Here is a 57,671-nt window from a genome sequence, read left to right as displayed (position 1 = left end):
AACAGCGAATGTTACTGTACGGATATGGTCAGCAATTACTTTGAATGCCATATCTTTTTCTAAATCGCCATTACGATATTTTTCACCAGAAATTGTTTCTGTTGCACCAATCATCGGCATGAATAGGTCTGTATCAAAGTTCGTAGGTACATCTTGAACGATAGATGTCATACGCTCTAGACCCATCCCTGTATCAATGTTTTTCTTAGGAAGTGGTGTATATGAACCGTCTGGATTATGGTTAAATTGAGAGAATACAAGGTTCCATACTTCTAAGTAACGCTCGTTTTCTCCGCCTGGATATAATTCTGGGTCACTAAAGTCATTACCGTAAGCTTCTCCGCGGTCATAGAAAATCTCTGTATTCGGTCCACTTGGCCCTTCACCGATATCCCAGAAGTTTTCTTCTAAGCGGATAATACGCTCTTTTGGAACGCCCATTTTCTCATTCCAAATTGTGAATGCTTCTTCATCTTCTGGATGGATTGTAACTGATAGTAATTCTTTATCGAATCCGATCCATTTGTCGCTCGTTAAGAATTCCCAAGCCCATGTAATTGCTTCTTCTTTGAAGTAATCACCAATTGAGAAGTTTCCTAACATTTCAAAGAATGTATGGTGACGAGCTGTTTTCCCTACGTTTTCAATATCGTTTGTACGAATTGATTTTTGAGCATTTGTAATACGTGGATTTTGTGGGATTACACGTCCATCAAAATATTTTTTTAATGTAGCTACACCACTATTAATCCATAGAAGAGATGGATCTTCATGTGGAACTAGTGATGCACTAGGTTCTACTGCATGTCCTTTTTCTTGGAAAAAGTCTAAAAACATTTGACGAATTTGTGCGCCTGTTAGTTGTTTCATTGTATTTTCCTCCTTAAATATAAAAAACTCCCGTCCCTATAAAAGGGACGAGAGTTAACTCGCGATACCACCCTAATTATGAATTGATTACAATAACAATCAATTCATCACCTCATGGTGCCGTAACGTGGCAAGACGGCAGTGATTAGCTGCTCTCAGGATTAGCTTTCTGTTACCCTTCATTTAAAGCTTCTTTCAGCCATATGGAAGCTTCTCTCTATAAATGGACTGTAACGTACTTGTTCCGTCATTGATTTAATGTATTATATGACTAAATATAATAGAATTCTCTTAAGTTTGTCAATGTAGATAATCATTTATATTGTATTAATTGCTTATTAATCATAGGTATTCTACTATTCATTCTTAACAGCCTTTTCATATATTATGCGTTTATTAACAAATCGGAATCTCCTTATAAGAATGATTTATAAAAATTTCTAAATATTACTTTTTTTGCTATAATTAAATTATTGTTAATAAAATAAAGGAGCGATCACAATGACAACCTTACTTAGCAAAGCTAAAAACATATTAGCGACTGACGAAACGATATTATTTTACGCAGCATGTTCATTAGACATATTTATTTATCGTTCCGTCGCAAGGCCAGGATTGCTAATTTTAACGAACAAAAGACTATTCTTTTATGGGCCAGATGTAAGTAAGAATCCAATATTTGAAGAGTACTCTTTCGCAAAAATTTCTAATCTAAAAGAACAAAAGCGTCTTTTCAACAATCAAATTATATTTATGTATGATAACGAATGGAAAAAAATAAAACATATTCAAACAAATGATGTGAGCTCCCTCATTCAAAAAATACACGAGCAACTTTCTAAATAAATATATGATTAGCCCTCTATTTCTTACATAGAGGGCTTCTATACTTACACATCTTCTTTTTTCAAGAGCGGTCTCACATGAACAATGACAGTGCGAATAACTGCTAAAATCGGAACCGATATTAGCAATCCTACAATCCCAGCTACCTCTCCCCCAACTAGTAAGGCAAGCATAATAATAACGGGATGCATACGAAGTGACTTACCAACGATGTAAGGCGATAAAATGTTACTCTCCACAAATTGCAAAATCGCAATCGTGATCCCCGCCTTAATAAGTAAACTCGTTGATACTGTTGCTGCAATCATTAACGTCGGGATCGCTCCTAAAATAGGACCGAAGTATGGGATTATATCCGTTACCCCAATAATAATGCCAAGCAATAATGGATATTTCATACCGATAAACCAAAAAGAAAGAGCTGATACTCCCCCTAATACTAAACAAACAAATAACTGTCCTCGAATATAGCTTCCAAGTGACTTATCAATTTCTTTCGCAAGCATTTGCCCCGTACCTCGCCATTTACTTGGGACTAGTTTCCAAAAGATATGATAAAACTCACCATAATCTTTTAATATGTAAAATACAATGAACGGTATTAAGAAAATAATGAGCAATGAATCGAGTACACCACGAGCTGTACTCATCACTTTATTTAAAAGCGCTTGAATCTTCGTTTCCACACCCACAAAAAGTTGTTTCACCTTTTCATGAATGAACGAAGGGAAATTCGCTGTTTGTTCTGTAACGCCATCCATCCACGAATCGTACATCTTTGTAAACTGGGGAAATTGTTCATTAATCTCTTGTAACTGTTTAATAACGACTGGTGTTCCTTTATAAATCCCATAACCAATTCCACCAAAGAAAAGGATATAAATGAGCAAAATGGCAAGTGTACGGGGCATCCCTTCCTTATGAATTTTTTCAATTAAAGGGTGCAATAAATACGCAATAAAACACGCGATAAGAAACGGCGTGATTGCTACTTTAAATACAAAAATAATCGGTGCCCATAGCGGCTTAATTTTTAAAAAGACGAGCAGACAAAGAAAAACAAGTAACAATAATCCTAAACGATATATCCAAATGATTTTAAGATTCTTCACATGAAAAACCTCCTCCACCTTTATTTTGAAAATAAATGGGGTAGGTTATGTGCGAAACTTTTAAAATCTTTTCATACGGACCATACTGTTTTTTAAAGACGTACATATAAATAACATAACAAGGACAACCACCCCTGAGAATACAGCATGAATTAATATAATCAGGAGGGCTAATTATGGTTTTGTTTATGCTTGGATTATCAGCACTTTTTATGATTCTTGAATGGATTTGTATCGGGTTCGGTATTTGGAAGGGGTTCTTTATTCATTCCTCACGTAAAGAAAAAGCGAAGCAATTATGGCAGTATGGAATACTTGGCGTTGGCTGCTACGGTCTATCTTATCTTTTCTCAGAGATCGGACTTTTTTATTTGCATATGGGTGCATAAAAAAACTCCCTTGTCTACAAGGGAGTTTTTCAATTTATCGAAATGATTATAAGTAAGACTTAATCATCTTACGTGCTTTTTTCATATTGCGTTTTGAAAATACATCTTGTTTACGAGCATATTGATATGCTGCAGCTCCAACACCTAATGCGATTAATGAATTGCGTAGATTCAAAGTAAATCCCCCTTTTCGTTATCCGATCGTTCTTTCATTCTCATCAAATAAATCATCAAGAGAGCTTAATGAACCGTCTTCCTCAACTTGATGTGTATGGATTTTCCCCTTTGAAACCGATAATTCGATATAACAATTCCAGCAATAAAATTGGTTGACACCTATTTTTCCAATGTCTTTCCCTTTGCAATTTGGACAAATGAACATATGGCTTTCATCTCCTTACAGTCTCCCAGATTCTATTCGCCATTATGTCCAAACTGCATTCATTTATACATTACTGGAGCCTTTCAACGCTATGCGTTTGAAAGTTTCACTATATAATTTCACCTTGTTACATGAAATCATACGGTGAAATGTTTTCCACGTCCATTTCCTCGCCATTAACTGTGACCATCTGTACTTCTCCTTGTGACTCTTGCAAGCGACTAGCTAAAGTTGTTTGACGCATTGCATCATCAAGGCGATTTACACCAGATTGGAAAGCTGCTTCCTCCCCGCAAATAATAAGGAACTTCTTACTTCTTGTAATACCCGTGTAAATTAAATTACGACGTAACATACGGTTGTAACTTTTCACGATTGGCATAATAACAATCGGAAATTCACTACCTTGTGATTTATGAATAGAACAACAATATGCATGCGTAATTTGATTTAAATCGGGCTTCGTATACGTTACCTCAATTCCATCAAATGAAACGATAATCATATCTTGTTGCTCAACGTTTTCTTTTGCATAAAACACCGAAACAATTTCCCCAATATCACCATTAAACACTTGGCTCTCCGGCTGATTCACGAGTTGCAGTACTTTATCACCTCTTCGGTACACAACATCACCGTAAGCAATTTCTTTACTCTTTTCCCTCTTCGGATTAAATACTTGTTGCAGCGCTTCGTTTAATACATTAATACCAGCAGGCCCGCGGTACATCGGTGCTAATACTTGAACATCCCTTGCACTAAAGCCTTTTGTTTTAGCATTTTCGCAAACTTTTTTCACAACCTCAACAATTTGAGCCCCTGTACAGCTGATAAACGAACGATCTTTTTTGTTTTGCGCTAAATCTGGTGGTAGAGTTCCATTTTTTATCGCATGGGCAAGTTGAATCACTGATGAGCCTTCCGCTTGACGATAAATTTCAGTAAGCTTCACTGTCGGAACTGCGCCTGCATTTAATAAATCTTTTAATACTTGTCCAGGTCCTACAGATGGCAACTGATCTTCATCACCTACAACGATAACTTGAATATTCGTCGGCAACGACTTAAATAGCTGATTTGCAAGCCAAATATCAACCATTGAAAATTCATCGATAATAAGGAGCTTACCTTGGACAGGATCCGTTTCATTACGCTGGAAAGATCCTTCTGGCGTCCAACCAAGTAAACGGTGAATTGTGCAAGCTGGAAGTCCTGTCGATTCACTCATCCGCTTCGCTGCTCTTCCTGTTGGAGCTGTTAATAGTATTGGAAATGGATTATCATCACTGTATTCATTCGGATTTAACGATAATCCGTGAAGTGACGCATACATTTCAACAATCCCTTTAATAACTGTTGTTTTCCCGGTTCCTGGTCCACCTGTCAATAACATCATCGGTTTATGAAGTGCCGTTTGAATTGCTTCTTGCTGAAACGGTGCATATTGTACGTTCAGTTGTTCTTCAATTTCACCTAACGTTTTTAACACTTCCGCTTCTGGAAATGAAGGTGTTTCTTCTTGATTCATAAGCCTGCGAATAGACTTTACAACACCTTTTTCAGAGTAGAATAACGTCGCTAAATACACTCGTTCTTCTTCTATGATGACTTTCCCTTCACTTTGCATCGTTTCAATACAACCTATAATATCTTCCTCAGTCACTCTTCCTTCTTGATTGTTTAAAAGTGACATCGTTTCTCTTACAAGTTGATCTTTCCTCATATAAACATGACCAAGTTGTAATGAGACATTCTCTAATGTGTAAAAACATCCCGCTCGTACACGGTCGTCATGATTACCCGATATCCCTAACGCACGCCCTATATCATCCGCTCTTCCAAAACCAATCCCGTCCACTTCTTCAATAAGTTGATACGGATTATTACGAATCACTTCTAATGTCATCTCTTTATATTGCTGGTAAATCTTAATAGAAAGTTTCGTTCCAAAACCGTAGCCATTTAAAAAGCTCATTACTTTCTCTAATCCTTGATGTTCAACAATTGTCTCATATATTTCCTGAGCCTTTTGTTTATTAACAACACCATTTAACGCCTCAGGGTCATCCATAATTTTAGAAATAGCATGTTCTCCGAGATGGTCCACAATTTTTTCAGCTGTACGTTTTCCTATCCCTTTAAATAAATCACTCGCTAAATATTGCACCATACCTGCTTTTGTTTGCGGCAATTCTTTTTTAAATGTTTCAACCATATATTGTTTTCCATACTTTGGATGGTCCTTAAAATGACCTGTCAATGTAAACACTTCATCTTCATGCATGCGGGGAAAATGACCGTTTATCATTACTTTCTTTTCGTCATACGTTTCATTCGTTTCAATGACTTTCATACTGACAACGGAATAGAGGTTTTCTTCGTTGTGGAAAATGGTATGAAGAACTTGCGCTTTTATAAACTTTTTCTCTTCCTCAAACAAATCCATTGCATGTTGATTTCCCATCTTTCCTCTCCTTTCCGATATTTTCACTTTAATGAGCAGTACATCCCCCACCTTTTTAGATGAGGGATAACTACCCATTAAACTATATTTTTATCTTATTCAGCTTCTTGCTCTAATAAACGAACGCCATTACCCGCTAAAAAGTGATCTGGCTGAATTTCAGTTGCTTTCTTAAATAAAGCGAGAGCCTTCTCATTATTTTCCTCAAATACGTACGCAACACCTAAATTGTAATACGCATCTGCATGCTCTTCATCCATTTCTAATACCTTTTCAAAATAAGGTTTCGCCTCTTGAACATGTTCTAATCGCGCGAAGCAAAGTCCGCACTGGAATACAGCTTCTACATCGTTTTCATCTAATTCTGTTGCTCTTTGTAAGAATGGTAGTGCAAGACGATCATTTCCAAGCTGTACATGTGTGATACCTAACATAAATGTTACATCAGCTGATTGTAATCCAGCTTGCATTGCTTGTTCAAATACAGCTTTCGCCTCAGTAAATTGCTCTTGGCCATAATATACATTTCCTAAACCATAATAGGCAGCTGCAGATTTATCATCTAACTCTAGTGCGCGTTTATAAAATAAAATCGCTCGCTCGCTATCACCTAATACGTCTAATAAATTTGCAAAATTAATGTATCCAAGCGCATCTTTCGGATTTTCTTCGATTGCTTCTGTAAAATTTTTAGCTGCTTCTTCCCAGTTTCCTTCTTGCATATATTGAATACCTGTTTCAAGTTTGTTTGACATGTCCTTCACCTCTACAACAAATTATAACAAAGAATGTATTTTCCAAGCGAACGAAAATTCGCTTTATGTAAAAGAAACCTCTAACCGCTAATCGGCAGAGGCTTCTCGTTTATCCTAAATAATCCAATTTCTTACCACTACGGTATACTTCATCAATTGTAGCACCGCCTAAGCACTCATCTCCATCATAGAAAACGACTGCTTGTCCTGGTGTAATTGCACGAATTGGCTCATCACAAAGAATACGAACTGTATTTTCATCAACGATTTGAACCGTTACTTTATTGTCTTCTTGACGATAACGGAATTTCGCCGTGCACTTAAATTCTGTTTCTTTTTCTTTGTTACTTACCCATCCTACATTCGTAGCAATAACTTCATCACCATATAGAAGTTCGTTATGGAATCCTTGATCAACATATAAAATGTTTTCTTTTAGATTTTTCCCAACAGCAAACCATGGATCACCATTACCACCAATTCCAAGGCCATGACGTTGTCCAATTGTATAATACATTAAACCGTCATGCTTCCCTTTCACTTCACCAGATAATGTTTGCATTACACCTGGTTGTGCCGGTAAGTAGTTACTTAAGAAATCTTTAAAGTTACGCTCACCAATGAAGCAAATACCTGTACTATCTTTTTTCGCCGCTGTCGCTAAGCCAGCTTCTTTCGCCATTTCACGAATTTGCGGTTTCTTTAATTCACCTAACGGGAACATTGTTTTTGATAATTGCTCTTGGCTTAATTGATTTAAGAAATATGTTTGATCTTTATTGTCATCAACGCCGCGAAGCATTTTATATTCGCCGTCCATATAAGCAACGCGTGCATAATGGCCTGTTGCCACATAATCTGCACCAAGCGCAATTGCATGCTCTAAAAATGCTTTAAATTTAATCTCTTTATTACACATTACATCTGGGTTTGGTGTACGACCAGCTCGATACTCATCTAAGAAGTACGTAAATACTTTATCCCAGTATTGTTTTTCAAAGTTTACTGCATAATACGGAATACCAATTTGGTTACACACTTCAATTACATCATTGTAATCTTCTGTTGCTGTGCAGACACCATTCTCATCTGTATCATCCCAGTTTTTCATAAAAATTCCGATTACATCATAACCTTGCTCTTTTAATAAAAGTGCTGCTACAGATGAATCGACGCCACCGGACATTCCGATGACAACGCGTGTTTCGTGAGGTAGTTTGTTCATCATGTCACCTCCCATGCTAATTTTGTGTTAATCGCTTCACGATTTTCACTGTTTCGTACGCCGCTTTTTCAATTTGCTCTTTCGTATTTCCAAGTCCAAAACTAAAGCGTACGGATGAACGTATTTGATCGGAGTCTTTTCCAAACATCGCTACTAATACATGTGATGGATCAATCGAACCAGCTGTACAAGCAGAACCACTTGATACTGCAATGCCAGCAAGGTCTAAGTTCACAAGAAATGGTTCAATGTTCATTCCTGTAAAACTTACATTAAGTACATGCGGTAAGCGATGTTCTAAGTTTCCGTTTACCTCGAAAGTAATGCCTTCATTTTTGAAGACAGATACCATTATATCTTTAAACTCTTCATATTGGGCATTTTTTTGCTCACGAGTTTTTTCAGCTATAAGAATTGCATGCTGAAGCCCAGCAATACTAGGCACATTTTCCGTACCAGCACGGCGTTTTCTTTCTTGCTCTCCGCCTATTAATAACGGTTCAAATTTCACATTTGCACCAGCGTATAAGAACCCTACACCTTTTGGCCCATTAATTTTATGAGCTGAAATTGATAATAAATCAATTCCAAACTCTTTCACATTAATTTCTACTAAACCGTAAGCTTGTACCGCATCTGTATGGAAATAAGCTTGATGATCTTTTAGCAACTTTCCTATTTCCACAATTGGTTGCATTGTCCCTACTTCATTATTCCCAAACATAACAGATACAAGAATCGTCTCTTCTGTTAATGCCTTTTGTATGTCAGAAACTTGAATAAGCCCTGTTTCATCGACAGGTAAATATGTCACTTCAAACCCTTCACGCTCTAACAATTCGCACGTATGCAAAATCGCATGATGTTCAATTTGCGTCGTTATTATGTGGTTACCTTTATGACGGTTCGCACGTGCTACACCGATAAGCGCTAAATTATCAGCTTCTGTACCACCGCTCGTAAATATAATTTCATTCGGATTCGCATGAATGCTGCGTGCACACACTCGTCTCGCCTCATCTACTGCATGGCGAGTTTGACGTCCATAAAAGTGAATACTAGACGGGTTCCCGAATATTTCTGTCATATATGGAATCATCTTTTCGACCACTTCTGGGTGAGTCGGAGATGTCGCAGCATGATCTAAGTAAATGCGTTCCATTAAATCTCCTTCTTTCCAAATCGTTTCACAAGGAATTAAATGTAAAACATATAGCCCCCGTGATTTTCTTCCTCATAACGTACTAAATCTTCTAACGTTGTACTATCTAACACTTCTTGCACCGCATCACGAACACGCATCCATAACTGGCGCTGTGCTGGCTCTTCTTCTTCTATCATTTCTACAACACTAATCGGTCCCTCTAATACACGGATTACATCCCCAGCTGTAATGTTAGCCGGTTGATCAGATAATACATATCCGCCGTATGCCCCGCGCGTACTTTTTACAAGACGAGCGTTACGAAGTGGTGAAATTAATTGCTCTAAGTAATGCTCGGATAAGTCATGCGCCTGCGCAATTGATTTTAATGAAATCGGACCTTCACCAAACTTTTTTGCAAGATCAATCATAATTGTTAAGCCATAGCGGCCTTTTGTTGAAATCTTCATCTATTTTGCACCTCTTTTCAAATTTTCACTTCTATTGGTTATATCTTATTTATAAAAAGAACACAATTTAAAATCCTATGAAATTATAGCATAATATAGTATTATAAGAAATTTCAACTTGTGTATCAAAATGATAACATAAAATCACATTGAAAAACTCGGAAATTATTACAATTGAAAGAAAAATGAAAATATTAACCTTCATTTTTCCCATAAAACAGCATCCTATTTCAAATTCCGTAGAAAAAAATGATACGATAGAACGAGATTATATATTAAGGGAGACGGTCCAAATGAAACAACCACTCGCACATCGAATGCGCCCTACAAATATTCAAGAAATTATTGGGCAACAACATTTAGTTGGTGAAGGAAAGATTTTATGGCGAATGGTCCAAGCCAATCATTTTCAATCTATGATTTTATACGGTCCTCCAGGTACAGGAAAAACATCCATTGCCAGTGCAATTGCAGGAAGTACCGGTACCCCGTTTCGTCTATTGAACGCTGTTACTCACAATAAAAAAGATATGGAAGTTGTCGTACAAGAAGCGAAGATGCATCGACACCTCGTTTTAATTTTAGATGAAGTTCACCGTCTAGATAAAGCAAAGCAAGACTTTCTATTACCTCACTTAGAAAGCGGACTTCTTACTTTAATTGGTGCTACGACAAGTAATCCATTCCATGCAATAAACTCCGCTATTCGAAGCAGGTGTCAAATTTTCGAATTACACGCACTAACAGAAGAAGATATTTTAATTGGGTTAAAAAGAGCTTTAGAAGATAAAGAAAAAGGGCTTGGAGAATATGCAGTAACGGTAACAGATGAAGCACTACATCACTTTGCAAACGCCTCTGGTGGTGATATGCGTTCCGCTTATAACGCACTTGAGCTTGCTGTATTATCTAGCTTTACTACAGACGATCAAGCGGCTGAAATCACACTCGAGATTGCAGAAGAATGCTTACAAAAGAAGAGCTTCGTCCACGACAAAGGCGGCGATGCTCATTATGATGTATTATCAGCATTTCAAAAATCAGTGCGCGGAAGTGATGTAAATGCAGCACTCCATTATTTAGCACGCCTTATTGAAGCAGGTGATTTACAAAGCATTGGCAGACGCCTTCTTATTATGGCTTATGAAGATATTGGACTTGCTAGCCCACAAGCTGGACCACGTACACTAGCTGCAATTGAATCAGCTGAACGAGTTGGATTCCCAGAAGCACGCATCCCACTTGCAAATGCCGTTATCGAGCTATGCTTATCACCAAAATCAAATTCAGCTTATAAAGCACTTGATGCTGCATTACACGATTTACGCAACGGTCAAACAGGTGACATTCCAAGCCATTTAAAAGATAGTCATTACAAAGGCGCAGAATCACTTGGAAGAGGCATTGGATATTTATATCCGCACGACCATCCAAACGGCTGGGTAAGGCAACAATACTTACCTGATAAAATAAAAAGCAAGCAATATTATAAACCGAAAACGACAGGAAAATTTGAGCAAGCACTTTCTACTGTTTATGAAAGATTACAAACTTCGAATAAAACGAAAAATAAAGGGTAACATAAACGAAAACGTCACCATTATGGAGGCTTCGCTTATGAAAACACGTCAAGATGCATGGACAAAAGAAGATGATCTCCTTTTAGCAGAAACTGTTTTACGACATATTCGCAGCGGAAGTACACAAATAAAAGCATTTGATGAAGTTGGCGATGCGTTGAACCGGACTTCAGCAGCTTGCGGCTTTAGATGGAATGCTGAAGTAAGACCGAATTACGAAGATGCGGTGCAGCTTGCAAAAAAACAACGTAAAGAATTAAAACGTTCTGAAGCTAATATAGAAAAAAATCGGTTCACGAAAACGAAACAACTCGTAATTGACGCCGATTTTTCAGAAGATATTACGCCAAGTAAACAAGATCTTACAATGCAAAATGTCATTTCATTTTTACAAAATTTAGAACATAACAATCCTTCACTTGCAAAGTTGCAAACTGAAAATGATGTATTACAAGCTCAACTCACCTCTCTGCAAAAAACGAATCATGAACTTGAAACGAAATTAGCGGTACTCACAAAAAAACAACAAGCAATCGAAGAAGATTACGCGATGCTTGTTCGAATTATGGATCGTGCTCGAAAACTTGTTTCAGTCGAAGAGCAAGAAGAGCAAATTGCCCCGATTTTCAAAACCGATCAAAATGGGAATTTAGATATTATTTATTCTGCAGAGAATTAAAAACAGGGATGTCACTTTTTTAACTGAGTGACATCCCTGTTTGTTTTCGGTGAACCATATATAGATATCGGTAAATGAAATTATATTAACGGTTTTTCGAATATATCTATCACAACTTGCAATATATCAACGATTTTTCAAATATATCTATCACAACTTGCAATATATCAACGATTTTTCAAATATATCTATCACAACTTACAATATATCAACGATTCAATAAAGGATATCGATTTAACGACAAAGATTGACAATAACATTCCTCCTTGTCATACAAGGAAACTCCTAAAACAGATTGGATATTTTTCACTAAAATGTTATTATAAACATATACCTTTAAAGGGAAATGGTTGCTATTTCATTAATAATCTTCAAAATAACTCTTGGCCTTCTCGTCCTAACTTTAGCTCTTTTCACCATTAACAGTCTAAAAAAGACATCCGCCTATAAATCAGATAAATATGATTATTGCTTACTAACCTTACTTACATTTGAACTAGTAGTGATGCAAATATTCATATTTCTTTAATACATATAAAAAAGCATATATCCAAAATGGATATATGCTTTTCTTTTATTCTTGCCCTACACGTTTCACTTCTACGTTTTTAATGCGTTCACGTACAACGTGACTTGCCATAATTAAGCCTGCCACAGATGGTACGAATGCATTTGATGAAGGCGGTAATTTCGCCTTACGAATTTTTGCATTCTCGTCTGGTACAATTTCTTTACGTACTTCTTCACGAATTACGATTGGGTTTTCGTCAGAGAAGACAACTTTTACACCTTTTTTAATACCCTCTTTACGAAGCTTCGTACGAATGACTTTCGCAATTGGATCTGTATGTGTTTTAGAGATGTCCGCAATACGGAAACGAGTTGGGTCCATTTTATTCGCTGCACCCATACTTGAGATAATTTTAATTTTACGACGTAAACATTGTTTAATTAAATGAATTTTGAACGTAATCGTATCAGATGCATCCACTACAAAGTCTAAACCGTACTTAAAGAACTCTTCATATGTTTCATCTGTATAAAACATTTCTAGTCCAATTACTTCACACTCTGGGTTAATGTCCGCGATACGTTCTTTCATTAATTCTACTTTTGAACGTCCTACAGTAGATACTAAAGCGTGAATTTGACGGTTTACGTTTGTAATATCTACAACGTCTTTATCAACTAATACGAGACGTCCTACGCCAGAACGTGCTAACGCTTCAGCTGCAAAAGAACCTACACCGCCAATTCCTAAAATACCGACTGTACTATTTTTTAATATTTCAAGTCCTTCTTTACCGAAGGCTAATTCATTACGTGAAAATTGATGTAACATTCAGCTCTACACTCCTATTACAAAAATGGTCTACCATGTATTCTAGCGTTTTTCCGACTATTTGTATAGAAAAAGTTATAGAATTCCTAAAAATACATATTTCGAGAATGAAAACATAGACCAGAATTTTATTTCTTCCTAAATACACGTTTAAAAAAGAGGATTTAGAGAACCGAGCAGATCGAGGCGCTGAAGCCAGGAGGAGCGCAGTGTAGAAACACTACTCGAGCACCGGACTGGCGAAGCAACGATGAGATGCGACAGTTATCTAAACCGGACTTTTTAAACAACCTCTCAAAAAAAGTCTAGACGGTTATAGTATAACCATCTAGACCCTATTCTTACTTCTCTTCTTTCAAGCTTAATTTTAAGTTCAGTTCTTCAAGCTGCGCTTCTGCAACTGGGCTTGGAGCTTCTGTTAATAAGCAGCTTGCGCTTGCTGTTTTCGGGAATGCAATTGTATCACGAAGGTTCGTACGGCCTGCAAGTAACATAACAAGACGATCTAAACCTAATGCGATTCCGCCGTGTGGTGGTGTACCGTATTCGAATGCTTCTAATAAGAATCCGAATTGCTCTTGCGCTTCTTCTTGTGAGAATCCAAGTGCTTTGAACATTTTTTCTTGTACGTCACGCTCGTAAATACGAAGTGATCCACCACCAAGCTCATAACCGTTTAATACAAGGTCATATGCTTGTGCACGTGCTTTTTCTGGTGCTGTTTCTAGTAACTCAACGTCTTCACGGAATGGCATTGTGAATGGGTGGTGAGCTGCGAAGTAACGATCTGCATCTTCATCGTACTCAAGTAGTGGCCAATCAGTTACCCATAAGAAGTTAAATTTACTTTCATCAATTAACTCAAGCTCTTTACCTAGACGTAAACGAAGTGCGCCTAAGCTATCTGCAACAACGCTCTTCTTATCTGCTACGAATAGTAATAAGTCGCCAGCAGTAGCTTCTAATGTGCTCATTAACACATTTGCATCTTCTTCACCGAAGAATTTCGCAATCGGTCCTTTTAGGCCGTCTTCTTCAACTTTAAGCCAAGCTAGACCTTTTGCACCGTATACTTTCACGAATTCAGTTAATGCATCGATGTCTTTACGAGAATATTTACTTGCAGCACCTTTTGCATTAATTGCTTTTACTTGTCCGCCGCTTTCTACAGCACTTGTAAACACTTTAAAGCCACAATCTGCTGCAAACTCAGATAAGTCTGTTAGTTCCATTTCAAAGCGTGTATCTGGCTTATCAGAACCGTAGCGAGCCATTGCATCAGCATATTTCATACGAGGGAATGGTGCACTCACTTCTACACCTTTTGCATCCTTCATAACTTTCGTCATCATACGCTCCATCATATCTAAAATTTCATCTTGTGTTAAGAATGAAGCTTCGATATCGATTTGCGTGAATTCTGGTTGACGATCCGCACGTAAATCTTCATCACGGAAACAACGTGCTACTTGATAGTAACGCTCAAATCCGCCGACCATAAGAAGCTGTTTAAATAACTGTGGTGACTGTGGTAATGCATAGAATTCACCATCATGTACACGACTTGGCACTAAATAGTCACGAGCTCCTTCTGGCGTGCTTTTCGTTAAAATTGGTGTTTCTACTTCTAAGAACTCTTCTGTATCTAAGAAGTTACGAATTGTTTTTGTTACATCGTGACGCATTTTGAATGTGTTGAACATTACAGGACGACGTAAGTCTAAATAACGATATTTTAAACGCACATCTTCTGATGCATCTGTATCATCAGCAATGATAATTGGCGTTGTTTTCGCTGCATTTAGTACATTTACTTTTGTTGCTTGTACTTCAATACGACCAGTTGCCATATTGTCATTAATTGCGCCTTCACCACGTTCAACAACTGTACCTTCTACGTGTAATACGTATTCGCTACGAATTGTTTCTGCTACTTCTAACGCTTCTTTTGATGTTTCTGGGTTAAATACAACTTGTACGATACCTGTACGGTCACGTAAATCGATAAAGATTAATCCACCTAAGTCACGGCGTTTTTGTACCCAACCTTTTAATTGAACTGTTTGTCCAACAGCTTCTACTGTTACTTTTCCACATGCATGTGTTCTTTCAGCCACTGTAAGTTCCCCCTATATTAATTTCTCTGCTACGTATGAAGCAAATACATCTAACGCTACTTCTTCTTGTTCACCTGTTGCCATATCTTTTAAGTTAATGATGCCTTTATCTAGCTCATCTTCTCCTAATACAGCTACAAATTTCGCCTTTAGACGATCTGCTGATTTAAATTGTGCTTTCATTTTGCGATCTAAATAATCTTTTTCAACTGACAATCCAGCTTTACGAAGATCGAACGCAACTTTTGCAGCATGGTCTTTCGCTTTTTCGCCAAGCGCTACAACGTAACAATCAATGCTATGTTCAAGTGGTAATTCAATGTTTTCAGCTTTTAGCGCCATAATTAAACGTTCAATACTCATTGCAAAACCGATACCTGGCATTTCTGGTCCACCGATTTCTTGTACAAGTCCGTTATAACGGCCACCACCGCTTAATGTAGTGATCGCACCGAAACCTTCTGCCTCACTCATAATTTCAAAAACAGTGTGTTGATAGTAGTCTAAACCACGCACTAAGTTCGGATCTTTTTCAAATGGAACATCCATCATCGTTAATAGTTCTTGAACTTTGTCATAGTATACTGCTGAATCTTCGTTTAAGTATTCTGTAATAGATGGTGCTGTTCCCATTAATTCATGGTTACGGTCTTTCTTACAGTCTAAAATTCGAAGTGGATTCTTTTCTAAGCGAGATTGACAGTCAGAACAGAATTCGCCGATACGTGGCTCAAAGTGTGCGATTAATGCATCACGGTGTGCTTGACGGCTCGCTGCGTCACCTAAACTGTTTAATACAACTTTAATATTTTTTAAGCCCATGCCGCGGTAAAATTCAACAGCAAGTGCAATTACTTCTGCATCAATTGCAGGGTCATTACTGCCGATTGCTTCGATACCGAATTGTACGAATTGACGATAGCGACCTGCTTGTGGTCTTTCATAACGGAACATTTGACCGATATAGTATAATTTCGTTGGTTGTGTCGCATCACCAAACATTTTATTTTCAACGTAAGAACGTACAACAGGTGCAGTACCTTCTGGACGTAATGTTAAGCTACGCTCTCCACGATCTTGGAATGAGTACATTTCTTTTTGTACGATATCTGTCGTATCACCAACACCGCGTAAAAATAGCTCAGTGTGTTCAAAAATTGGTGTACGAATTTCTTTATAATTGTAACGACGGCAAATTTCGCGTGCTTGCCCTTCGATATACTGCCATAACTCAACAGTGCCTGGAAGAATATCTTGCGTTCCGCGTGGGATTTGAATAGACATATTCAGTTCCTCCTCAAATTGTTTTAATCTTAATAAAAATAAAAAAACTCCCGCCTCTACTGTTTAAACAGTAGGGACGAGAGTATTATACCCGTGGTGCCACCCTAATTGAAGCACGTATGCTTCCACTTTTTTAATAACGCTTAAATATGCGTTCATCCCTACTAAGCATATATGCCGTTCAAGTTGAAACCTCTAGAGTGTCATTCAATCAGTCATCATGCAGAAATGTTTTCAGCCTAAGACATTCCTTCTCTTTCCATGTGTGTCTCATTTACTCTTCTCTATCAACGGTTATATTCATATGTAAATATAAAATTACTATACGTTTGTTAAGTAGGATTGTCAAGTGCTCTAAGAACGTTCAATCTGCTTCTTTAAACGCTTTACATCTTGAAGAGAAATCCCAAACTCCGAAGCAAGCTCCATTGAAGTATTGTTTTGCTCTTTTGAAATAAAATCATGAAAATTCACGTTAAACAGTTGATTTGCACCATTTGTAACAGAATGCCCTTTTTCATTCATACGCATACGTATATCCCTCACATTCAATATGGATGTTTTACTTTTTATTGTTCCATATTGATGAGAGAGTTATACATAACCGAAACTGCTATTGATTCCAAATAAATGAACAAAACATACAACAATGTATAAAAAAGAGAGGATTATATAACCCTCTCTTTTTTATGAACACTATTTACTTTCTACAATTAAGGTCACCGGACCATCATTGATTAAAGAAACGTCCATCATTGCTCCAAACTTCCCTGTTTCCACATGTAATCCTTGTTTACGAACTTCTTCATTAAAGAAATCGTATAAACGCTCTGCATAATCAGGTTTCGCAGCATCCATAAAGTTTGGACGTCTGCCCTTGCGGCAATCTCCGTATAATGTGAATTGCGAAATAGATAGAACTTGTCCTTCTACATCAAGTACAGAATGATTCATCTTTCCGCTCTCATCTTCAAAAATACGTAAGTTTGCAATTTTTTCCGCAATGTAAGTTGCATCTTTTTCTGTATCTTCGTGCGTAATGCCAACTAGTAATGTTAAACCGAACGGAATTTGTCCTACGATCTCACCGTCTACTGTGACAGACGCTTTCTTTGATCGTTGTAAAACAACTCTCATCTTTCTACACTCCCTATTAATGCATCATGCGTCGTACTGCATAAATTTCTGGAACGCGTTTAATGCGTTCTACTACTTTTTTCAAGTGTTGTAAGTTACGAATCGAGATTGACATATTAATTGTTGCCATCTTATTACGGTCACTTCTACCAGAAACAGCTGAAATGTATGTTTTCGTCTCTGTAACAGCTTGCAGTACTTCATTTAATAAACCGCGGCGATCGTAACCTGAAATTTCAATATCAACGTTATACTCAATTTCTTTTTCAGGGCTACCTTCCCACTCTACCTCTAATAATCGTTCTACAGCTTCTTCTGTATGAACATTTACACAATCACGGCGGTGAATTGATACACCTCGGCCTTTCGTAATATACCCAACGATATCATCGCCCGGAACTGGGTTACAGCATTTCGATAAACGGATTAATAAATTATCAGCACCGCTTACCTTTACACCAGAATCCCATTTTCGAATTTTCATCGGTTTACGGACTTCTTTAACTTCAACAATTTCTTCTTCTTCGCGTTGTTTGCGGAACTTGTCCGTTAGTCGCGTAACAATTTGCGAAGCTGTAATTCCGCTATATCCAACTGCTGCAAACATATCTTCTTCATTTGCAAAGTTAAATTTCTCAGCGACGCGTTTTAAGTTATCCGGCGCCAATACTTCTTTCATCTCATACTCTAGACCACGTACTTCCTTTTCAACAAGTTCACGGCCTTTTTCAATATTTTCGTCTCTACGTTGTTTCTTAAAGAATTGACGAATTTTATTTTTCGCATGAGATGTTTGAGCAAGTTTTACCCAATCCTGGCTTGGGCCATATGAATGTTTCGACGTTAAAATTTCAATGATGTCGCCTGTTTTTAATTTATAATCCAGCGTCACCATTTTCCCGTTTACTTTTGCACCAATTGTTTTATTCCCAATTTCCGAATGGACACGATACGCGAAATCAATTGGAACAGATCCAAGTGGTAATTCCATTACATCGCCTTTCGGTGTAAAGACGAATACCATGTCAGAGAATAAATCAATTTTTAATGACTCCATAAATTCTTCTGCATTAGAAGCTTCATTTTGCCATTCTAATATTTGACGGAACCATGTGAGTTTCTTCTCTAATGTACCTGTTGTTTCTGCTGTTTTTCCTTCTTTGTATGCCCAGTGTGCCGCGATCCCAAATTCTGCAATTTCGTGCATTTCTTTCGTACGAATTTGCACTTCAAGTGGATCACCTTTCGGTCCAATTACAGTCGTATGAAGAGATTGATATAGATTTGCTTTTGGCATTGCAATATAATCTTTAAAACGACCTGGCATCGGCTTCCAGCACGTATGAATAATTCCAAGCACCGCATAACAATCTTTAATACTATTTACAACGACACGTACAGCTAATAAATCGTAAATTTCATTGAACTGCTTATTTTGCAGTGCCATTTTACGATAAATACTGTAAATATGTTTCGGTCTTCCAGAAATCTCAGGTTGAATTGCAACTTCTTTTAATTTCTCACGAATACCAGTCATTACTTCGTCTAAATATTCTTCACGTTCTGCACGTTTACGCTTCATTAAATTTACAATACGATAATATTGTTGTGGATTTAAATAGCGAAGTGACGTATCCTCTAGCTCCCATTTAATAGTACTAATTCCGAGTCTATGTGCCAAAGGTGCAAAGATTTCTAACGTTTCATTCGCTATGCGACGCTGCTTCTCTTGAGGCAAATGTTTCAATGTACGCATGTTATGAAGACGATCAGCTAGTTTAATTAAAATAACTCGAATATCTTGAGCCATTGCAATAAACATTTTGCGATGGTTTTCTGCTTGTTGTTGTTCGTGAGATTTATATTTGATCTTCCCAAGCTTTGTAACGCCATCAACAAGCATAGCAATTTCTTTGTTAAATTCCCGTTCAATATCTTCTAATGTAATCTCTGTATCTTCCACTACATCATGTAAGAAACCTGCTGATACCGTAGCTGGATCCATGTGTAAATCAACTAAAATACCTGCAACTTGAATCGGATGAATAATATACGGTTCACCCGATTTTCTATATTGTTCGCTATGCGCATCACGTGCATATTCATAGGCACGTGCCACTAGCTCAATATCTTCATCCGCTAAATATTGACTTGCTTTCTCGAGTACCTGTTCAGCTGTTAGTACCTGCTCATTTGCCATCGAATCACCTTTTATTGAAAATTGACTTTATCTTTATTTAATAGAATAAATTATATTCTATCATTATAACCCAATGATTGTGAATTGTGAAAAGGAAAAGATTTTACTGACATTTCACCATAATTTTTTGTTCAATTATACAAAAGTACCCGCTCCTCTCCAAGAGATTCACGGGTACTTTTTATCACCGTAGTTTTACCTATATAGTGATTAGTATTTTTCTAATACTAATACATCGTAACCATCTAACATTTTACGACCATCTAAGTAAGTAAGTTCTACTAAGAATGCAATTCCTGCTACAACTCCGCCTAGCTCTTCAACTAACTTAATTGTCGCTTCGATTGTTCCACCTGTAGCTAATAGATCATCTGTAATTAATACGCGTTGACCTGGCTTAATTGCATCTTTATGGATTGTTAAAACGTCTTTACCATATTCTTTACCGTAGTCAACTGTAATTACTTCACGTGGTAATTTTCCTAATTTACGAACTGGCGCAAATCCTACTTCTAACGCATAAGAAACTGGGCAACCGATAATGAAACCACGAGCTTCTGGTCCTACTACAACATCGATATCTCTTTCTTTTGCGTACTCAACGATTGCGTCTGTTGCTGCTTTGTATGCTTTACCGTCATTCATTAAAGGTGTAATGTCTTTAAACACAATACCTTTTTTCGGATAATCCGGTACAATTGCGATATGTTGCTTGAAATCCATATTTCTGAATCCTCCTCAGATCTAAAAGGTTTGTAAATACAAATCCTTTACCCTAACTGTTCTACTTCTTTATGATTACGAATCGTTTCAAACCATGTATATAGTTGCTGATATGTGCTATAAACCAATTCTTTTTCTAATTGTAAGTGGTTCATTTTCTCACGATATGTGTTCGATTCAATTAAATCACGCTTTTGTTTTTTGTCTGCCATAAAAATGACGCCATCTTTTATTGTAACAAATTCTAACTCAAAAAACACCTGTGTCATGAAATTTACTGTATCTTTTGACCAACCTTTATGACGACATAGTTGTTCTCCATATTGTCTTAAAGAAAATGGTGTTTTTTGGCTTAAGAAAGAATAGTACCATTTAAAGTGTTCTCTCGTCGGAACTGTACTAAATAAGTGGTTATTCTCTTGATAAAATAGCGTATAAATTCGCGCTGGGAATCCTACCTTAAATAGCTCACGTAATTCATCTGTTCCTTTTGGTAAATCAAGTAACACGATATATTGATCATCTAAATGCGTTACTTCTGAAGCATGCATGAGCTTTTCTTTATAGCTCTCTAAAGAAAATTTATTCAATACCTCTTCAGAAAAATACACCATTGTTATTTTTTCTTTCGGAAGTTCTGCTAAATTTGCTTCTGCATTACGCATACTACGCCAATCAAATAATTGCCACGCCTCTACAGCAATATCTTGTACCATTAGTTGTGGCTTCTTAAAGTTATTCCATTCATTAATAGACGCTTCTCCTATTACAGATACTTTTGCAACTGGAGAGATTTCTTTCGCATATGCACCAAAGCCAAATCCAATTGTATCCAGTGTTGCTTGTCCATCACGAAGAGCCATTTTTAAATGAGAGCCATCTGATCCGATTGCGCGAATGCTTTCTAACTCTGCATCTTTTACTGCAATACGTGGTTTCGGATTTCCAACACCAAACGGGGCTAGTTTTTGCATATCTTCAATTGCCGCTAGCGTTACATCCTCTACTTTACAAAAAACATCAACTGCTGTAATTGGAATAAAATCTTCTTCTGTTAAAATTGCATCTGCTTGTTCATTTAAGCGGCGACGTAATTCATCTACATCATTCATATGTAGCGTCATTCCCGCTGCCATCGGATGCCCTCCGAAGTGTGGTAATAACTCTCTACAATCTGATAAATTTGCAAACAAATCAAATCCTGCAATACTACGTGCTGAGCCTTTTGCTGTTTCTTTTATAGGATCAATGCTTAATACAATCGTCGGACGATAAAAACGTTCAACTAATTTCGAAGCAACAATTCCAATTACCCCTGGGTTCCAGCCTTCTTTCGCAAGTACTAATACTTTATTTTCTTCTGGTGGGAAGTTATTTTCCACTTCAGCGATAGCCTCTTCTGTAATTTGCTTTACAATATCTTTTCGCAGTTTGTTCAGCTCATCAATTTCTTCAGCTAGCTCTTTCGCTTCCTCTGGATCATCTGATAATAAAAGGTGTACAGCCGGCGCAGCATCTTCTAAACGCCCAACCGCATTAATACGAGGTGCAATTGAGAAACCAATACTCTCTTCGGTAATTTCACTTTGCGAAACGTTAGCAACTTTAAACAATGCCTTCAAACCAATATTTCTCGTCATACGCATATGTTTTAAACCGCGTTTCACTAGCAACCTATTTTCACCATGAAGTGATACTAAATCGGCTACTGTACCAATTACTGCGATCTCTAATAAATGTTCTGGTACACGGCCTAATAGTGCATGCGCAACTTTAAACGCAACACCTACACCAGCTAAATAGTGAAACGGATATACACCGCCATCTAATTTCGGATGTATAATCGCAAGTGCTTCCGGCAATTCTGGCGGTGGCTCATGGTGATCTGTAATAATTAGATCTATTCCAAGCTCTTTCGCTACATTCGCTTCATGTACCGCTGCAATACCAGTATCGACAGTAATAATTAGCGAGAACCCTGCGCTATGCGCCCAACGAAATGCTTCTTCGTTCGGTCCATACCCTTCTGTAAAACGATTTGGAATGTAAAATTCTACTTCTGCACCTAATTCTTGAAGAGCAAGATATAAAACTGTCGTACTACTTACTCCGTCCGCATCGTAATCACCAAATATTAATATTTGCTCTCCATTTTGAATCGCCTTATTTACACGTTCTACCGTTCTATCCATTCCTTCTAATAAAAATGGATCATGAAATTCTTGATTTTCTGTATTTAAAAAATCTAAAATCTTATCTTCTGTATCGAGTCCTCTACCGAGGAATAACGAAACGACAAGTGGCGATAACTGTAATTTACTTGCTAATTCACTCACTCGCTCGTCATTATATTCTTTTTCTTTCCAACGCGTCTTCGGTTGTAACACGAAATCACCCCTTAACCTGTTCATTATACAAGACAGATTAAGGGGTGACAATATAATGCAAACTACGATGCAATATCTATATACTAAAATGTTAATGATGTTTAATTTGGAGAATACGGATTTATATGTACGAATACATTTTGTACATTATCTTGTTTCATAAGTATTTCTTTCACATGTTTTCCAATACGGTGTCCTTCTTCTACAGTAATGTATGGATCTACGGACACTTTAATATCGACAATAACATAATGACCATGCTCCCGTGCATATAAAGAACCAATTTTTTTCACACCATCTACTTGAAGAACTGCTTCTCTAAGCGGAATAACATCCTCCTCATGAAGAACATGGTCAAGCGTTGCATGAATTGCTTCCGCTCCAATGCTCCATGCCATTTTTACAACAAGAAGTGAAACAACTAATCCCGCAATTGGATCAGCGTATACAAGCCAGTCTATACCAAGCTTACCACCTATTATAGCTGCACAAATACCGATTAAAGCTGCAATTGAAGAAAATACATCCGAACGGTGCTCATATGCATTTGCAATAATTGCATCACTGTTTACTCTTTTCCCTAATCGGAATTTATATTGAAACATTCCTTCTTTCACGACGATTGAAAGAACAACAGCAAATATCGTAATTCCTTTCGGCGGTTCTAGTTCTTGCGAAAAAGCTTTTATAGACGAAATCGCGATTTCAAGTCCCACAATAAATAATAATACCGCAACAATAATCGCTGAAATCGATTCCGCTTTACCATGACCATACGGATGATCCTCATCAGGTGGCTGCTTTGCTGCTCGCAATCCAAAAAGTACAGCTAGCGAACCTATTACATCTGATGCAGAATGCACGGCATCCGCTAATAGCGCTTTACTGTTCCCAATATAACCAATTACCGCCTTTACAATCGCTAATATAATATTACCAACGATCCCGACAATAGCACCAAACTCGGCCTGTTTAAAACGTTCATCTTTTTCCATAATTAAAATCCCTTCTTTTCTTAACCTATCTTTTTATTTTAACAAAAACAGCGATAACACCACCACTTTCTTCCATCTTCTTTCTGTTAAAAAGTTGCTATCTTATTGTATCCACAAACGAAAAAAGAGATGCCTCATAAAGAGACATCATCTTTTCTATACTTGCGGTTCAGATTCTACTTTCTCAACCTTCTTCTTGTTTCTTCCCTTTTTCAAACGACGGTTTTCAAGCATTAACCAAATTTGAGAGGCAACGAAAACAGAAGAGTACGTACCTACAATTAATCCAACAAGTAGCGCAAACGAGAAGTTACGTAGTGACTCACTACCGAAGATAAGCAGTGCAATTACTGGGAATAACACTGTTAATACGGTGTTAATCGAGCGACCAAGCGTTTGGCGAATACTTGCATTTACGATTTCTTCTAGATCTTTTATATCGCGCACTCGTTTTTTCTGTTTGTATAATTCACGGTTTCTATCAAATGTAACAATCGAGTCATTAATAGAATAACCGATGATTGTTAGTACTGCAGCAATAAACGTTAAGTCTACCTCTAGTTGGAAAATACTAAACATAACAATCATAACGAATGCGTCATGTAATAATGCAAGTACTGCAGATAACGCATACGTAAATCGGAAACGAATACTTACGTATAAAATGATAACCGCAGAAGCAATCAGTACTGCGATAAATGCATTTCGTGCAATTTCTTTACCGATTGTCGGTGAAACTGTACTTACGTTTGGATCTGTACCATATTTATCGTGGAAGAATGTTTTTGTTTTCGCAATTTCATCTTTTGATAAAACACCTAATGTACGAACTGCGAAACCTTTATTGTCATCTCCAGTCGGTACAATATTTTCTTCCTTCACATCAATGTTCAATTCTTTAAAATCTTTATGAACATCAGACACAGTAACGGCTTGTTTTGATTGCAAGTCGATACGTGTACCACTCGCAAAGTCAATACCAAGGTTCAATTTGAAAATTGGTAAGATAATTGCTCCTGCAATTACAACTACAATCGAGAAAATAAGGAATTTATGACCGATATTTACGAAATTAATACGATCAAATCTCGTTGGCGGATGTACTACACCTTTTGTTAATGGAATAATATCCTTTTGTTTCACACCAAAATATCCTGGTTTTTTATCAAAGTAACGGCTCTTTACAAGTAGACCTAGTAAGAAACGAGTACCGAATACGTTCGTAATAAAACCAACTAAAATACTTACGATTAAACTTGTTGCAAATCCTTTTACAGAGCTATTACCATAAACGAATAACACACCAGCTGCTGCAAGAGTCGTAACGTTTGCATCTAGAATTGTTGCTAATGAACGATGGTTACCAGCACGGAATGCCGACATCATTGACTTACCGATTTTCAGCTCTTCTTTCAGTCTCTCGTACGTAATAATATTCGCATCAACTGCGATACCTACCCCGAGCACTAACGCTGCAATACCTGGCAACGTAAGAACTGCATGCATCCAGTTAAAGACAAGTAATGTAACGAAAATGTATAAACCTAACATAATAACCGCTACAAGTCCTGGTAAACGGTAGAATACAAGCATAAATAAGAAAATAAGAGCGATACCAATCGCACTAGCGAAAATCGTTTGCTCTAACGCTTGTTGACCAAATTTCGCTCCAACAGATGTTGAATACATTTCTTTTAAATCAACAGGAAGTGCACCTGCATTTAATAAAGATGAAAGTTGTTTCGCACTTTCAACTGTGAAGTTTCCACCTACGATAGATACTTCAGCTTGGTTAAATACTTGGTTTACTGTTGCTGCTGATAAGAATTTCGGATTCGGTTTTGCAGATTCTGCTTTATACGAATCTTTTCCTTCTTCAAAGTCAAGCCAAATTACCATTAAATTCGTTGGTGGTGGCATTTTAGAAATTTTTTCAGTTACTTCACGGAATTTTTCAGCGCTTTTTAGTGTAAGACCTACGCTCGCACGGCCTTGCTCATCAAATGTTTGCTTCGCTCCGCCGCCTTTTAAATCCGTTCCATCCATAAGAAGGTTATCGTCCACATCACGGAATGTTAATTTCGCTTGTGTTGATAACATTTCACGTGCTTTTTGCTGATCTTGTACACCAGCAAGCTGTACACGAATTCGATCTTGCCCTTCGATTTGAATGTTCGGCTCACTTACACCGAGAACATTGACACGATTTTCAAGAGCACCTACTGTACTTACAAGTACATCTCGATCGATTTTATCACCTTTTTTGGCTGGTTTTACTTCATACAGAATTTCAAAACCACCGCGAAGGTCTAGTCCTAGACTAATTCCTTTTGCTATGTCTTTTCCTGCCGCACCAATTACTCCACCGATTAATAAGACGATGAGGAAAAAGGCGGCAATTCTCGTACCACGCTTTGCCATATGTACCCTCTTTCTGCTACTAACACTTTCAATAAATCTCTTACGATTCACTGCTATACGTGTGCATACGCCTGGTTAGTAGACTTCCTTTCTATAATTTTTGCTAGTTCATCACTAGCTCTATAGGTAAGCTTTTACACTACCTACACTTCCATCATTTATTTTCCTCTTCACTACCTCCTTTATATATAATCTTAGACATAATTATTTCCTCTTTATCAATACATATCATTATACTGCAAAAGGAAGAACAAACCAATTGCAGGCGGTTATTTATTTTCGTACTCATCAAATGACCAAAGTGGCGCTTGGTAAGCTTCAACAGTTAAATATGTCATATATTCATTAGCTGTTACTGTTAATACGTCATTAACTAATTCATACAATCTAACATCGCTGTCTATCTTCTTCCACTTTTTCACTTTAAGAAACTTCCAAATGTCATCATCTGTCACTCGGTCGTAACCGAACATTTGAAACTCTTCTACTTTACTTTCTAAAACGACTTGTAACTGTCCGCGGTATGATTCTACCAAAGCCTCTCTATCTAACATCTATAAACATCTCCTTCTTATTTCAGCACGAAAAAGTCGCTTTAATCCCGCTCTAATGGACAGCAATAACTACTTTCAAGAGCACTATCATACTTCACTCTCTTAAATGCTTGTCATTCTTGTCTCGTACGTGCATATAAATTATTGTAAATCATTCCATTGATTTTGAGAAGGTAGGAGAAGAACATGACGAGACAAAGCTTTTTAAAAGGCGCATTTATTTTAATGATAGCCGGCTTTATTACAAAAATACTCGGCTTTATCAACCGCATAGTAATGGCACGTATTTTAGGAGAAGAAGGCGTTGGTCTTTATATGATGGCCGTTCCTACATTCATTTTAGCAATTACATTGACACAAATTGGTCTTCCTGTCGCAATCGCAAAATTTGTAGCAGAAGCGGAAGCTGTGAACGATAAACAAAGAGTTAAAAAAATATTAACCGTATCACTAGCTGTTACATCCGTTATTAGTATCATTTTAACAATCGGAATTATGTTCCTCACACCTATTTTAGCAAAAACATTATTAACCGACGAAAGAACCTACTATCCATTAATGGCCATTTTGCCCGTTGTTCCTGTTATTGCTGTTTCTTCTGTGTTGCGTGGTTACTTTCAAGGGAAACAAAATATGAAACCTAGCGCTTATGCGCAAGTTCTAGAACAAGTCGTCCGCATTACCATTATCGCTATATGCATTCAATTATTTTTACCTTACGGCATAGAATATGCTGCAGCCGGCGCTATGTTATCAGCTGTTCTCGGTGAAGTTGCATCCTTATTATTTTTACTCACGTTATTTCAGCGAGAAAAACATTTATCAATACGCTCTGGATTTTTCACTACTGTAAAGGAAAGCAAAGGGACATTTTATTCTCTGATGGATATTGCCCTTCCAACTACAGGAAGTCGTTTAATCGGCTCCGTTTCATATTTTTTTGAACCTATTGTCGTTATGCAAAGCTTAGCAATCGCTGGTGTCGCTGCTTCTGTTGCAACCCAGCAATACGGTATATTAAACGGTTATGCATTCCCGCTCCTATCACTACCTGCCTTTATTACATACGCTCTCTCTACAGCGCTCGTTCCTTCTATTAGTGAAGCAATGGCAAAAAGACAACATAAATTAGTAGAGCACCGTTTACAACAAGCACTTCGAATTTCATTAATTACCGGCGGATGGTCTGTCGTTATATTATACGTATTCGCTTCTCCTGTTTTAACTCTTATGTATGGATCAGACAGCGCAACAGCATTCATTCAACTTCTTGCGCCTTGCTTTTTATTTCATTATTTCCAAAGTCCACTTACCTCTGTTTTGCAAGCTTTAAACTTAGCAAGAGCCGCAATGATGAATACATTTATTGGTGCCATCGTGAAATTAATCGTTATTTTTGTACTAGCATCAAGGCCAGAGTTTCAAATGATGGGGGTTGCACTTGCTATTGCTGCAAATATTGTAACAGTAACATTTCTTCACTACGCTACTGTTTTAAAAAAGATTACATTTACCATTTACGCAAAAGACTATATTTTCGGCGGACTTGCCATCGGTATCGCAGGCGCCTTCGGTTTTTATCTTCATAAATATATTATTTTCTCTCATTCCCTTGGCATACAAACATTATGGGAAATCACTTTAACAACAATTGTTTATATCGTACTTCTCTTCACTTTCAAACTCATTCGAAAAGAAGAGTTAAGTCGTCTCCCTATCATTCGTAAGCTTTCATTTTTGAAATAAGGTGAAACTTTAATCAGTGGGGTAATCTCCACTGATTATTAGTTATACTAATCATCCTTACTCTTCCAAAGGATAAGTCTCTAATTTTCTTTTACATCAACAAAAAATTGTCCATTTTGAAAACTACAGTATAAAATTTGTGTTATATCGTTATAACCTAAGTTTTTTAATTTCTCAATAAGCCATTCATCTGTATGCTCAATCATTTGTAAATGACTAGATTGAATTTCTCCATCAATAATAAGAGGAAGCGTAAACTGCAATGTATCTTGTTTATTTTTTTGTTTTTGAAAGACAGATAACTTCCCAGACGGTTCCAAAATAGCATATTCTACATCCCGAATATCTCCAACTCCTTGTTCCCTTAATTGCATCATTAAATCATCAATATTATATCGTTGGTTTCTCATCTTTTTTTCATCAATCTTTCCCGCATTAATAATAATTGCTGGTTCACCTTCTATTAAATGCCGAAATCGTTGAAACTTTAATGAAATGACTGACAAAATGATTTGTATGCACATAAGAAAAGTCATCGGAACTAATTGATGCAAAAGTGATTTATCGGTATTTTCAATTGCTACTACAGCCATTTCTCCAAGCATAATAAATACGACTAAATCTAATACACTTAGCTCTCCTATCTCACGTTTACCCATAAGACGAAAAATAATTAAGATGATGATATACAAAAGCATTGTCCGTCCAATTACCGATATCCATTCCATTTCTACATCTCCTTTTTTACGTATAGACTCCCCTATAAAAAAGAAACTAGTCTAACTTGAGCAAAAGGAAAATATGCTTGTATTAAAAAGGGGGAATGCATAAATGGATGGAACGAAAAAATTATCAACTGCAATTGGCTTCGGTATTGTTACGCTACTAATTCTCGCATCTATTACTAGTATGATTATGGCTCTTTTATTAAAGTTTACGAATATAAATGAAGGGACATTAACCGTTACTATTTTTATACTCGCTCTTTTATCTATGCTTATGTCTGGATTTACTGCCGGCAAAAAGGCTCAAGGAAAAGGTTGGCTAGTAGGTTTCACAACAGGGCTCACGTTCACTATACTCGTCTTTCTAGTTAACTATTTAGGCTTTTCTCAAACCTTATCGAACTCACAATTACTATATCAATTAGCATTAATGGGGGCGAGTACACTCGGTGGTATTTTCGGTGTAAATATGTCAAAGCAAAGTAACTAAAAAAGGCCCTGCACATTTCATGCAGGGCCTTCCACATTAGTTTTTCACAACTTCACGAATCGCATTGCGATCGAAAGTTAAGTGTGAACCACCAGATTTAATAACGATTTTTGTCTCATCTACTGATTCGATTGTACCGTGTAAACCACCGATTGTTACGATAGCATCACCTTTTGCTAACTCACTTTGCATTTGAGCAACTGCTTTTTGACGTTTTTGTTGCGGGCGAATTAATAAGAAATAGAAAATCGCAAACATCGCAACGATCATAACGATATTCATCATACCTGCATTCATCTTTTGTTCCTCCTTTTAAATTATGTATTAGAAGTTTTTAGCATTCGGTTTATTAAAGCCATACTGTTCAAAGAACTCTTCGCGGAAATCGCCAAGACGGTCTTCACGAATAGCTTGTCTCACCTGCTCCATTAAGTTTAACAGAAAATGAAGGTTGTGATAAGACGTTAAACGAATTCCGAACGTTTCATCACATTTCATTAAGTGACGAATGTACGCACGTGAGTAGTTTTTACATGTGTAGCAATCACAGTTTGGATCAAGCGGACCGAAGTCTCTTGCGAATTTCGCATTTTTTACAACAAGGCGACCTTCACTTGTCATACATGTACCATTTCGAGCGATACGAGTTGGAAGTACACAGTCAAACATATCAATACCACGAATTGCGCCATCGATTAACGAGTCAGGAGAACCTACACCCATTAAGTAACGAGGCTTATTATCTGGAAGAAGTGGTGTTGTAAACTCAAGAACACGGTTCATAATATCTTTCGGTTCACCAACAGATAAACCACCTACAGCGTAACCAGGGAAGTCCATTGAAACAAGATCTTTCGCACTTTGACGACGAAGCTCTTCGTACTCCCCGCCCTGTACAATACCGAATAAACCTTGATCTTGCGGACGTTCATGCGCTTTTAAGCAACGTTCTGCCCAGCGGCTCGTACGCTCTACAGATTTCTTCATATATTCAAAAGTAGCTGGGAATGGTGGACACTCATCAAATGCCATCATAATATCTGAACCTAATGCATTTTGGATTTCCATCGCTTTTTCTGGTGATAAGAATAATTTATCTCCATTTAAGTGATTACGGAAGTGAACGCCTTCCTCTTCAATACGACGGAAGTCACTTAAACTGAATACTTGGAAACCACCAGAGTCTGTTAAGATTGCACGATCCCAGTTCATAAATTTATGCAAGCCGCCTGCTTCACGAATAATTTCATGACCTGGACGTAGCCATAAATGATACGTATTACTTAAAATAATGCCAGAATCCATTGCTTTTAATTCTTCTGGTGACATTGTCTTAACTGTTGCAAGTGTACCAACTGGCATAAATGTTGGTGTATCAAATGAACCGTGCGGCGTATGCACACGACCTAAACGGGCACCCGTTTGTTTACATGTCTTAATAAATTCATAACGAATTGCTGTCATAACTTACTCCTTTTATTTGTTTCTCATTTTAGCGTGAGATGCAACGAACATTGCATCACCGAAGCTAAAGAAACGATATTTTTCTTTTACTGCTTCATTATAAGCATGAAGTACATTATCTCTATTTGCAAATGCACTTACAAGCATAATTAATGTTGATTTCGGTAAATGGAAGTTAGTAATTAAACCATCAATTGCTTTAAATTCATATCCCGGATACATGAAAATATCTGTCCATCCAGAAGCGGCGCAGAGCTTACCGTCATGATCTGTTGCAATTGTTTCTAACGTACGAGTTGATGTCGTACCTACAGTAATAATACGTCCACCATTCTCTTTCACACGATTTAATAATGCCGCTGTCTCTTCAGACATATGATAATATTCTGCGTGCATATGGTGTTCTTCAATCGTGTCTGCAGAAACTGGTCTAAATGTTCCAAGTCCTACGTGAAGTGTAATGAATGCTAACTGAACGCCTTTTTGCTTTAACTTCTCAAGTAACTCTTCTGTAAAGTGAAGTCCCGCAGTCGGCGCTGCTGCTGAACCGATTTCTTTCGCATATACTGTTTGATAGCGATCGCGATCTTCCAGCGTCTCTTTAATATATGGAGGAAGCGGCATTTCCCCAAGTTCATCTAAAATTTCATAGAAGATGCCATCATATGAAAATTCAAGCTGGCGTCCACCTTGATCTGCAGTTCCTGTGCAAGTTGCTTTTAATTTCCCTTCGCCAAAAGAAATAACAGTTCCTTCTTTTACACGTTTCGCTGGCTTTACAAGCGTTTCCCACTTATCACCTTCTTCTTGTTTTAAAAGAAGTACTTCAATGTGCGCGCCTGTATCTTCTTTCACACCGTGCAAACGAGCAGGCATAACTTTCGTTTCATTTAAAACTAAGCAATCCCCCTCATGTAAGTAAGAAAGAATATCCGTAAAATGTTTATGCTCAATATCACCTGTTTCACGGTCTAACACCATTAATCTTGATGTTTCACGATCTTCTAACGGGACTTGTGCAATAAGTTCTTCTGGTAAATGAAAATCAAACAGATTTATATCCATAGCTATATCCACCTATTTCTTATTTAAATCGATTTATTATATACATAATAAAAGATAATACAATACTTAACACAATACATGTAATGATAGGAAAATAAAAGGTAACGTTTCCTTTTTTCACAAAAATATCGCCTGGAAGCCTTCCAATGAACTTCCAAGCTAATCCAACAACGATGAGTAAGATCCCGGCTGTAATAAGCAGCTTTGGCATCTCCGTCATACTTTTGGTATCTCCATTCCGAAATGTTCATACGCAAGCGGCGTTACAATTCGGCCCCTTGGCGTTCGTTGTAAAAAGCCAATTTGTAATAAATACGGCTCATACACATCTTCAATCGTATGAGATTCTTCTCCAATTGTTGCTGAAACCGTTTCTAATCCAACTGGACCGCCACGGAATTTCTCAATAATACCAAGCAGTAATTTATGATCAATATGATCTAGACCTAATTTATCTACTTGCAGTAGCTCTAATGCCATTTGTGTAATTTCCATCGTAACCGTTCCGTTACCACGAACTTGCGCGAAATCACGTACACGTCTTAAAAGACGATTCGCAATACGAGGTGTACCACGAGCACGTCTTGCAATTTCTAATGCAGCTAACGAATCGATTTCAACTTCAAATACTTCTGCTGTACGTTCAACAATCGCAGAAAGCTGATCTACTGTGTAGTACTCTAACCTTGAAAGTACACCGAAGCGGTCACGAAGCGGTGCCGATAATGCTCCAGCACGTGTTGTTGCTCCAACTAATGTAAATGGCGGTAAATCTAGGCGTACAGAACGTGCTGAAGGCCCTTTTCCAATTACAATATCAAGGCAAAAGTCTTCCATCGCAGGATACAATACTTCTTCAATTGATCTATGCAAACGATGAATTTCATCAATAAATAATACATCCCCTGGCTGAAGCGCTGTTAATACAGCAGCTAAATCTCCTGGTCTTTCAATTGCGGGACCTGAAGTTGTTCTAACATTAACGCCCATCTCATTGGCAATAATATTCGCAAGCGTCGTTTTACCAAGACCTGGTGGTCCATATAAAAGCACGTGATCTAACGTTTCTTCACGCATTTTCGCCGCTTCAATAAATACTTCTAAATTATGTTTTGCTTTATCTTGGCCAATATACTGACGGAGCGTCTGTGGCCGTAATGAATATTCTAAATCCGCATCTTCATATGCAGATTCCCCTGAAAGGAGACGTTCGTCCATTATACTCACCTCTTACCATTTAGTAAAAGACTAAGTGCCTTTTTAATATACTGATCCGTCGTTAATGATTCTTTTAATAACTCTGGTACAACACGAGAAACTTCGCGTTCTGCGTATCCAAGTGCGCGGAGAGCTTCCAGTGCCTCATCAAGCTCAGCTGATGAACCTTTCTTCTCATCAAAACGTTCTGTGTCTGAGAATAAATCAACAAATGCATCTGGTACGACATCTGCTAGTTTTCCTTTTAAATCTAAAATCATTTGGCGTGCTGTTTTCTTTCCGACGCCTGGGAATTTCACTAAAAACTTCTCATCTTCATGCTCAATCGCTTGAACGACCTGTCCTGTTTGACCAGAAGCTAAAATTGCAAGAGCTCCTTTTGGCCCAATGCCAGACACGCCTAACAACTTTGTAAATAATAAACGCTCTTCACGTGTTTTAAACCCGTAAAGTGCCATAATATCTTCTCTCACATAATGATATGTATAGACACGGATTTCTTGCTTACTTCTTTGAAATACATACGGATTTGGTGTGAAAATTTGATAACCAATTCCATTATGATCAATTACGACATATTCCGGCCCTACATACTCCACGTAACCTGTAACATATTCAAACAAAATACGATCTCTCCCTCTTAAATCATGTATTCCATTTTAACATATTTAATGATAGAAAAGCGAGACTGCCCCAACAAATGTTCTCCACTTGAAACTTCTGTTATTTTCCATTGACAGAAAGGTTAAAGCACCTTAATATACAGAAGTCGATAATGATTATCAATACTAATTAAAGGGGTTACATCAGGATGAAACGTAAGCTATTTATTTTATTTACTATTATGCTCGTTGTTCTTTCTATCGTTGGCTGTTCTTCTCAAAAAGAAGAATCGAAGGCAAAAGAACAACCGAAAACAAAAGTTGTAAAACATGCTAAAGGTGAAGCTACAATTCCAGTAAATCCAAAGAGAATTGTTGACTTATCTGGATCAACAGAAGAACTATTACTTCTTGGACACAAACCTGTTGGTACAGCAAATACATATAAAGATAAAATCCAAAATCACTTAACAGACAAGTTAGATGGAGTAAAAGCAGTAGGTTGGTACTGGGCACCTAAAGTTGATTTAGAAGCTGTTACTGCTTTAAAACCAGACTTAATTATTTTAAACAACCGTCAATTAAAAATTTATGATCAACTAGAAAAGGTTGCACCTACAGTTGTTCTAGAAACAAACTTAGAAGACTGGCGTGGTAAGTTTAAAGAAGTAGGTAAGCTATTTGACGAAGAGAAGAAAGCAGACAAATGGATTGCAGACTACGATAAGAAAGCAGACTCTTTATCTAAAAAAATTAAAGAGAAAACAAAAGATGAGAACTTTATGTTCGTTGCAGTTACACCACAAAACTTCCGTGTATACGGTAGCTTCGGATACGGTGACATCATCTTTAATGACTTAAAACTTCCAGCAACAAAAGGTACGGATTTAAAACAAACGATGGCGCAAGTATCACTAGAAGGTCTAGTTGCATTCCAGCCTGACCAAATGTTTATTGTAAACTTCGGCGGCGAAGCTGATAAAGTTTACGAAGACTACAAAAACAGTGCCGTTTGGAAAGACAATAAAGCAGTTAAAAATAATCACGTATATGAAGTATCAAATGAAGTCTTCAATACGAAAGCATTCAATCCAATCGGAAAAGATATGCTAATTGATGAAATCGCAAAAGAAATTTTAGCTAAAAACAAATAAGAAAAAAAGCAGCTCACCATGAGCTGCTTTTTTTCTTACTTTGAACTGCGTATTGCTTCATTTTTTCAATCGTCTTCACAAAACCTTCTTTTGATTTAATACGAATGCCACGTTTCAATTTCGCACGTTCATAGCTCTCAAGCTTTTTCATATCAATTTGAAAGAAAGAATGGATCGCATTATCACTTTTCGGTACACCTTTGAAAATTTGTAATATCCCTTCCTCTGAAACACCAAAATACCCGCTCGTTTTCAATAACGGAGAAATATCATCAACTTTCTTTTGCAATACAATTTGTACATCATCACGATCAACGAGCTGCCATTCTTTATACTGCTGTAAAAACTTTTCTAAATCCGTCACTTTTTCTGTAAGTATTTCTTCGCTTACTTCGCCATCAACATACATACGCTCTAATAAAATTGTAACCTCAGGTTCTTTTTTCGTTACTTCTGGTACTGGCCCTTCCGCCTTCACATTCGTTCCATAAACGAAACAAAACATCATAACGAAAGCTTGCATCGCAATCAGTATCCATTTCATTTCCGTTCACCTCTTTTAGGCAAGATCATACTTTCATTAGTAGTTTTTCCGGAAATGGGGGTTTTATCCATATTACATTTCTTTCGAAAAATAAAAAATGCAGATAAGGGTTTACCTCATCTGCATGTATCATTTACTTTTATATAAAATGAAAGACGCCTGCAAAGCAGGCGTCTTGATGCGTTTACGGCGAGAGACCAGGCGACCACATTCGCGTGTTTAGCACTTAAGCATATCTCTCGTCTTACGTAAATTAGCTCATCGCTTTGCTAATATAACATTAATAAAGTATAAGTGCAACATGTTTATAAAAATATTTTATTTCCTCTTTCATCCAAATTATTTTATGTAAATTATAAATTGATAATTGCAATATATATGTTACAATTAATGTGACAGCGAAATCATAATAAGCAGGGGATGAATATTATGAAAAAAATAAAGGATGAACGCCTCATTCTTCAAATGTTAAAAAACATACGTATTGTCTTTCTTTTTCAATACATTGGCGTAGTTGGAATTTTAGGCTATATCGGATTCACTGAAGGCATTGATCAAATTACGAAATCTCCATTGTGGCTATTATTTATGTTTACAAGTATTTTACTTGCTTATTTACAGTTAAGTGTTTCAATCGATGTAGAAGAAGGCGAAAAGGAAATACAGTTAACTCCTTATTACAAACTTGTCTTCCACTCCCTTATTGTAGGAATCGTTACGGCTATTATTTATATTATTTTCAGTCCAGAAAGACCTCTATTTGAAGCTATTTCAACAGGTAGTATTCTTTTCATATGCTTTTTAGTTTCTTATTCCGTTAGTTATTTTATTAAAAAACGTCGCTTACAAGACAACGATGAATAAAGAGGAAGGGCTATCCCTTCCTCTTTTGTTTTGTTATCGCACTGTACCAGTTAAACCGTAACGAATGTCTCGGAACATATTCACTATGTCACGATTAAAATCGTTTGTAACTGTACCGTTACGTAGACGCGTACTCATTGCATCGACACGAGTAAACATATCATTTCTTACAGAAACATATACGTTTCTGTTTCCAACTTCATTTGCAACAGCTTGACGAATTTCGTTAGCCATCGCCGTTTCATTTGTCACTGTGTTACGTGGTTTTACCGCAATCGCTACATCGTTTCCATATACAACTGTAGACACACGGTCTACGTTATTCATACGTTTCACACGATTTGTTATTCTTTCAGCTGTTTTACCATCATTGTTAATGTATGAATTGTTCATTGTAATATTACGAGTTGGATGCGGATTAGCAATTTGTCCATTGTAATTTACATCTCGATAATAATTGTATCCTGTATCGTTACGACCATTTCTATATGTTATATAATCTGTATAACGATCATTACGTGTCACATTATCACGATACTGGTGTGTATCATTATAAGATGTACGCTCGTAATTGTAGTTACGTCCATCCATTGCATTGTTATCTTTCGGTGTACCACATGCAGCTAATGCACTGGTAACTAACAAAGAAGCAGCAATCACTTTTACTTTCGTATTCAATACAAAAACCCCCTCTGTTAGAATGAGCTTCTCTACTGAAAAGCTCCCTCTTATGATGAGTAACCGAGAAGGTTTTTACACTGTTAATATTTCACTGGGAATTTTCTAGCACTTCATAAAAAAACTTCATTTTCTTAATTAACAGGAATGTAAAAAAGGCGGGAATACTCCCGCCTTTTTAAACTTCTTCTTCGTCCTCTTCTTCTGAAACGGGCTCTCCAAATACATTCGGTGGATCTGGTTGATAATACATCGTTCCTGGCTGTGGTGCATATGCAGACTGAGTTGGTTGGTAATATAAAGGATTCGCATATTGCGGACCGCCTGGTTGTGGACTATATAGTCTACTTTCTCCTCCGCATCCACAATCTTCCTCACCCTGCACAAGCGGCGGCATATTATTATCCATTGGCATCATATTCGGGTTTGGCATAGACGTATATTGCGGTCCAAACGGCGCTCCTTGCTGATATGGCATTTGATATGGATTTGGTTGTTGATAATACGGATTCGGCGGCATCATGGGCTGTTGATACGGCATTTGATAGGGCATCATATTGGGTGGTTGATTGTTATCCATAATCGGCATCATATTGGGTGGTTGATTGTTATCCATGATTGGCATCATATTGGGTGGTTGATTGTTATCCATGATTGGCATCATATTCGGCATTTGATTGTTATCCATAATCGGCATCATATTCGGCATTTGATTGTTATCCATAATCGGCATCATATTCGGCATTTGATTGTTATCCATAATCGGCATTATATTCGGCGGCTGGTTGTTATCCATAATTGGCATTATATTCGGTGGCTGGTTGTTATCCATAATTGGCATTATATTCGGTGGCTGGCTGTTATCCATGATTGGCATTATATTCGGTGGCTGGTTGTTATCCATGATTGGCATTATATTCGGTGGTTGGTTGTTATCCATGATTGGCATTTGAATATTTGGCGGTATGACTTGTGGAATAACTACATTTTCTTTCGATACATTTGGCGATACTATATTCCCTACGTTTTCTTTTTTCACTTGCGGTGACACTATATTCCCTACATTTTCTTTTTTCACTTGCGGTGACACTATATTCCCTACATTTTCTTTTTTCACTTGCGGCGATACTATATTTCCTACATTTTCTTTCTTCACTTGTGGCGATACTATATTTCCTACATTTTCTTTCTTCACTTGCGGCGATACTATATTTCCTACATTTTCTTTCTTCACTTGCGGCGATACTATATTGTTTTTTTTCGTTTGCGGAGAAATGATATTGTTAGGTTTCATTTTACTAATTTGAGGAGCAATTAACTCGCTTCCTTTTTTTATTACATCTGAAATTTTATATTCTTTTTTCGGTTTTATTGGTGGTTGTGGCGGCTGCGGTAATACATTTACCGAAAACTTCGTGTTTTCTTTTTCCGCCGGTTTTTGTTTTTCTATCACAGGTGGTTTTTGAATAACAGACGGTTTTTCAACTGGTTTTTCTTTTTGAATTGGCTGTTCTTTTTGCGGTTTCACCTGTACCTCTTTTTGCGGCTTTACCTGTACTTCTTTTTGCGGCTTTACCTGCATCTCCTTTTGCGGTTTTACTTGCACTTCTTTTTGTGTTTGTTGCATAGCTGGCTGCTGTGTAATTGGTGCTGATTGATACGTAACTTCTTCTTCATCTTCTATTCCAAGCGGAGTTGGTGTTGCTGCAAATTCTTTTTGCTGCACTTCTTTTACGTATTGCTTTGGAGGCGCTGAACCTGCTCCAGCCTGTTGTTTCATGTGAACACTCTTGGATGGCACTTTAATTTTCATACCTGGCATAATTAAATCTGGATTACTAAGTTGTGTATTTGTTTTTTTCAACGTGTCAAAATCCACTCCGTACTTTTTCGCAATTTTCCAAAGGGTATCCCCTTTTTGCACGATATGAATTTTCAAATTTTCCCCCTCCTGTATAACTTATCTATAAGTAACAAATCTCATGAAGTAACTCTTTCTAAATAACATTAACTTCTTTTCACTTTTATCACTTCTTCGATTTTCAATATCATTCGAAGCGGAATAAGCATAAAGAACCACAATGATTTCTTCAAAACAATGTATGCCCATTTCGTTCTCGTTATGATTATATGTATGAAAAAAAGCAACAGGAATACCGTTGCTTTACACACGCTCTAACATACGATTTAATGCAAGAACCGCTTCTGCCGTTACTTGTTTCTCTACGCTAATAACGTTAATTTCTTCTCCTCTTTCTATCGTTTCAAGTGTCCATAATAAGTGAGGCAGATCAATTCGGTTCATCGTTAAGCACGGACACATAAATGGATTAAGTGAAACAATTTCTTTATCTGGATGTTGCTGAATAATTCGGTTCACTAAATTCATTTCTGTACCAATCGCCCATTTGCTACCAGATGGCGCTGATTCAATCATATCAATAATATATTTCGTTGAGCCTGCATAATCTGAAGCAGCTACAACTTCATAACAACATTCTGGATGTACAATAATATTCATATCAGAATGATTTTTTCGTACGCTCTCAATGTTCTTCACTGTAAAATTTTGATGAACAGAACAATGCCCTTTCCATAAAATTACTTGAATTTCTTCTATATCCCCATCGTACTCTAATGAATCTGTGTGTGGGTCCCATACTGCCATTTTATCTAACGGGATACCTAAATCGTACGCTGTATTTCTCCCTAAATGTTGGTCTGGTAAAAAGACGAGACGTTCTTTTTGAGTAAACGCCCAAGATACCATTTGCTTTGCATTAGAAGATGTTACTGTTGCTCCTCCGTTACGACCACAAAACGCTTTAATTGCAGCTGTAGAGTTCACATATGTTAACGGAATCATCGTATCTCCAAATAATTTCGTGAGCTCTTTCCATGCTCTTTCTGTTTGTTCAATATCTGCCATATCCGCCATCGAACAACCTGCACGCATATCTGGTAAGATGACAACTTGATCATCTGTCGTTAACATATCTGCTGTTTCCGCCATAAAGTGCACCCCGCAAAACACAATATATTTTGCGTCTTTATTGCTCGCTGCAACTTGTGCAAGCTGAAGTGAATCCCCTGCTGCATCTGAAAATTGTACCACTTCATCTTTTTGATAATGATGCCCTGGAATGAATAACATTTTCCCCATTTTCTCTTTAATTTCACGAACACGCTTTTCCATATCTTCCGTTGACATCGTGTAATAACGCTCTGGTAACATCGTTTCAATTGGCTGTACTTGTTCTAAAATACTCATATACGTTTCTCCCCTCTAAGCCACTTTCCTTATCCTTCAATATTGAAACTAATATCAAGTGCTTTCACTGAATGTGTTAACGCTCCAAGTGAAATATAATCTACCCCTGTTTTTCCGTATTTCGGTAAATCTTCAATTGTGATGCCCCCTGAAGCTTCTGTAACGATAGCACTTGGTACAATTTTTGAAAACTCCCGGATTTCATCTGGCGTACGATTATCGAACATAATAATATCAGCACCAGCAGCAACAGCCTCTCTCACCTGTTCCTCAGTTTCTGTTTCTACTTCTACTTTCACCATATGTCCTAACTTCTCTTTCACTGATGTAACAGCTTTTGTAATAGAACCAGCAAACGCAATATGATTGTCTTTAATCATGACACCATCATATAAACCGAAGCGATGATTAAATCCACCGCCGCACACGACTGCATGCTTATCAAACATACGTAGTCCTGGCATCGTTTTTCGCGTATCACAAATGCGAGTATGACTGCTATCTAAAGCAAGAACCGCTTTACGCGTCATCGTCGCTATTCCGCTCATACGCTGAATAACATTTAATATAACGCGCTCTGCTGTTAATAACGATGCAATTGGACCTTGCACAGTTGCAATGATTTCGCCTTTTTCTACAAGGTCCCCATCTTTTTTATGAAGCTCTACTTCAATTCTCTCATCAATTAATTTAAATCCTGATTCAATTACTAAACGTCCTGCAAAGACCCCTGTATCCTTCGCAAGAAACGTTCCTTTCGAAAGCAAGTTATCTGGAAAAATAAGCTGAGATGTTACATCTCTTTCCCCTATATCTTCTAAAAAAAATCGATTTAATGCTTCTTTAACTTTTATCGTGTTCATAAAGCCCCTCTTCCCCTCATTACACAAGTTGTCGTTTTCTCTTTACTCGAACAATCTCTTTCTTTCCTATATTTCTATCTGGATAATCACTCCGGTAATGCCCGCCAATACTTTCTTCTCTTTGCAAGGCTGACACAACTATAAGCTCACAAACCGTTAACATATTAATAAGCGTTATCTCTTCATTCGTAAGAACATCATGTTGTAATATCATATTTCGAACACCATACTTACTAAGCCATCTCTTCGCATAAGATAAACTTTGCTCTGTTCGCACAATCCCAACATATTTCATCATGCATTTTTGTATTTCTTCTTTCGTCGGTAAATGATTCAGAACGATAAACTTTGCTTCCTTTTCGGCTAGCATGTTCACCTTTTCTTTTGTCTCTCTAGATAAAATGTGTCGTCCGATTCTTTTTCCAAACACAAGACCTTCTAATAATGAATTACTCGCTAATCTATTTGCACCATGAACCCCGTTACAAGCTACTTCACCGACTGCGTATAAGTTCGGAATAGACGTCTCTCCATCACAGTTCGTTTTCACGCCGCCCATGTGAAAATGAGTACCAGGCACGACTGGAATAAGTTTTTTATTTATATCGACTCCATTTGTTTTACATATCGATGACACGGTCGGAAAACGTTGTTCAAAGTTTTGAATCATTTCGATGTTTAAGTACACTTTTTCACCCGCAAGTAGCTGTTCATGAATAGCCCTTGCGACTACATCACGAGGCGCTAAATCCTGTTCGGAATGTATATCCATCATAAAACGCTGCCCTTTTCCATTTATAAGGACAGCTCCTTCTCCGCGAACAGCTTCGGACACAAGACCAGAACAACGCCCACCCGCGTATAACATCGTCGGATGAAATTGTATAAACTCTAAATCTACAAGCTCTCCGCCTGCACGGTACACCATTGCAAGTCCATCGCCTGTAATCGTCTCATCATTAGAAGTAAAGGCGTATAAACCGCCAATACCGCCTGAAGCTAACACCGTATAATCTGCATTGTAACGTTTCAATTCTCCTTTATTGTTGCGAGTTAAAGCCCCAACACATTTATCTTTTTCTATAATAAAATCGAGCACCATTTCCTGTTCCACTACCGTAACGTATGGAGCTACTTCTTGAATAAGATGCTCTAATAAATTCTTTCCTGTTGCATCGCCACCTGCATGTAAAATACGACGTTTTCGATGCGCTCCTTCTTTTCCAAGATGAGGACCTGTTTCATCTCCATCAAATTTCATTCCATTTTCAATAAGGTTATTAATCTCTTTCGGTCCTTCCTCGACTAAATAACGGACCACTTCTTCATTGTTATAATGACACCCTGCTACTAGCGTATCTTCAAAATGATCATTAGGATTGTCGTATGTAGCTACCGCTGCGGCAATTCCACCTTGAGCTAAATGTGTATTATTATTACGTTTCGTCTCCTTTGTGATAATAATCACATTCTTTTCGTGACAAACCTCTTTTGCAACACGAAGTGCCGCAACGCCACTTCCAATAATTAAGACATCTGCGCTTGGCATAATTGTTGCCTCCTACTTTACACTTTTCAATTGTCTTGACACCTATATTTACATAGTTTTAAAATAATGACAAGAGTTTTTTTAAAATTCTTATTTTCACTACCATTTAAAAAGTAAAAGAAATGTAACTCTTACTAGAGAGAGGAACTTACATGATGATATATCTTGACTATGCAGCTACTACACCTATGAGCGAGGAAGCGTTACAAACATATATGAAAGCAGCTTCACAATACTTCGGAAATGAACAAAGTTTACATGATATTGGAGGAACGGCTTCTTCTTTATTACAAGTTTGCCGAAAAACATTTGCGGAAATGATTGGAGGCAAAGAACAAGGAGTATTTTTCACAAGCGGTGGATCGGAATCGAACTATCTTGCGATTCAATCACTTCTAAATGCCCGAAATAAGAAGCATATTATTACGACACCTATGGAACATGCATCCATTCGAAGTTATTTTCAATCTCTAAAATCAAAAGGCTATACGCTCACTGAAATTCCTGTTGATAAAAATGGACTCATTTGTTTAGTAGATTTAGAGGCAGCTATTACGGAAGATACTGTGCTAGCAAGTATACAGCATGGAAACTCTGAAATCGGAACCGTTCAAAACATTACAGAAATCGGGGCACTTTTAAAAAAATATAATGTTTTATTTCATACGGATTGTGTGCAAACGTTTGGTAAACTGCCTATCCATGTTTTTGAGATGGGGATTGATAGTCTTTCTGTTTCAGCACATAAAATATACGGACCAAAAGGTGTCGGCGCTTGCTACATAAATCCGCAAACTCGCTGGGAACAAGTATTTCCAGGAACTTCTCACGAAAAAGGATTTCGCCCAGGTACAGTGAACGTTCCCGGCATCGCATCTTTTTTAACAGCTGCTGAAAATATATTAAAAACTCAATGGGAAGAAAGTTTACGTTTTAAAGAGTTACGATCCTACTTTTTAGAGCAAATACAAACACTTCCGCTAGAAATTGAAGTAGAAGGTCATTCTACTTCTTGTTTACCACATATTGTTGGGGTTACAATAAAAGGAATAGAAGGTCAATATACTATGCTAGAATGTAATCGCCATGGTATCGCCATTTCCACCGGAAGTGCTTGCCAAGTCGGTAAACAAGAACCTTCGAAAACTATGCTTGCAATTGGAAAAACGTATGAAGAGGCAAAACAATATGTCCGCTTCTCTTTCGGACAACAAACAACGAAAGATCAAATTGATACTACTATTCATGCACTACACACAATTGGAAATCAATTTTATAGAGGTGTTAAATCATAATGAAACAAAATGAACAAAAAAAGATTTTAGGTGAAGAAAGACGACAACTTATCCTCCAGTGGCTTCTTGCTGCAAATGAACCGTTATCGGGGAATGAACTATCGAAAAAGACGAACGTAAGTAGACAAGTTATCGTGCAAGATATTTCCTTGCTTAAAGCACGAAACGAACCAATTATTGCGACTGCTCAAGGTTATTTATATTTAAAGCCACAAGAGAAGCAACAAACTTTTGAACGCGTAATCGTATGCCAACATAAACCAGCAGAAGTACGTCAGGAACTTACAATGCTTGTTGACCATGGCGTTACGATTAAAGACGTAAAAGTTGAGCATCCTGTATACGGTGACTTAACAGCCTCCATTATGGTAAGCAATCGCTTTGATGTAGAGCAATATTTACAAAAAATCGAAAACACAAATGCTTCCTATCTTTCACAACTAACAGATGGTATTCACTTACATACAATCGAGGCAGATTCTAAAGAAAAATTAGATGCTGCTTGTGAGGCGTTAGATAAAGCAGGATTTCTCGTTTATTAATGTAAAGCACAGAGTTTTTATCATTCTCTGTGCTTTTTTAATGCTATAATATTGTAATCAATCGTAAAGGAGATCAAATATGGGAATTGAACTCGTTCACTTTAGCATTGGCAAACCGAAACAAATGAAATATGGCGAAGATAAAGAAATGATAACAGGTATATGTAAAGATCCTACAGAAGAGGCCTTTCTCTCAAAAGACGGATTTCGTGGTGATGACGTAGCGGATTTAAAACATCACGGCGGACCTGATCGCGCTGTTTGTGTGTACCCACACGAGCATTACGCACTATGGGAAGAGGAATTTCAAACTACGCTTCCCGCTTCCACATTTGGTGAAAACATTACCGTAACAAATATGTTAGAGCATGACGTATGCATCGGAGATACATATCAACTAGGCGAAGCAATCATTCAAGTAACGCAAGCTCGCGTACCTTGTAGCACAATTTCAAAACGTCTTGGCATCCCTGGCATACTGCCGCGTATTGTAGCAACTGGATTTACTGGCTACCTATGCCGCGTTCTTCAAGAAGGTACTGTACGTAAAGATTCAAAAATTACATTACTAGAACGTCCATCAAGCAATGTTTCTGTTTTATTCTCTAACGAAATTTATTTTCATAATAGAAAAGATAAAGATGGCATCGAGAAGATTCTTGCTGTTCCAGAACTAGCTGATATTTGGCGTGGTCAATTAGAAGATCGTCTTGCGAAGTTAAAATAAAGAATCCCACCTTCTGCAGGTGGGATTTTATTAATCTATTAAAAAATATATTAGGCAATGAAATGATATTGACGATTAGACAAACACCAACATTCCATCTACATCTTACAACCAATAAGAAGAATAACTCCCCAGCACAGTAACAGAAAAACCGAGTGCTTCAAGTTCCATCGTTACGCCTGGCAATAATACGTCATCGTATGCTTTATCGACATCGATTAAGAAAAAGTAATTTCCAAGACCTGTTTTCATCGGACGCGATTCGATTTTTGATAAGTTTAATTTTCTCCATGCGAAAGCTGATAACACTTGATATAGGGCACCTGCATAATCTGCAGGTAACGTTATCATAAGCGTCGTTTTCTCTCCGCGGTTCTCTCCGTTATTCGGGAGTACTGCTTTCTTTTTCTTATGGAGTACTAAGAAACGTGTATGATTATTTTTATGCGTATGAATACTACGTCTCACAATTGTTAATCCGTATTTTTCTGCAGCCGCTTCATTTGCAATAGCGGCAATTTTCTCTTCAGGATGTTCTTTCACATATTGTGCAGCAGCACTTGTAGATGTCATATCTCGAACAGTTACTCCTTTTAATTCTTCATTTAAAAATTTATGGCACTGTGCAATGGCATGCGGATGAGAATGCACTGCATATACTTCTTCCCACACTTCTGCATACTGCGGATGTACAAGTAAATGCTGCTGAATTGGTACTGTAATTTCTCCTACAATGGAAAGCGGCTGCTCATGTACAAGGTAATCAACCGTTATATTCACTGAACCTTCTATTGCATTTTCTAACGGTACAACTGCGAAGTCTACATTTTCATTTGCAGCTGCATCTATACAATCTGGAATCGTTCGATACGGTACATGCTCTGCTTCTGGAAAAAAACGACTCACCGCCATATTTGTAAATGTTGCTTCTGGTCCTAAATATCCTACTCGAATCATCGTCTTTTCCCCTCTTTTTCGTTTTCTTACTGTTATACCATACTTTTTTATATTCTTCTATGTAAATTTCGAATATTTAAAAAAGACTAGCATTCGCTAGTCTAAATGTTTCTTATACTCTCTTTGAGCGAAGAAGAAATAAATGATACATGCTGCGATATAAAACAGAATGAACAAACCTACTTTTCTTAATGATCCATCCATAAAAAGCGTATTATGAAACGTATATAATGCAACTGCACTATGCATACTCCCTACTATAATTGGCGCAAAAAATAGCATACATAATTGCCAACGAGAAATTTTCCATACTTCTTCCTTCGTCATTCCAAGTTTAGAGAGTGCACCATACTGCTTTCGGTCCGATGCAATATTATGGAACCATTTAAAATACACGATACTACATGAAGTGAGAAAGAATAATATACTAATAAATGAGCCTACAAATAGAGTAATATCGCCGACTTCTTTCATATTTACATACAACTCCATATTGCTTCGAAATGCATTATTATTATCTTGTTTTATATGTCTCCGTAAATCTTCATTTAATTTCTTCGTCTTTTCGATATTTGATAATGTGTAGCCTCTATATATCATTTTTTCAGAATCAGGAACCTGATTTGCTATACTGTCAAAATCTTCATCATTCATAACGAAGAACAGACCATTAATGTACGAAGGGTGATGGTTAAATTGAACCCCTTCTTTCTGACCGTTAAATACGAATTGATATGGTTGATTCATTACTTGCAATTGAATCTCTTTTTGATTATATACATTCGAATTATTGTATTTATTATAATAAACGAGTGTCACTGTACCTTTTTTAGGACGATACGTTTTCTGTCTTTGTTTCCTTGCTTCTTGGTTATATTCACTTTCTTTTATAAGCGGTACTATTGTTGTTTCTCCCTTATTAGACTGAAAGGATGCATAAACTCCAACAAAACTCATATATTGAAAATCATCATACTCATAGTGATGCAGTAATTTTTCAACCGCACCTTCCTCAAAGACTTCATGAGTAGAAATACCTTTTTCTATGTACGAAAACGAGTGTACCCCTCCAGTTCGCCACATATCTTGCATGCTAGAAAAATATAAGAACACCGTACCTGTTGCTGTAACTACAAACGTCGTTGCCATAGACATCAGAAAGAAAAAGCGACTATTTTCCTTCATTCGATGTGACAATTGATTCACTATAAATAAATACGGATATGTATACATAATCTTTTTATTTCGCTTTATCATTTCTAACACTTGGGTAGCTCCATGTGTAAAAGAAAAGTACGTTCCAAAAAAGACAAGTATAGACACAGGGAAAAAGTATATTGCTATCGTAGTCATCGTCACTTGTAGCGCCAACGCATACCCGCCCACTAAACAAGCAAAACCGAATAAACAAAGCCACTTTGATGTTTTCTTCTCTTTTTTATCTGTTCGAAATTCTTTCAATAACCGAATGATTTTTATATTCCATATACGTAAAGCACTTATAAAAGATAACAAAATAAAAACGACCATATATGTAATAAATGTTACACCAATCGCCCTTACGTCAAATATCACAGGGAGTTCTTTCGGAAGCCCCAGTAACATACTAAATACCATAAAAAAGAGTTTTAAAAATATCATACCGAGCACAATACCGAAAATATTCGCGAAGACCCCGATTAAAATTTGTTCGGTCATAATCATTCCTATTACGTTAGATTTCGTTGCTCCCATTAACATATATAACCCTAATTCTTTCTTACGTGCTTCTATGAAAATAGAAGTAGAGTACAAAATAAATATGACGAAAAAAGAAATGATTATAACATTACATATGATAAGTCCCCAACGTACGTTTTGATACCACATCGTCTCTTGCATATACGGATGCACAATGACAGACATATATGCGTAAGAAGCAAATACTGCAAAACAACTACTTAAGAAAAACACTTTATAATTACGCCAATTTCCTTTTATATTTTGCAGCGCTAGTTGCCAAATGTTCATCTATCGTCCTCCTGTAACTTACTACATAGGCAAAAAGCTAGAGGTTCCCCTAGCTTTTTACGTGTTTTAAATATCCTCTTTGCGCGATCATAAAGTAAATGGCAGAAGCTAAAATGTATGCTCCAATTACAAGCGCACCTGATTTCCATAAATCAATATAAAGCATTTTCCCTAACGTATGAAGAGCAACTCCACTATGAATGGAACCGATTAAAATTGGGATAAAGAAGATAACTCCCATTTGTCGAATCGCAATTTTGCGAATTTCTTTATCTGTCATACCGATTCTCTTTAACGATTTAAATTGAATACGATCTTGTTCTTTATCGTTAAACCATTTAAAGTATGTCATACTACAAGCGAAGAAGAAGAACAGTACCGCTACGAAGAAACCGATGAACATTGTAATTGCTCCACCTTCTCTTATATCCTTATACGCAAACACTGAATTTCTCAATTCTCCTTGCTTTTCTGGTGCAATTTCATTTTTCAAATCTAATACAAGATTTTCTGTATTTTTCCAATCCTCGATATAATAACCGTAATATTTCGTCTTTTCTTCATCTGGTACGAGTTTTGCATATTTCTCAAAATCTTGATCATTTACAATAAGATATTCACTATCATTAAAAACAGAATACTGCGTTGGATTATTTAATTGAACAGACTGCTTTTGCCCGTTAATTGTAAATTCATACGGTTTCGTACGATCTATCTTCATCAGTTCATTTGACATATCAACCATAACCATCGTTGCACTACCTGGTGCATTATGAACTTCTGTAGGTTGCTCTCTCTTTTGTTTGCGCACTTCTGCATTATATTCTTTTTCTGAAATAATCGTCATCGGTACTTCATGTTCACTATTAAACAACGTTATTTTCTGTGTTGCCGGTAGTTTAACGTAGGTTACTTTTCGCGCATCTTCAAACCCGTGTCTCTTCACAAGCTCCTGTACCTTTTCTTCATTAATAAGATTATGCGTATTTAACCCCTTTTCCTCATATGAAATAGCATGTGGTGTAAGTTCTACCGTTTTCGCACTCATATTTTCAAAATATACGTACAGTGTACCTACTGCTGAAGATACTACCGCCGTAATAATAGAAATTACAAATAGAAAACGAGCATTATCTTTCATTTTATAAATAAGATTGCTAAGAACAAACATATTTGGATACGTATAGAAAGATTGCTTTCTTTTTTGTAATGCTTTTAATACAACTGTACTACCTTGTGTAAATAATAAATACGTTCCGCCAATTGTCAGTCCTACCACCGGTAAAAAGAGGATGAGGAAATTCAGAAACGTTACTTGGAAGCTAAGTACATATGCAACAATAATACATCCTATACCAACTACACATAACCATGTAAATGCAAACGGCTCTACTTTTTGCTTTCTAGCTTCTCTTAATAAATCAATAATTTGCAAGCGTCCTACCGTCCAAACGCTAAACAATGATAGGATTAAAAATAGGATAAAGTATACGCCAGCTGTAATAAGAACTGCTTTACTATTCCAAACAAGTGGAAGTGTCTTATCTATTTTCAATAATACGCTTAACGCTTGGAAAAATAATTTTGAACAAAGCATTCCAACCCCAATACCAATTACAATTGCAATACTACCTAACATCAGTTGCTCTAATATAATCATTCGGCCGAGCTGCGATTTCGTTCCGCCTATTAATGTTAGTAGACCAAACTCTTTTTTTCTTGCTCGTAAAAACGTTGAATTTGCATATAAAATAAAGAGTGCCGAGAAGATGACCACAATATAATTCATCGATTCTAATCCTTTTGTGATCATCTTTCTCATACTAATATTACCGCTTACGACATCTGGATGATAAATAAAAGAAGCATACATGAAAAATACGACAATCGATAAACAACTACTTATAAGAAACGCTTTATAGTTACGCCAATTTCCTTTTACGTTATTAAGCGCGAGCTGGCGAAAGTTCATGATATTCTCCTCCTAGCATCGCAAGTACGTCCAGAATTTCTTGGAAAAAGGCTTGTTTCGTTCTTCCTTTATGTATTTCCGAGAAAATTTCCCCATCGCGTATGAAAAGGATACGTTCACAATAACTAGCCGCTACTGGATCGTGCGTAACCATTGCAATCGTTACTTTCTTTTGCTCGTGTAAATCTTGCAGAGCGCCCATTAGCGATTTCGCTGACTTCGAGTCTAAGTTTCCAGTTGGCTCATCTGCTAAAATTAACGTCGGTTCATGAATGATTGCTCTCGCTGCTGCTGCACGTTGTTGTTGTCCCCCAGATACTTCGTATACTTTTTTATTTAATATTTCTTCAATATTTAAGAACTTTGCAATCTCAAGCACTTTTGCATCTATTTCATTTACAGATTTCTTCGCCATTACAAGAGGTAAAATAATATTTTCTTTAATCGATAGCGTATCAAGTAAATTAAAATCTTGAAAGATGAACCCTAAATGTGTACGGCGAAACTCCGCTAATTTTGCAGCACGCATTTGATTAATTTCTTCACCATTTACAAGCACATGACCTGAAGTTTGCTTATCAATTGTTGCTAATAAATTTAAAAGCGTCGTTTTCCCGCTTCCTGAAGGACCCATAATCCCTACAAATTCGCCTTCTTCTATTTTAAAATTTATATCGTTTAAAGCAGTCGTCGCTACTGAACCTTTTGATTGGTACACCTTCGTTAATCCTTTTACTTCAAGAACACTCATTTCTAATCCCCCTACATGTTTTCTTCTTACATTTACTATAAGAAAAATAAGAAAAAGAAACGAGTGATTTCCCTTACAAAACGTTTTGTTATCTTACAGTTTTGTCATTTTTCTCATCAATGTATGATATTCTTCATCTTTTGCAAATTGGAACGTGAATGTTGTCCCTTCTCCTTCAGCCGATTGAACATACATTCCATGATGTAAATTATCGCAAATTTCCTTCGTAATATATAAACCCATTCCAGTCGCTTCTCTCGTTTTACGGCCATTTACCCCCGTAAAGAATGGATCAAATATACGCTTTACATCTTGCTCTGGAATACCGATTCCATTGTCCTTAATATGTAATAACACCTTTTGGTCTTTCTCTTCAATTTGAAATTGAATTTCTTTTTTCTCTGCCGCTGAAATTTTTGTATACTTAATTGCGTTTACAACAATTTGACCTATAGCAATACTTAGCCATTTTCTATCAGAGGCAACCATACAAGTATCTTCTTCAAACATCACTTTCGGAAATACAGACGATTGAATGAAGGATTTCCGATTTTCATTAATAATACCTCGCACGACATCTATAACATTTACTACTTCTACCTTATAATCTTTCGCAAACTGCTCTAGTCTTGCCATATGTAACGCTAAATCTAAACCATTTAGTATACGGTTATTTTCTTCACGAATACTTTCAACTGTTGCTCTTGCCTCACGATGCTCTTTGCCAAACTTTTGCAGCAATAATTCAATAACAGATACTGGTGTTTTCATTTGGTGAATCCATTGGTTCATAAATATCATTTGCTGTTGCTCTTTCGCATGCTGTTTATGAACTTCATTCATATATTGCTGTCTTAATAACGTAAAAGATTCAACGACCATTTCTTGCTCTGATGTATAAGATTCATCAATAAGTAAAGAGTCATGTAATGTATTTCCACCAGTAACATACTTTTCGATCCTCTTTAAAAACACACTCCGTTTTCGGTAATCGTAAATGAGGTATACAGTAAACACAACTGTTCCTAATAAAAGTCCATATAACCATGTACTCCAATCAATGGATCGCTTTTCTAAAAGACTTTGCAACTGTAAAACGAGCCCAAATAAACAAAGGCTAACAATATAAGAAAGAATTAAAGAAAAGCGGTCCATGAGGTAAATTTTAACCTTCATGCCCTTCGCCCCACTCCGTAAGAAGCGCATAACCATATCCACGTTTCGTTACAATTGCATTTTTAATGCCTAACTCCTCTAGTTTCTTCCTTACACGTTTTACATTTACGGTTAATGTATTATCATCCACAAATGCTACTTCATCCCATAGAGCTTCTAACAGTTCTTCGCGCGTTACATATTGATTCACCTGTTTCATTAAACACTCTAATAAGTAAAACTCATTTTTTGTCAGTTCAGTTTGTTGTCCTTGCCACTCAACAATATGCTGAGACGGGAATAACAACAGTCCATTTACACCTAAACAATCACTCTCAGCAGCAGAAGCATACTCTCCGTAACCACGGCGAAGCGCACTCTTCACCTTTGCCATTACGATATCTAAATGGAATGGCTTCGTAATATAATCATCGCCGCCATTTTCAATCGCCATTACTTGGTCCATTTCTCCTGTTCTTGCAGAAACAAAAATAATTGGCGCATTCGATACAGTACGAATTTGACGACACCAATAAAAACCGTCAAAGTACGGTAAATTAATATCAAGTAACACGAGATGAGGATTCACTTTTACAAACTCATCTTTTATTTGACGTAAATCACTTGCTCTAAATGATTGATAGCCATATCTTTCTAAATGCTCTTCTAATATTCCCGCGATTTTCTCATCATCTTCTACAATTAATATTTTATACATGTTCGTTTTCTCCCCATAAAAAATTCTTCTAAAAACCACTCCCCTTTTTATTATAAATTGAAAATTTAATTAGTGGGGATTTTTTCCTATACAAATCCGATTTTTACGATATAAAAAAAGACTGCCGTATTTCGGCAGTCTTAATCGATAAATTCAAATTCATATTCAAGAATTTTTACAATATCTCCGTCTTTTGCACCACGTGCACGAAGCGCTTCATCAATACCCATTCCGCGCATTTGACGAGCGAAACGACGTACAGATTCATCACGTGAGAAGTCTGTCATCTTGAATGTTTTCTCGATATCGTAACCAGAGATAACAAACGTGCCATCACTTTCACGTGTAATTTCAAATTTAACACCTTCAGTATCAAATTTGTACATTACACTTGTATCAGACTCATCCGCAACTTCATGTATTGGGAATTCTGGTGTTGTTTCTATTAAGTTCGCTACTTCAAACAGTAAGTCACGAACACCTTGTCTTGTTACAGCTGAGATTGGGAAGATTTTTACTTCGTCTCCCACTTTCTCTTTAAATGCTTGTAAGTTTTCTTCTGCATCTGGCATATCCATTTTGTTTGCAACAACAACTTGCGGGCGCTCAGTTAAGCGAAGATTGTATTCTTTCAATTCATTATTAATCGTTACGTAATCTTCATATGGATCACGGCCTTCTAAACCAGACATATCAATAACATGCACGATTACACGTGTACGCTCAATATGACGTAAGAATTGGTGTCCAAGTCCGACGCCAGCATGTGCGCCTTCAATTAGTCCTGGAAGGTCAGCCATAACGAAGCTGCGGTTATCACCAGTTTCAACAACACCAAGATTCGGAACGATTGTTGTGAAGTGATACTCTGCAATTTTCGGACGCGCTGATGATACAACAGATAATAATGTAGATTTACCTACACTTGGGAATCCAACAAGTCCAACGTCTGCTAGTACTTTAAGTTCTAGAATAACATCACGCTCTTGACCTGGTTCCCCGTTCTCAGCGATTTCTGGCGCTGGGTTCGTAGCTGTTGCGAAACGTGAGTTACCACGGCCACCACGGCCACCTTTTGCAATTACAGCAGTTTGTCCATGCGTTACTAAATCGGCAAGAATTTGACCAGTTTTTTCATCTTTTACTACTGTTCCTGGCGGAACCTTTACAAGTAAATCTTCAGATTTACGTCCGTGCTGACCTTTACTCATTCCGTGCTGACCGCGATCAGCTTTGAAATGACGTTGGTAGCGGAAGTCCATTAATGTACGTAAGCCTTCCTCAACTACGAAAACAACATCTGCACCTTTACCTCCGTCGCCACCTGCTGGGCCACCTTTTGGTACATACTTCTCACGACGATACGCAACCATACCATTACCACCGTCGCCGCCTTTTACATATATCTTGACCTGATCTACAAACATTATTTCACCACACTTTTTTCAATTGGTTGTAATATAACTGAGACTTCTTCGTCTCGCACTGTATAAGAAATGGAATACCATTTATTGTTTTGGGTCGCAAGCCAATTCTGTAGTTCTTCTACACTCGTTAGCTTACCACGAAAATCAAAAAAGAAACGAGCATTATCCGCGTCACATTCAATTGTGATACAAACATAATTTTCAACATATACGTCTAAACTATGCTGAAGCATCGAGAAAAATTGATTCGTCCATGTACATACAGTCTCATCTAAGTGAGATAAGTTATGTAATTTCCCTAATACTTCGTACTCCAATAAGCACGGCTGCTGTTTCCAATTATATGTTAAAATCCACTCTGAAAATAAAGGCATTGATAGCCCCATCAGATTGGATTCTTGTCTCGCTTCTTGGACAAAACGATCGATGAGACTATGAATTTCTTCCACTTTTCCAAGGGAAAGGTTTCCTTTCACCATCTGCATACGATTGAGCCAATCATGTCTTGAATGGCGCAATGCATCTATAATTGTCCATTTTTCATTCATTTAGATACCCCTTAATATAGAAAAACTCTAACCTGCACTCAGGTTAGAGTTTTCCGTGAGTTCTTATGCTTCTTGAGCAACAGGATATACGCTCACTTGTTTGCGGTCACGACCAAGACGCTCAAAGCGTACTACGCCGTCAACTTTCGCGTATAAAGTGTCATCGCCACCACGACCAACGTTAACACCTGGATAAATTTTTGTACCGCGTTGACGGTAAAGAATTGAACCACCTGTAACCGTTTGACCATCTGCGCGTTTAGCACCAAGACGTTTTGACTGAGAGTCACGACCGTTCTTTGTACTACCTACACCTTTCTTAGATGCGAAAAACTGAAGATCTAATCTTAACATACGTTACACCTCCTGCACTTTTTCTATTAAACGGATATACTTTCCGTAATCAAGTTCGATCGTCTTAAGCGAAACAACTAATCCTTCTAAAAGCGTTTGTGCTTTTTCTGCTGCATGAACGTCTAAATCATTAGGCAATTCATACGTTAAGAATCCGCCATCACTTCCGAGTTCAATAGTTGCTTGCACATTACAAAGTTCTTCCACTGCATTTATAGAACCAAACACAACCGCTGTAGTTCCAGCACAGACAAGGTCTTGTCCATGTGGCGCATAATCGGCATGTCCAGTCATTTTAAATGATTGGATACTTCCTAATTTCGTGCGACTTATCATAATTTTAATCATGTTAACCAGAATTAAGCGTTGATAGCTTCAACAACTAGCTTAGTGTAAGGTTGACGATGACCTTGTTTCTTACGATTGTTCTTTTTCGCTTTGTATTTGAAAACGATGATTTTCTTAGCGCGACCTTGTTTTTCAACTTTCGCAGTAACTGTTGCACCTTCTACAACTGGGCTACCAACTTTAACGTTTTCGCCACCAACGAAAAGAACTTTGTCAAAAGTAACAGTTTCACCAGCTTCAACATCTAATTTTTCAATGTAGATTGCTTGACCAGCTTCAACTTTAATTTGTTTTCCACCTGTTTCGATAATTGCGTACATACTTGCACCTCCTCTTAATTACTAAGACTCGCCAAAAACGAGGTAGACATAAATGCCTTTAGGGAACCTGTCTTGTGCGGTTGTAGCATATAGCCGTTTAGGTGCTATAAACTATAACATAAAGATGTTATCATGAATCATAGACGGTTGTCAATAAATGTTCTGCTAACTATTTTTTCCGTTCTACAATTTCTTTTTTACTTCCAAAACGAACGATAGCATACTTTTCGATAATATCATCTTTGAAATAAATTTCAAATGGAATATTTTTTTGTAATCCTTTTTGCAAAAACTGTTTTTGCAGTTCTTTAGGCGCAGCGATTAATACTGCTTCATCTTCTATATTGCCATATGTGATTAGTTCTCTCTCTAACTCATACGCAATTGTTTCATGCGACATCACATAACCCGTCGCTTTGCAAGGTACACACTCTTTTAATAATACGTCCCGTAAAGAATGCTTTTTACGTTTACGTGTCATTTCCAAAATCCCTAGCTCCGTAAAACCGAGCACCCTTGTATATGTTCGGTCATCTTGCATAGCAGCTATGAGACATTCTCTTACCTTTTCTTTATCTTCTCTTTTTTTCATATTAATAAAATCAATTAATATCATACCACCAATATCACGAAGTCTTAATTGGCGTGCAATTTCTTCAGCGGCTAGCTCATTTGTGCGAAGTACTGTATCTTGTAAATTTTGTTTTCCCGTAAACTTGCCCGTATTCACATCAATTACAGTCATCGTCTCCATTTGTTCTACAATTAAATAAGCACCATTTGGAAGCCAAACAATTTTTTGGAGTGCTTTCTCAATCTCACGCTCTATTCCAAAATGGTTAAACATCGAAGACTTTTCATTATAAAAAGATACTTTTTCTTTTCCAACTTTGTCTTCTAATTCCTTTACTATACTTCTTGTATCTACAACTACTTTTTCAATTGTTTCAATTGGGTTCTCTTGAAATACACGATCTAAAAAGGTCGCCGGTCGATGAAGTAATAACGGCACCTTTCCTTGACCCTCTTTTCTTTTTAACTCTTCATACAACTGTTGTAATCCTTGCATTTCAGCTTGTATTTCTTCAATTGCTCCTTTTTCAGAAGCAGAACGGAAAATGTACCCCCCCGTTCCCTCTATTTCAATTTGGAGTAACTGTTGTCTTCTTTTATTATTTTTTATTTTTCGAGAAACAGCGCGCATCTCATCAAACGGCATATAAACGACATATTTCCCG

55 protein-coding genes, 1 pseudogene and 3 other annotated features (2 of these 59 running past the window's edge) are annotated in these 57,671 nt (G+C 37.1%); of the genes and pseudogenes, 11 read left to right on the top strand and 45 right to left on the bottom strand.

Annotated elements, in window-relative coordinates; translation table 11 throughout:
• Positions 1–870, bottom strand: partial view of an alanine--tRNA ligase gene (alaS, locus tag ACTFRM_RS15630; protein WP_440043448.1) — the 5' portion only. Its footprint begins 1,773 nt before the window's first position; only the first 870 of its 2,643 coding nucleotides appear in the window; the start codon lies at positions 868–870; its stop codon lies off the left edge, out of view.
• A gap of 40 nt (positions 871–910) precedes the next feature.
• Positions 911–1,130, bottom strand: a binding site (T-box leader).
• Between the two features lie 241 nt (positions 1,131–1,371).
• On the opposite strand from alaS, the gene ACTFRM_RS15625 reads away from it, so the two are divergent.
• Positions 1,372–1,716: a PH domain-containing protein gene (locus tag ACTFRM_RS15625; protein WP_000209577.1), complete on the top strand. Its 345-nt coding sequence runs from the start codon at positions 1,372–1,374 to the stop codon at positions 1,714–1,716.
• A gap of 44 nt (positions 1,717–1,760) precedes the next feature.
• Here the strand turns inward: ACTFRM_RS15625 and ACTFRM_RS15620 are convergent, their stop codons facing one another.
• Positions 1,761–2,828 (bottom strand): AI-2E family transporter, encoded by a 1,068-nt coding sequence (locus tag ACTFRM_RS15620; protein WP_000793128.1) that lies wholly within the window; start codon positions 2,826–2,828, stop codon positions 1,761–1,763.
• A 176-nt stretch (positions 2,829–3,004) separates the two neighbouring features.
• Between ACTFRM_RS15620 and ACTFRM_RS15615 the strand changes: the two genes are divergently transcribed.
• Positions 3,005–3,217 (top strand): hypothetical protein, encoded by a 213-nt coding sequence (locus tag ACTFRM_RS15615; protein WP_000242535.1) that lies wholly within the window; start codon positions 3,005–3,007, stop codon positions 3,215–3,217.
• Between the two features lie 46 nt (positions 3,218–3,263).
• Here the strand turns inward: ACTFRM_RS15615 and ACTFRM_RS15610 are convergent, their stop codons facing one another.
• From ACTFRM_RS15610 to cymR, 7 genes are all read right to left on the bottom strand, one after another.
• Complete coding sequence (locus ACTFRM_RS15610) at positions 3,264–3,392, bottom strand: YrzQ family protein (protein ID WP_001053553.1); 129 nt, start codon at positions 3,390–3,392, stop codon at positions 3,264–3,266.
• Positions 3,393–3,410: 18 nt separating this feature from the next.
• Positions 3,411–3,599, bottom strand: a complete 189-nt coding sequence (locus ACTFRM_RS15605; RefSeq protein WP_000469281.1) for a hypothetical protein — start codon at positions 3,597–3,599, stop codon at positions 3,411–3,413.
• A gap of 127 nt (positions 3,600–3,726) precedes the next feature.
• Positions 3,727–6,063, bottom strand: coding sequence for an SF1B family DNA helicase RecD2 (recD2, locus tag ACTFRM_RS15600; protein WP_000528082.1), 2,337 nt, complete (start codon positions 6,061–6,063; stop codon positions 3,727–3,729).
• 95 nt (positions 6,064–6,158) lie between these two features.
• Entirely contained in the window at positions 6,159–6,818 is a 660-nt protein-coding gene (locus ACTFRM_RS15595) for a tetratricopeptide repeat protein (protein WP_000066409.1), read from the bottom strand.
• A gap of 109 nt (positions 6,819–6,927) precedes the next feature.
• Complete coding sequence (gene mnmA / locus ACTFRM_RS15590) at positions 6,928–8,043, bottom strand: tRNA 2-thiouridine(34) synthase MnmA (protein ID WP_001038010.1); 1,116 nt, start codon at positions 8,041–8,043, stop codon at positions 6,928–6,930.
• A 16-nt stretch (positions 8,044–8,059) separates the two neighbouring features.
• Positions 8,060–9,205, bottom strand: a complete 1,146-nt coding sequence (locus ACTFRM_RS15585; protein WP_000439881.1) for a cysteine desulfurase family protein — start codon at positions 9,203–9,205, stop codon at positions 8,060–8,062.
• Between the two features lie 35 nt (positions 9,206–9,240).
• The gene (gene cymR / locus ACTFRM_RS15580; RefSeq protein WP_000704116.1) at positions 9,241–9,657 is read right to left on the bottom strand and encodes a cysteine metabolism transcriptional regulator CymR; all 417 of its coding nucleotides are present in this window, start codon (positions 9,655–9,657) and stop codon (positions 9,241–9,243) included.
• A gap of 293 nt (positions 9,658–9,950) precedes the next feature.
• On the opposite strand from cymR, the gene ACTFRM_RS15575 reads away from it, so the two are divergent.
• Together ACTFRM_RS15575 and ACTFRM_RS15570 are read left to right on the top strand one after the other, a co-directional pair.
• The gene (locus tag ACTFRM_RS15575) at positions 9,951–11,237 is read left to right on the top strand and encodes a replication-associated recombination protein A (RefSeq protein WP_000812943.1); all 1,287 of its coding nucleotides are present in this window, start codon (positions 9,951–9,953) and stop codon (positions 11,235–11,237) included.
• Positions 11,238–11,274: 37 nt separating this feature from the next.
• Complete coding sequence (locus tag ACTFRM_RS15570; protein WP_000857713.1) at positions 11,275–11,916, top strand: RsfA family transcriptional regulator; 642 nt, start codon at positions 11,275–11,277, stop codon at positions 11,914–11,916.
• Between the two features lie 574 nt (positions 11,917–12,490).
• Here ACTFRM_RS15570 and ACTFRM_RS15565 read toward each other — a convergent pair.
• From ACTFRM_RS15565 to ACTFRM_RS15515, 11 genes are all read right to left on the bottom strand, one after another.
• The gene (locus ACTFRM_RS15565) at positions 12,491–13,258 is read right to left on the bottom strand and encodes a tRNA threonylcarbamoyladenosine dehydratase (protein ID WP_000903179.1); all 768 of its coding nucleotides are present in this window, start codon (positions 13,256–13,258) and stop codon (positions 12,491–12,493) included.
• Positions 13,259–13,599: 341 nt separating this feature from the next.
• Positions 13,600–15,375, bottom strand: coding sequence for an aspartate--tRNA ligase (gene aspS, locus ACTFRM_RS15560; protein WP_000840891.1), 1,776 nt, complete (start codon positions 15,373–15,375; stop codon positions 13,600–13,602).
• 12 nt (positions 15,376–15,387) lie between these two features.
• Complete coding sequence (gene hisS, locus ACTFRM_RS15555; RefSeq protein ID WP_000027084.1) at positions 15,388–16,659, bottom strand: histidine--tRNA ligase; 1,272 nt, start codon at positions 16,657–16,659, stop codon at positions 15,388–15,390.
• 69 nt (positions 16,660–16,728) lie between these two features.
• Positions 16,729–16,959 (bottom strand) — a binding site (T-box leader).
• Positions 16,960–17,013: 54 nt separating this feature from the next.
• Positions 17,014–17,190 carry a hypothetical protein gene (locus ACTFRM_RS15550; protein WP_001242605.1) on the bottom strand — a complete coding sequence of 59 codons (177 nt, stop codon included), beginning with the start codon at positions 17,188–17,190 and terminating at the stop codon, positions 17,014–17,016.
• A gap of 165 nt (positions 17,191–17,355) precedes the next feature.
• Positions 17,356–17,796 carry a D-tyrosyl-tRNA(Tyr) deacylase gene (locus tag ACTFRM_RS15545; protein ID WP_001266965.1) on the bottom strand — a complete coding sequence of 147 codons (441 nt, stop codon included), beginning with the start codon at positions 17,794–17,796 and terminating at the stop codon, positions 17,356–17,358.
• Between the two features lie 16 nt (positions 17,797–17,812).
• Positions 17,813–19,996, bottom strand: coding sequence for a GTP diphosphokinase (gene relA / locus ACTFRM_RS15540; protein ID WP_001262795.1), 2,184 nt, complete (start codon positions 19,994–19,996; stop codon positions 17,813–17,815).
• A gap of 210 nt (positions 19,997–20,206) precedes the next feature.
• Positions 20,207–20,719, bottom strand: coding sequence for an adenine phosphoribosyltransferase (locus ACTFRM_RS15535; RefSeq protein WP_166572280.1), 513 nt, complete (start codon positions 20,717–20,719; stop codon positions 20,207–20,209).
• 47 nt (positions 20,720–20,766) lie between these two features.
• Positions 20,767–23,106: a single-stranded-DNA-specific exonuclease RecJ gene (recJ, locus tag ACTFRM_RS15530; RefSeq protein ID WP_000941229.1), complete on the bottom strand. Its 2,340-nt coding sequence runs from the start codon at positions 23,104–23,106 to the stop codon at positions 20,767–20,769.
• 101 nt (positions 23,107–23,207) lie between these two features.
• The gene (locus ACTFRM_RS15525) at positions 23,208–24,101 is read right to left on the bottom strand and encodes a cation diffusion facilitator family transporter (RefSeq protein ID WP_000409743.1); all 894 of its coding nucleotides are present in this window, start codon (positions 24,099–24,101) and stop codon (positions 23,208–23,210) included.
• Positions 24,102–24,257: 156 nt separating this feature from the next.
• Positions 24,258–26,522 (bottom strand): protein translocase subunit SecDF, encoded by a 2,265-nt coding sequence (secDF, locus tag ACTFRM_RS15520; RefSeq protein WP_001119067.1) that lies wholly within the window; start codon positions 26,520–26,522, stop codon positions 24,258–24,260.
• A gap of 269 nt (positions 26,523–26,791) precedes the next feature.
• Positions 26,792–27,076 (bottom strand): post-transcriptional regulator, encoded by a 285-nt coding sequence (locus ACTFRM_RS15515; RefSeq protein WP_000886980.1) that lies wholly within the window; start codon positions 27,074–27,076, stop codon positions 26,792–26,794.
• Positions 27,077–27,262: 186 nt separating this feature from the next.
• Between ACTFRM_RS15515 and spoVB the strand changes: the two genes are divergently transcribed.
• A complete protein-coding gene (gene spoVB / locus ACTFRM_RS15510; protein WP_000198301.1) occupies positions 27,263–28,822 on the top strand; it encodes a stage V sporulation protein B in 1,560 nt (519 codons plus the stop codon).
• A gap of 80 nt (positions 28,823–28,902) precedes the next feature.
• On the opposite strand, the gene ACTFRM_RS15505 is transcribed toward spoVB, so the two are convergent.
• Positions 28,903–29,550 (bottom strand): DUF421 domain-containing protein, encoded by a 648-nt coding sequence (locus ACTFRM_RS15505; protein ID WP_000454833.1) that lies wholly within the window; start codon positions 29,548–29,550, stop codon positions 28,903–28,905.
• 103 nt (positions 29,551–29,653) lie between these two features.
• Here ACTFRM_RS15505 and ACTFRM_RS15500 point away from each other — a divergent pair, with 103 nt between their 5' ends.
• Positions 29,654–30,037, top strand: coding sequence for a TIGR04086 family membrane protein (locus ACTFRM_RS15500; protein WP_000349148.1), 384 nt, complete (start codon positions 29,654–29,656; stop codon positions 30,035–30,037).
• A gap of 36 nt (positions 30,038–30,073) precedes the next feature.
• Here ACTFRM_RS15500 and yajC read toward each other — a convergent pair whose 3' ends face one another.
• The 6 genes from yajC to ruvA are packed head-to-tail and all read right to left on the bottom strand — an operon-like array spanning position 30,074 to position 34,407.
• Positions 30,074–30,334 (bottom strand): preprotein translocase subunit YajC, encoded by a 261-nt coding sequence (gene yajC, locus ACTFRM_RS15495; protein ID WP_000991115.1) that lies wholly within the window; start codon positions 30,332–30,334, stop codon positions 30,074–30,076.
• Positions 30,335–30,361: 27 nt separating this feature from the next.
• Complete coding sequence (gene tgt, locus ACTFRM_RS15490) at positions 30,362–31,501, bottom strand: tRNA guanosine(34) transglycosylase Tgt (RefSeq protein ID WP_000125365.1); 1,140 nt, start codon at positions 31,499–31,501, stop codon at positions 30,362–30,364.
• 12 nt (positions 31,502–31,513) lie between these two features.
• Positions 31,514–32,566, bottom strand: a complete 1,053-nt coding sequence (queA, locus tag ACTFRM_RS15485; RefSeq protein ID WP_000354014.1) for a tRNA preQ1(34) S-adenosylmethionine ribosyltransferase-isomerase QueA — start codon at positions 32,564–32,566, stop codon at positions 31,514–31,516.
• A gap of 19 nt (positions 32,567–32,585) precedes the next feature.
• Entirely contained in the window at positions 32,586–32,786 is a 201-nt protein-coding gene (locus ACTFRM_RS15480; protein WP_000138162.1) for a DUF2905 domain-containing protein, read from the bottom strand.
• A complete protein-coding gene (gene ruvB / locus ACTFRM_RS15475; RefSeq protein ID WP_000344449.1) occupies positions 32,783–33,784 on the bottom strand; it encodes a Holliday junction branch migration DNA helicase RuvB in 1,002 nt (333 codons plus the stop codon). Before ruvB ends, ACTFRM_RS15480 begins: the two co-directional genes overlap by 4 nt.
• A 5-nt stretch (positions 33,785–33,789) precedes the next feature.
• On the bottom strand, positions 33,790–34,407 hold the full coding sequence (gene ruvA, locus ACTFRM_RS15470) for a Holliday junction DNA helicase RuvA (protein WP_000464511.1): 618 nt from the start codon (positions 34,405–34,407) through the stop codon (positions 33,790–33,792).
• A 188-nt stretch (positions 34,408–34,595) separates the two neighbouring features.
• On the opposite strand from ruvA, the gene ACTFRM_RS15465 reads away from it, so the two are divergent.
• The gene (locus tag ACTFRM_RS15465; RefSeq protein WP_000823606.1) at positions 34,596–35,540 is read left to right on the top strand and encodes an iron-hydroxamate ABC transporter substrate-binding protein; all 945 of its coding nucleotides are present in this window, start codon (positions 34,596–34,598) and stop codon (positions 35,538–35,540) included.
• A gap of 13 nt (positions 35,541–35,553) precedes the next feature.
• Here ACTFRM_RS15465 and ACTFRM_RS15460 read toward each other — a convergent pair whose 3' ends face one another.
• Positions 35,554–36,084 (bottom strand): BofC C-terminal domain-containing protein, encoded by a 531-nt coding sequence (locus ACTFRM_RS15460; protein WP_000871192.1) that lies wholly within the window; start codon positions 36,082–36,084, stop codon positions 35,554–35,556.
• A gap of 429 nt (positions 36,085–36,513) precedes the next feature.
• Here ACTFRM_RS15460 and ACTFRM_RS15455 point away from each other — a divergent pair, with 429 nt between their 5' ends.
• Positions 36,514–36,948 (top strand): hypothetical protein, encoded by a 435-nt coding sequence (locus ACTFRM_RS15455; RefSeq protein WP_000721223.1) that lies wholly within the window; start codon positions 36,514–36,516, stop codon positions 36,946–36,948.
• Between the two features lie 33 nt (positions 36,949–36,981).
• On the opposite strand, the gene ACTFRM_RS15450 is transcribed toward ACTFRM_RS15455, so the two are convergent.
• The 5 genes and pseudogenes from ACTFRM_RS15450 to nadB all read right to left on the bottom strand — a co-directional run bounded on the left by ACTFRM_RS15450 (position 36,982) and on the right by nadB (position 43,309).
• Positions 36,982–37,626, bottom strand: a complete 645-nt coding sequence (locus ACTFRM_RS15450; RefSeq protein ID WP_322372371.1) for a YhcN/YlaJ family sporulation lipoprotein — start codon at positions 37,624–37,626, stop codon at positions 36,982–36,984.
• A gap of 1,782 nt (positions 37,627–39,408) precedes the next feature.
• Positions 39,409–39,565, bottom strand: a pseudogene (gene safA / locus ACTFRM_RS15445) (SafA/ExsA family spore coat assembly protein); the annotation flags it as partial.
• A gap of 225 nt (positions 39,566–39,790) precedes the next feature.
• Positions 39,791–40,897 carry a quinolinate synthase NadA gene (gene nadA / locus ACTFRM_RS15440; protein ID WP_322372370.1) on the bottom strand — a complete coding sequence of 369 codons (1,107 nt, stop codon included), beginning with the start codon at positions 40,895–40,897 and terminating at the stop codon, positions 39,791–39,793.
• A 29-nt stretch (positions 40,898–40,926) separates the two neighbouring features.
• Entirely contained in the window at positions 40,927–41,760 is an 834-nt protein-coding gene (gene nadC / locus ACTFRM_RS15435) for a carboxylating nicotinate-nucleotide diphosphorylase (protein WP_001092227.1), read from the bottom strand.
• 19 nt (positions 41,761–41,779) lie between these two features.
• Entirely contained in the window at positions 41,780–43,309 is a 1,530-nt protein-coding gene (gene nadB / locus ACTFRM_RS15430) for an L-aspartate oxidase (protein WP_322372368.1), read from the bottom strand.
• A gap of 152 nt (positions 43,310–43,461) precedes the next feature.
• Between nadB and ACTFRM_RS15425 the strand changes: the two genes are divergently transcribed.
• The 3 genes from ACTFRM_RS15425 to ACTFRM_RS15415 all read left to right on the top strand — a co-directional run bounded on the left by ACTFRM_RS15425 (position 43,462) and on the right by ACTFRM_RS15415 (position 45,873).
• Positions 43,462–44,604: an IscS subfamily cysteine desulfurase gene (locus tag ACTFRM_RS15425; RefSeq protein WP_322372367.1), complete on the top strand. Its 1,143-nt coding sequence runs from the start codon at positions 43,462–43,464 to the stop codon at positions 44,602–44,604.
• Entirely contained in the window at positions 44,604–45,146 is a 543-nt protein-coding gene (locus ACTFRM_RS15420; protein ID WP_000812275.1) for a transcription repressor NadR, read from the top strand. The genes ACTFRM_RS15425 and ACTFRM_RS15420 overlap by 1 nt, the downstream gene beginning before the upstream one ends.
• A gap of 79 nt (positions 45,147–45,225) precedes the next feature.
• Positions 45,226–45,873 carry an MOSC domain-containing protein gene (locus ACTFRM_RS15415; protein ID WP_000510666.1) on the top strand — a complete coding sequence of 216 codons (648 nt, stop codon included), beginning with the start codon at positions 45,226–45,228 and terminating at the stop codon, positions 45,871–45,873.
• A gap of 105 nt (positions 45,874–45,978) precedes the next feature.
• On the opposite strand, the gene pheA is transcribed toward ACTFRM_RS15415, so the two are convergent.
• The 12 genes from pheA to ACTFRM_RS15355 form a co-directional block, all read right to left on the bottom strand.
• Positions 45,979–46,830 (bottom strand): prephenate dehydratase, encoded by an 852-nt coding sequence (gene pheA / locus ACTFRM_RS15410; protein WP_000621705.1) that lies wholly within the window; start codon positions 46,828–46,830, stop codon positions 45,979–45,981.
• A gap of 96 nt (positions 46,831–46,926) precedes the next feature.
• On the bottom strand, positions 46,927–48,840 hold the full coding sequence (locus ACTFRM_RS15405; RefSeq protein WP_322372366.1) for an ABC transporter permease: 1,914 nt from the start codon (positions 48,838–48,840) through the stop codon (positions 46,927–46,929).
• Between the two features lie 49 nt (positions 48,841–48,889).
• Positions 48,890–50,812 (bottom strand): ABC transporter permease, encoded by a 1,923-nt coding sequence (locus ACTFRM_RS15400; protein WP_001011413.1) that lies wholly within the window; start codon positions 50,810–50,812, stop codon positions 48,890–48,892.
• Positions 50,787–51,563 (bottom strand): ABC transporter ATP-binding protein, encoded by a 777-nt coding sequence (locus tag ACTFRM_RS15395; protein ID WP_000114529.1) that lies wholly within the window; start codon positions 51,561–51,563, stop codon positions 50,787–50,789. The genes ACTFRM_RS15400 and ACTFRM_RS15395 overlap by 26 nt, the downstream gene beginning before the upstream one ends.
• 93 nt (positions 51,564–51,656) lie before the next feature.
• On the bottom strand, positions 51,657–52,739 hold the full coding sequence (locus ACTFRM_RS15390; RefSeq protein ID WP_000865181.1) for a HAMP domain-containing histidine kinase: 1,083 nt from the start codon (positions 52,737–52,739) through the stop codon (positions 51,657–51,659).
• Positions 52,729–53,436: a response regulator transcription factor gene (locus ACTFRM_RS15385; RefSeq protein WP_000276723.1), complete on the bottom strand. Its 708-nt coding sequence runs from the start codon at positions 53,434–53,436 to the stop codon at positions 52,729–52,731. The genes ACTFRM_RS15390 and ACTFRM_RS15385 overlap by 11 nt, the downstream gene beginning before the upstream one ends.
• Positions 53,437–53,576: 140 nt before the next feature.
• A complete protein-coding gene (gene obgE / locus ACTFRM_RS15380) occupies positions 53,577–54,863 on the bottom strand; it encodes a GTPase ObgE (protein ID WP_000497128.1) in 1,287 nt (428 codons plus the stop codon).
• On the bottom strand, positions 54,863–55,411 hold the full coding sequence (locus ACTFRM_RS15375) for a sporulation initiation phosphotransferase B (protein ID WP_001003584.1): 549 nt from the start codon (positions 55,409–55,411) through the stop codon (positions 54,863–54,865). Before ACTFRM_RS15375 ends, obgE begins: the two co-directional genes overlap by 1 nt.
• Positions 55,412–55,474: 63 nt before the next feature.
• Positions 55,475–55,765, bottom strand: a complete 291-nt coding sequence (rpmA, locus tag ACTFRM_RS15370; protein ID WP_000944958.1) for a 50S ribosomal protein L27 — start codon at positions 55,763–55,765, stop codon at positions 55,475–55,477.
• Between the two features lie 3 nt (positions 55,766–55,768).
• Positions 55,769–56,113, bottom strand: a complete 345-nt coding sequence (locus ACTFRM_RS15365; protein ID WP_440043447.1) for a ribosomal-processing cysteine protease Prp — start codon at positions 56,111–56,113, stop codon at positions 55,769–55,771.
• A gap of 11 nt (positions 56,114–56,124) precedes the next feature.
• The gene (rplU, locus tag ACTFRM_RS15360) at positions 56,125–56,433 is read right to left on the bottom strand and encodes a 50S ribosomal protein L21 (RefSeq protein ID WP_000270907.1); all 309 of its coding nucleotides are present in this window, start codon (positions 56,431–56,433) and stop codon (positions 56,125–56,127) included.
• Between the two features lie 14 nt (positions 56,434–56,447).
• Positions 56,448–56,525, bottom strand: a sequence feature (ribosomal protein L21 leader region).
• Between the two features lie 77 nt (positions 56,526–56,602).
• A protein-coding gene (locus tag ACTFRM_RS15355) for an Rne/Rng family ribonuclease (RefSeq protein WP_000855491.1) crosses the window boundary here: on the bottom strand, positions 56,603–57,671 show its 3' portion. 320 nt of this gene lie beyond the right edge of the window; the window shows 1,069 of its 1,389 coding nt (coding positions 321–1,389); the start codon falls outside the window, past its right edge; the stop codon is at positions 56,603–56,605.

The sequence above is a fragment of the Bacillus cereus group sp. MYBK227-1 genome, from assembly GCF_051916325.1.
GTDB lineage: Bacteria > Bacillota > Bacilli > Bacillales > Bacillaceae_G > Bacillus_A > Bacillus_A cereus.
This window is presented reverse-complemented; position numbering and strand designations above follow the sequence as displayed.

What these genes read in the sequence shown, in the direction of transcription:
- nadA (WP_322372370.1), bottom strand. Translation starts at nt 40,897, where the DNA reads ATGAGTATTTTAGAACAAGTACAGCCAATTGAAACGATGTTACCAGAG.
- cymR (WP_000704116.1), bottom strand. Translation starts at nt 9,657, where the DNA reads ATGAAGATTTCAACAAAAGGCCGCTATGGCTTAACAATTATGATTGAT.
- tgt (WP_000125365.1), bottom strand. Translation starts at nt 31,501, where the DNA reads ATGACAGCAATTCGTTATGAATTTATTAAGACATGTAAACAAACGGGT.
- ACTFRM_RS15565 (WP_000903179.1), bottom strand. Translation starts at nt 13,258, where the DNA reads ATGTTACATCAATTTTCACGTAATGAATTAGCCTTCGGTAAAGAAGGA.
- rpmA (WP_000944958.1), bottom strand. Translation starts at nt 55,765, where the DNA reads ATGTTAAGATTAGATCTTCAGTTTTTCGCATCTAAGAAAGGTGTAGGT.
- recD2 (WP_000528082.1), bottom strand. Translation starts at nt 6,063, where the DNA reads ATGGGAAATCAACATGCAATGGATTTGTTTGAGGAAGAGAAAAAGTTT.
- ACTFRM_RS15615 (WP_000242535.1), top strand. Translation starts at nt 3,005, where the DNA reads ATGGTTTTGTTTATGCTTGGATTATCAGCACTTTTTATGATTCTTGAA.
- ACTFRM_RS15585 (WP_000439881.1), bottom strand. Translation starts at nt 9,205, where the DNA reads ATGGAACGCATTTACTTAGATCATGCTGCGACATCTCCGACTCACCCA.
- yajC (WP_000991115.1), bottom strand. Translation starts at nt 30,334, where the DNA reads ATGAATGCAGGTATGATGAATATCGTTATGATCGTTGCGATGTTTGCG.
- ACTFRM_RS15545 (WP_001266965.1), bottom strand. Translation starts at nt 17,796, where the DNA reads ATGAGAGTTGTTTTACAACGATCAAAGAAAGCGTCTGTCACAGTAGAC.
- ACTFRM_RS15395 (WP_000114529.1), bottom strand. Translation starts at nt 51,563, where the DNA reads ATGAGTGTTCTTGAAGTAAAAGGATTAACGAAGGTGTACCAATCAAAA.
- ACTFRM_RS15575 (WP_000812943.1), top strand. Translation starts at nt 9,951, where the DNA reads ATGAAACAACCACTCGCACATCGAATGCGCCCTACAAATATTCAAGAA.
- ACTFRM_RS15550 (WP_001242605.1), bottom strand. Translation starts at nt 17,190, where the DNA reads ATGCGTATGAATGAAAAAGGGCATTCTGTTACAAATGGTGCAAATCAA.
- rplU (WP_000270907.1), bottom strand. Translation starts at nt 56,433, where the DNA reads ATGTACGCAATTATCGAAACAGGTGGAAAACAAATTAAAGTTGAAGCT.
- ACTFRM_RS15420 (WP_000812275.1), top strand. Translation starts at nt 44,604, where the DNA reads ATGAAACAAAATGAACAAAAAAAGATTTTAGGTGAAGAAAGACGACAA.
- hisS (WP_000027084.1), bottom strand. Translation starts at nt 16,659, where the DNA reads ATGTCTATTCAAATCCCACGCGGAACGCAAGATATTCTTCCAGGCACT.
- ACTFRM_RS15385 (WP_000276723.1), bottom strand. Translation starts at nt 53,436, where the DNA reads ATGTATAAAATATTAATTGTAGAAGATGATGAGAAAATCGCGGGAATA.
- ACTFRM_RS15515 (WP_000886980.1), bottom strand. Translation starts at nt 27,076, where the DNA reads ATGTTAGATAGAGAGGCTTTGGTAGAATCATACCGCGGACAGTTACAA.
- relA (WP_001262795.1), bottom strand. Translation starts at nt 19,996, where the DNA reads ATGGCAAATGAGCAGGTACTAACAGCTGAACAGGTACTCGAGAAAGCA.
- ACTFRM_RS15425 (WP_322372367.1), top strand. Translation starts at nt 43,462, where the DNA reads ATGATGATATATCTTGACTATGCAGCTACTACACCTATGAGCGAGGAA.
- ACTFRM_RS15390 (WP_000865181.1), bottom strand. Translation starts at nt 52,739, where the DNA reads ATGAAGGTTAAAATTTACCTCATGGACCGCTTTTCTTTAATTCTTTCT.
- ACTFRM_RS15400 (WP_001011413.1), bottom strand. Translation starts at nt 50,812, where the DNA reads ATGAACTTTCGCCAGCTCGCGCTTAATAACGTAAAAGGAAATTGGCGT.
- ACTFRM_RS15480 (WP_000138162.1), bottom strand. Translation starts at nt 32,786, where the DNA reads ATGACGGAGATGCCAAAGCTGCTTATTACAGCCGGGATCTTACTCATC.
- ACTFRM_RS15570 (WP_000857713.1), top strand. Translation starts at nt 11,275, where the DNA reads ATGAAAACACGTCAAGATGCATGGACAAAAGAAGATGATCTCCTTTTA.
- ACTFRM_RS15500 (WP_000349148.1), top strand. Translation starts at nt 29,654, where the DNA reads ATGGATGGAACGAAAAAATTATCAACTGCAATTGGCTTCGGTATTGTT.
- ACTFRM_RS15365 (WP_440043447.1), bottom strand. Translation starts at nt 56,113, where the DNA reads ATGATTAAAATTATGATAAGTCGCACGAAATTAGGAAGTATCCAATCA.
- ACTFRM_RS15405 (WP_322372366.1), bottom strand. Translation starts at nt 48,840, where the DNA reads ATGAACATTTGGCAACTAGCGCTGCAAAATATAAAAGGAAATTGGCGT.
- obgE (WP_000497128.1), bottom strand. Translation starts at nt 54,863, where the DNA reads ATGTTTGTAGATCAGGTCAAGATATATGTAAAAGGCGGCGACGGTGGT.
- ACTFRM_RS15455 (WP_000721223.1), top strand. Translation starts at nt 36,514, where the DNA reads ATGAAAAAAATAAAGGATGAACGCCTCATTCTTCAAATGTTAAAAAAC.
- nadC (WP_001092227.1), bottom strand. Translation starts at nt 41,760, where the DNA reads ATGAACACGATAAAAGTTAAAGAAGCATTAAATCGATTTTTTTTAGAA.
- nadB (WP_322372368.1), bottom strand. Translation starts at nt 43,309, where the DNA reads ATGCCAAGCGCAGATGTCTTAATTATTGGAAGTGGCGTTGCGGCACTT.
- secDF (WP_001119067.1), bottom strand. Translation starts at nt 26,522, where the DNA reads ATGGCAAAGCGTGGTACGAGAATTGCCGCCTTTTTCCTCATCGTCTTA.
- ACTFRM_RS15595 (WP_000066409.1), bottom strand. Translation starts at nt 6,818, where the DNA reads ATGTCAAACAAACTTGAAACAGGTATTCAATATATGCAAGAAGGAAAC.
- ACTFRM_RS15605 (WP_000469281.1), bottom strand. Translation starts at nt 3,599, where the DNA reads ATGTTCATTTGTCCAAATTGCAAAGGGAAAGACATTGGAAAAATAGGT.
- ACTFRM_RS15375 (WP_001003584.1), bottom strand. Translation starts at nt 55,411, where the DNA reads ATGAATGAAAAATGGACAATTATAGATGCATTGCGCCATTCAAGACAT.
- spoVB (WP_000198301.1), top strand. Translation starts at nt 27,263, where the DNA reads ATGACGAGACAAAGCTTTTTAAAAGGCGCATTTATTTTAATGATAGCC.
- ACTFRM_RS15525 (WP_000409743.1), bottom strand. Translation starts at nt 24,101, where the DNA reads ATGGAAAAAGATGAACGTTTTAAACAGGCCGAGTTTGGTGCTATTGTC.
- ACTFRM_RS15460 (WP_000871192.1), bottom strand. Translation starts at nt 36,084, where the DNA reads ATGAAATGGATACTGATTGCGATGCAAGCTTTCGTTATGATGTTTTGT.
- ACTFRM_RS15505 (WP_000454833.1), bottom strand. Translation starts at nt 29,550, where the DNA reads ATGGAATGGATATCGGTAATTGGACGGACAATGCTTTTGTATATCATC.
- ruvB (WP_000344449.1), bottom strand. Translation starts at nt 33,784, where the DNA reads ATGGACGAACGTCTCCTTTCAGGGGAATCTGCATATGAAGATGCGGAT.
- ACTFRM_RS15465 (WP_000823606.1), top strand. Translation starts at nt 34,596, where the DNA reads ATGAAACGTAAGCTATTTATTTTATTTACTATTATGCTCGTTGTTCTT.
- queA (WP_000354014.1), bottom strand. Translation starts at nt 32,566, where the DNA reads ATGGATATAAATCTGTTTGATTTTCATTTACCAGAAGAACTTATTGCA.
- ACTFRM_RS15535 (WP_166572280.1), bottom strand. Translation starts at nt 20,719, where the DNA reads ATGGATTTCAAGCAACATATCGCAATTGTACCGGATTATCCGAAAAAA.
- ACTFRM_RS15415 (WP_000510666.1), top strand. Translation starts at nt 45,226, where the DNA reads ATGGGAATTGAACTCGTTCACTTTAGCATTGGCAAACCGAAACAAATG.
- ACTFRM_RS15625 (WP_000209577.1), top strand. Translation starts at nt 1,372, where the DNA reads ATGACAACCTTACTTAGCAAAGCTAAAAACATATTAGCGACTGACGAA.
- mnmA (WP_001038010.1), bottom strand. Translation starts at nt 8,043, where the DNA reads ATGAACAAACTACCTCACGAAACACGCGTTGTCATCGGAATGTCCGGT.
- pheA (WP_000621705.1), bottom strand. Translation starts at nt 46,830, where the DNA reads ATGATTCGAGTAGGATATTTAGGACCAGAAGCAACATTTACAAATATG.